Source organism: Salipiger sp. (assembly GCF_048261495.1).
Lineage (GTDB): Bacteria > Pseudomonadota > Alphaproteobacteria > Rhodobacterales > Rhodobacteraceae > Salipiger.
This window is the reverse complement of record NZ_JBLXFX010000015.1, coordinates 1-55,233: the sequence shown is the minus strand read 5'-3', so window position 1 is coordinate 55,233 and position 55,233 is coordinate 1. Positions and strand designations below refer to the sequence as shown.

Here is a 55,233-nt window from a genome sequence, read left to right as displayed (position 1 = left end):
CGGGACGAGGCGCGCGCCGCCCAGCGGGTGTTGCGACTCCTGAGGGGGCGGCGGGGATCGGGCATCAGGCGGTGGACCAGAAATAGCGGGTGAGATGAAAGAAGATCGGGGCCGAGAAGACCACCGAATCCAGTCGGTCGATGAACCCGCCGTGGCCGGGGATCAGGTGGCCCCAGTCCTTGATGCCCCGGTCCCGCTTGATCGCCGACATCACCAGCCCCCCGGCAAAGCCGAGCAGCGCGATGACCAGCGCGAAGCAGGCCGTGTAGAGCGGCCCGAACGGTGTCATCCAGGACAGCGCCGCGCCCAGCAGCACGGCCGACGCCACCCCGCCGAGGAACCCTTCGCGGGTTTTCGAGGGCGACAGGGAGGGCGCGATCTTGTGCCGCCCGAACAGCTTGCCCCAGACGTATTGCAACACGTCCGAGCCCTGCACGACCACCACCAGAAAGGCGATCAGCAGGACATTGCGCCCCTCGAAGCCCGGGATCTGCAGATACAGCAGCGCCGGCACGTGAGAGACGCAGAAGATGCAGATCATGAGCGCCCATTGCGTTTCGGCCACCCGCAGCAGGAAATGTCCGGTCTCGCCGCGCAGCGCCGAGACGATGGGCATGAGCAGGAAGGCGTAGACCGGGATGAAGATCGAGAACAGCCCGTACCAGTCCGACCACACCAGCCAGTACTGCACCGGCAGCACCACGAAGAACGCCAGCGCCAGCGACCAGTGATCGGCCCGAGATTTGCGCGTCAGGGTCAGGAACTCGCGCAGCGCGGCAAAGGACAGCAGCGCGAACAGCAGCACCACCCCGGTGCGCCCGGCCAGGAACGCCAGCCCCAGCGCCACCACCATGCCCCACCAGGCCTTGATGCGCGCGTTGAGGTTGGCAACCACCGGATTGTCGCCCGGGTAGCGCCTTGCCAGGATCGCGCCGATCACCGAGGCCAGCACCAGCACCGCGCCGACCCCGGCGAGCAGGGTCAGAAGTTCCGGCCTGCCGTTCATCTTGCCTCTCCTTCCGCCAAGTCCAGCAGCGCGGCCCGCGCGCGGTCGAGAAACGGGCCCTTGGCCTCGCCCACCTGCAGGTGCAGCGGGGCGCCGAAGCGCACCGTGCAGAGCAGCGGCACCGGCACCACCTCGCCTTTCGGCATGACGTTGTTCAGGTTCGCGATCCAGACCGGCACCAGGTCGACCCCGGGCCGCGCCGCGGCGAGGTGGTACAACCCCGTGCGGAACGGCAGCAGCGCCGCTTCGGTCGTGTTGCGCGTGCCCTCGGGAAACAGGATGAGCGAGGCCCCCGCGTCCAGCGCCGCCGCCATCTGCTGCACGGGATCCTCGGTCCGGTCCTCGGGGCGGCGGTCGATCAGCACCGCGCGGAACACGTCGCGCCCGACAAAGGCCTTGACCGGCGAGGTCAGCCAGTAGTCCGCGGCGGCGACCGGCCGCGTCATGGCCCGCATCGACGGCGGGAGCACCGTCCAGATCAGCACGAAATCCCCGTTCGAGGTGTGATTGGCGTAATAGACCCGCTGGCGCGGCACCGGTTCGATCCCGTCCCAAAGGCCGCGCACCGCGGTGACGAGGCGCGCGAACAGCACGATCGCCGCCCCCGCCACGCTGGCCGCCGCCTGCCGCACCGGTCCCGTCACTGGCTGCACCTGCCCCCCCGCCGCATGCTCCAACCTCCCGCAGCATACCAGCTTTTTCGGCAAAGCGCGCAAAAACCGCAGCGCCGGGGCCGCGACCGTCCCGCGCGAAGGCGGAGGCGCCGATTCCCGCATTGCCTACCGCCCCGGGACTGCTTAACGATCATGCGGAACGATTTGCCAGCGCACAGGAACAGGGCATGACCACCACAGAGATCTTCAGCGCCGCCTTGATCGAGGCACACCGGACCGGCGCCCGGGCCGACGCGGCGGACCTGCCCGTGCCCAGCCATGCCGAAGCGCTCGAGATCCAGCGCCGGGTGCAGGACAGCATCGGCCCCGTCAGCGGCTTCAAGGTCGCCGCGCGCCCCGAAGGTCCGCCGGTCGTCGCGCCCATCCCCGCCGGCCGCACCGTGGCCTCCGGTGCCCGGATCGAGGTGGCCGACCAGCTCGGCATCGAACTCGAGATCGGGTTCGAACTGATCGCGCCGCTCTCGGGCGATCCGATGGAGCGCCCGCAGGACCACTTCCGCCCCCGCATCGTGCTGGAGCTGGTCGACACCCGCCTGACCGGCGCGGACGACGCCCCGATGAAGAAATTCGCCGACATGCAGATCAACGCCGGGCTCGTGGTCGGGCCGGTGCTCGACGGCTGGGACGGCAGCGATTTCGGCCAGATCCCGGCCTTCCTGCGCTGCGGCGACGTGCAGGTGATCGCCGGGCCGGTGACGGTTCCCGGCGGCTCGGCCCTGTCCAACCTCAAACTGTTTCTCGACCACGTGGGGGATCACTGCGGCGGCTTGCAGCCGGGGCAGATCGTCATCACCGGCTCGCTCTCGGGGATCGACTATTTCCCCGGCGGCACCGAAGTGCGCGGCTCCATCGAAGGCTTCGGCGAAGTCACCTGCCACCTGGGCTGACGGTCCCGGCGCGCGCCGCCTCGAGCCGGGATTGCGTGCGCCCGACCATGTATTCCGCCACCAGGCGCGCGGCCCGCGACAGCGACCGCCGCGCGTCGATCACCACCGAGATCGTCGGCGCCACCAGGCCCTTGTCCCGCAGCGGCAGGAACACCAGCGCGCCGCTTTCCAGCTCCGGCAGCACGTCGAGCTCCGAGGTGATCATCGCCACGTCGCCCCGTGACAGCGCCCGTTTCAGCAGTTGCAGGGAGTTGGACGCGAGCACAGGCATGTTCTCGGCAAAGAACCAGGCATAGCGCGCATCGAGATACTGCCGCGTCGGCAGCAGGGCGCTCTGCGACACCAGCGCATGACCGTTGACCCGCGCCAGCGATACCTCGCCTTCGGCGGCAAGCGGGTGGCCGGGCGCCGTGATGCAGCCGAAGCGCAGCTTGTCGGTCCAGACCACGTGCTGATGCCGCAGACGGGGCATGTTGAAGGCCATCGCCACCTCGACCGCGCCTTCGTCGAGCAGGCGCGCCGCATCCGACGGCGCGACGATGTCGAGCGCGAGCCGGATATGGGGATGCTCGGCGCGCAGCCAGGCGTGCAGATCCGCGAGCACTCCGTTGCAGAGGCTGTCCATCGCGGCCACCCGCACTGTGCCGCGCTCCTGTCCGCGCATTTCCTGAAGGTCGGTCTCGAGCCGCTCCGCATCCGCCCGCCAGCGCCGCGCCATCACCACCATCGCCTCGCCCGCCGCCGTGGCGCGCATCCCGCGCGGCAGGCGTTCGAACAGGGGCGCGCGATTGGCCTCTTCCAGCGACTTGATGTGTCGGTCTATGGCCGAGGCCGCGATGCCCAGCGCCCTCGAGGCCGCCTGGACCGAGCCGTGTTCCGCAACCGCCTCCACATACAGCAAAGGCCGCGGGACAAGGTGAAAATTCATGCAGACCGCGCCTCCGAACCATTCTCGTTTCGAGAACGGAGGATTACCCATTTTGCCATAGTTGGCAATTCAGTTCGCCTCTAGGCTCATCCCGACTCGCAACGATGGAACACTCATGAGCACGCCCTCCGCCCTCTCTTCCGCCCCGATCGCAGGCCCTTCGGCATGACGCACGACCTTGTCATAACCGGGGCCCGCGTGGTGTCGCCCGGCGGCGTCGCCGCCTGCGACATCGGGATCACCGGCGGGCGGATCGTCACGCTGGGGACCGGGCTGACCGGCGCGGAGGTGATCGACGCCACCGGACTCATCGCCATGCCGGGCGGCATCGACAGCCATGTGCACATCGCCCAGCCCTCGGGGCCCGGTGTCGAGATGGCGGACGATTTCGCCTCGGCCACCCGCTCGGCCGCCTGCGGCGGCAACACCACCGTCATGCCCTTCTGCCTGCCCGAGGACGGCCAGTCGCTGCGCGAGGCGGTGACCGCGTATCATGCCCGGGCCGAGGGCTGCTGCCTCACCGACGTGTCGTTCCACCTGATCGTGAAATCCGCCGATCCGGTCACGCTGGGCCAGGATCTGCCCGCGCTGATCGCGCAGGGGCTGACCAGCTTCAAGGTCTTCATGACCTATCAGGGGATGCGGCTCAGCGACGGCGAGATCCTGCAGGTGATGGATGTGGCCCGCGAGCAGGGCGCGCTCACCATGGTGCATGCCGAGAACGAGGAGGCGATCGAGTTCCTCCGCGACAAGGCCGAGCGCGACGGCCGCATCGCGCCCGTCCACCACGCCCGCACCCGCCCGGTGCCGGTCGAGCGCGAGGCCACCCACCGCGCCACCACGCTTGCCGAGGTGGCGGGCGTGCCGGTGATGATCGTGCATGTCTCGAACGGCGCCGCGCTGGACGAGATCGAGCGCGCCCGCGGCCGCGGTGTCCGGGTGCTGGCCGAAACCTGCCCGCAATACATCACCCTCACGGCGGACGATCTCGACAAGGCCGGGTTCGAGGGGGCGAAATGGGTCTGTTCGCCGCCGCCGCGCGACACCGGGGAACAGGCGGCGATCTGGGCCGGGCTGGAGCGGGGCGCCTTCGACGTCTTCTCCTCGGACCATTGCCCGTTCCGCTTTGCCGATCCCGCGGGCAAGGACGCCCCCGGCGCGCGCGCCTCGTTCCGCAACATCCCGAACGGCATCCCCGGCGTCGAGACGCGCCTGCCGATCCTGTTCTCGGAAGGGGTGAGCAAAGGCCGCCTGTCGCTCGAAACCTTTGCCCGGCTGACCGCGACCAACCACGCCCGGATCTACGGGCTCGAGCACAAGGGCGCGATCATGATCGGCATGGATGCGGACATCGTGCTGTGGGACCCCACCCTCACCCGCCGCATCTCCCAGTCGGATCTGCACCACGGCGCCGACTACACGCCCTGGGAAGGGTTCGAGGTCACCGGCTGGCCGGTCCGCACCATCCTGCGCGGCCATACCGTCATGGAAAACGGCACCCCCGTCGACACCGCCCCCGGTCGCCACGTGGCCCGCATCAGACCGGAGATCACCGCATGACCTGGACCCCCGTGGACGGCCGCCGCGTCGGCATGCTGACGCCCTCCTCCAACACCGTGCTGGAACCCTACACTTCGGCCATGTTCGCCCCCTTCGGCGACGAGGCCACCGCGATCTTCGGGCGCTTCCGGGTGGTCGAGATCTCCATGTCCGCAGCTTCGCAGAGCCAGTTCACGCTGGAACCCATCCTCGAAGCCGCCGACCGCCTTGCCGAGGCCAAGCCGCATCTCATCGCCTGGAACGGCACCTCCGCCTCGTGGCTCGGGCTCGACAAGGACCGCGCCCTCTGCGCCGCGATCACCGAGCGGACCGGCGTCCCCGCGACCTCGACCATCCTCGCCTACGACGCGCTGTTCCGCGCCATGGGGGTTCGGCGGCTCGGAGTGGTCACGCCCTACATCGCGGATATCGAACAGCGCATGATCGCCAACTATGCCGGACAGGGGATCGAGGTCGTCTCCTCCGCCCGGCTGGACGACAAGGGCAACTACAGCTTTGCCACCTACCCGCCGGAACAGGTGGGCGCGATGATCGAACGGGTGGCCGAGGCACGGCCCGATGCCATCGCCGTGGTCTGCACCAATTTCCGCGGCGCCCCCGTCGCGGCCCGCATCGAGGATGCCACCGGCATTCCGGTGCTCGACTCCGTCGCCGTCACGGCGGCGCACTGCCTTGCGATGACCGGGCTCGACCCGGCGCGCGTCACCGGCTGGGGAAGCGTGTTCCGCCATGCCGCCAGCCCCGATCCGTCCGGCCCGCACTAGCGGTCGCGGGCCCATCCCTCCAGACAGAACCGACCCGGGAGAGTCATCATGATCCGTACCATCCTAGCCGGCGCCGCGGCGCTGAGCGTCCTTGCCTTGCCCGTCGCCGCGCAGACCCTGCGCGTGATGGGCCAGCCGGTTGCCACCGGCCTGATCCAGAAGAACGTCGAACAGCCGTTCTTCGAGAACTTCGCCGAAGAGACCGGCCTCGACGGTTTCACCGCCGATTACCAGCCGGTCGACGTGACCGGCATCAAGGACACCGAACAGCTGCGCATCCTCAAGGACGGGCTGTTCGACATCGTGTCGCTGCGCCTGAGCCAGGTGTCGCGGGACGAGCCCACCATCCTCGGGCTCGACCTCGTCGGGCTGAACCCCGACTACGCCGCCGGCAAGGAGACCGTCGCCGCCTTTGCCCCGGTCGTCGACGCGCGGCTGCAGGAAAAGTTCAACACCAAGCTTCTCGGCGTCTGGCCCTTCGGCCCGCAGGTGCTGTTCTGCGAACCCGAGATCGCCTCGCTGGCGGATCTGAAGGGGCTGAAGGTGCGGGTCTACGACCAGAATCTGGCCGAGTTCATCAGCCTCGTCGGCGGCACCCCGGTGCCCATCGGCTTTCCCGAGGTGCAGCAGTCGCTGGCGCGCGGCGTGGTCGATTGCGCCATCACCGGCCCGTCCTCGGCCAATTCCGCCGGCTGGCCCGAGGTCAGCTCCTACACCCTGCCCATCGCCTTCCAGCTGGCGATGAACGGCTACGGCATCAACCTCGACACCTGGAACGGGCTGACGCCGGAGCAGCAGGAAAAGCTGCAGGCGGGTTTCGACACCCTGTCGGAGCGGATCTGGAGCTATTCCGAAGAACTCTTCGACGACGCGGTGAACTGCAACACCGGCGCCCAACCCTGCGAGACCGGAACCTCCTATGACCTGAAGCTGGTCGAGATCAGCGATGCCGACAAGGAACTGGTCGGGACCGCGGTGCCGGACGTCTCGTTCCCGGCGTGGAAAGAGGTCTGCGACGCCACCAACCCCGGCTGTTCGGACGCCTGGATGGAGACCGTCGGCGCGCAGCGGGGCATGTGAAGAGGCTGCGCCCGGGCCACGGCACCGGGCGCAGAAGGACGGGGCAGGAGCTTTCGGGGCGCTGCCCCGCCGCCCGTTCCGGGCGACTCCCCGGGATATTTGTCAAACCGAAGAAGGAGCGGGTCATGGACCGCCTTGCCACCTGGATCAGCCGGTTGTTCGGATGGTCGCTGCTGTTCCTGTCGGCCTTCGTGGCGCTGGAAACGCTGATGCGGAAGCTGTTCAACACCTCGTTGCAGGGGGCGGACGAACTGGGAGGCTATATCCTGGCCTTCGGCGCCTCGCTTGCCTTCATCGTGGCGATGATCGACCGGGCGCATATCCGGATCGACGTGCTGCACGCGAAATTCCCGGTGCGGATGCAGGCGGCCATCGACTGGCTGTCGGTGATCTCGCTCGGGGTGCTGGGGCTGTTCTTTCTTCATGTCGGGCGGTTCGTGATCGCGGACACGCTCGACTACGGCTCGACCGCCGCCACGCCCTGGCGCACGCCGCTGATCTGGCCGCAATCGGCCTGGTACGCGGGGCTGGCGGTGTTCGCGCTCTGCTCCTTCGTCATGGCCTGGCGGGCGAGCCGGCTGTTCCTGGCGGGGCGGCACGCGGAACTGGCCGCCGCCTTCAACCCGAAATCCGCCGAAGACGAGCTGACCGAAGAGCTCGACCAGTTGCAGGAGCGCTGAGATGGGTATCTACGACATTCTCGTGGGCTTCGTCGTGATGATGGGCCTTCTCCTGGTCGGGCTGCCGGTCGCCACGGTGATGGTGGCGATGGGCGTGGCCGGCGGCATGATCCTCTACGGGCCGGTGCTGCTGAAGAGCATGGGACCGGTGCTCTGGGGCACCTCGAACGAGCCGGTGCTGACGGCGATCCCGCTGTTCATCCTGCTGGGCGAGCTGCTGCTGCGCTCGGGGCTGGCCGATCGCATGTACGGCGCGCTGGCGTTGTGGCTGGGGCGGCTGCCGGGCGGGCTGCTGCACACCAACATCGGCTGCTGCGCGCTGTTCGCGGCGACCTCCGGCTCTTCGGTGGCGACCGCGGCGACCGTCGGCACCGTCGCGCTGCCGGCGCTGACCGAGCGGCGCTACCGGCCGTCGCGCGCGCTCGGCTCGCTCGCGGCGGGGGGGACGCTGGGCATCCTCATTCCGCCCTCGGTCAACCTGCTGGTCTACGGATCGCTCGCCAGCGTGTCGGTGGGCCAGCTGTTCATCGCGGGCGTGGTGCCGGGCATCCTGCTGACCCTGCTGTTCATGATCTTCATCGCCGTGCAGGACATCCTGTCCCACGGCGGCGCGGCGGCCGATGTCGCGGTCCCGCTCGAGGTCAAGCTGCGGGCGCTCAGGCACCTGCTTCCGGCGGCGGTGGTCTTTGCCATCGTCATGGGGTCGATCTATCTCGGCATCGCGACCCCGACCGAGAGCGCCGCGCTGGCGGTGATCGTGGCGCTGGTCTTCGTCGCGCTGGAGGGCAAGCTGACGCTGTCCTTTCTCGACATCTGCTTTCGCAAGACCGCGCGGACCACGGGGATGATCCTGCTGATCATCGTCGCCGCCTTCACGCTGAACGTGACGCTGGCGCTCGGCGGGATCACCGGGGTGATGTCGCGCTGGGTCGCGGGGCTGGGGCTGACCCCGGTCGAGCTGCTGTTCGCGCTGATGCTGTTCTACCTCGTGCTCGGCATGTTCATGGACGTGCTGTCGATGCAGGTCCTGACCATCCCCATCGTGGTGCCGATCGTCACCGCCGCCGGGATCGACCCGGTGTGGTTCGGCATCTTCGTCGTGCTGATGTGCGAGCTGGGCATGATCACCCCGCCGGTGGGCATGAACCTCTACGTCGTGCACGGGGTGCGCGGCGACAAGGGACCGTTCACCGACGTGGTGGCGGGGGCGGTTCCCTATGCCGGGCTGATGCTGCTGTTCACCTCGGCGCTGATCTTCTGGCCCGACATCGCGACATGGCTGCCGCAGGCGGTGGCACGATGAGCCGGCATCCCGACGCGACCGCCCTGCTCGGCCTCTACCGGACGGGCGAGGCCGACCCCCTCACCGTGGCCGAGGCGCACCTCGCCCGCATCGCGGCGCTCGATCCGCGGCTCAACGCCTATTCCGCGCTCTCCTCCTCCGTGCTGGAGGAGGCGCGGGCGGCGCGCGACCGCTGGGCCGCCGGGACGCCGTCGGGGCCGCTCGACGGGGTGCCGGTGATCGTCAAGGACAACCTGGTGTCCGCCGGGCTGCCCGCGGCCTGGGGCAATCCGGAACTGGCCGCGCGCCTGCCGGAGCACGACGAGGCCCCCGTCGCCGCGCTGAGGCGCGCCCGGGTCGTGATCCTCGGCAAGGGCAACACGCCGGAGTTCGCGGTCGAGGGCTACACCGGCAACACCACCTTCGGCACCACCGGCAACCCCTTCGCGCCCGCGCTGACGCCGGGCGGATCGTCGGGGGGCGTCGTCGCGGCGGTGGCATCGGGCATGGCGGTGGCCGGGCTCGGCACCGACGGCGGCGGCTCGATCCGGAGACCGGCGGGCTATACCGGGCTCTGGGGGCTGAAACCCGGCATCGGCCGCGTGCGGCGCGGCGGCGGCCTGCCGCAGGTGCTGCTCGACTTCGAGACGGTGGGGCCGATCACGCGCTCGGCGCGCGATCTCGCGCTGTTCCACGGCGTGCTGGCCGGGCGCGCGCCGCAGCCGCAGGGCGCGCCGCTGCGCATCCTTGCCGTGGCCCGGATCGGGGACGCCCCCTGCGATCCCGGCATCCGTGCCCGTTTCGACGACTCCGTCGAACGCCTGCGCGCCCTCGGCCACGAGGTCCGTGCGGGAGAGCTGCCGGTGGATCTCGCTCCGCTGAACGAGGTCTGGGGGCAGATGGCCGAGATCGGCCTCGCCCACCTTGCCAGTCGCGATCCCGCGATCCTCGGAGCGGCGGCGCAGAAGTACCGCGACATGGCCGGGCGCGGGGCGGCGGTCTCGGCGGTCACGCTCTACGAGGCGCTGTCCCGCGTCTTTGCCCTGCGCGAGGCGGTCCGCGGCCTGTGGTCCCACGACGCCATCCTGATGCCGACCGCCGCCGCGCCGCCCTGGCCCGCAGGGGATGCCTTTCCGCCGCGCATCGACGGGCAGGAGGTGGGGCCGCGCGGCCATGCGGTCTATACCGGCTGGGTCAACGCGGCGGGGCTTCCGGCGCTGGCCTTTCCGGCCGGCCTTTCGGAGGGGCTTCCGGTCGGCATGCAGCTTGTCGCCGATCACGGCGGGGAGGATGCGCTGCTCGCGGTCGCGCAGACGCTGGACATGCGGCAGGCACCGGAACCGGTGTCGGCCATGTGACGGCACACGGGGCGGTCCCGGCCCCGCTTGCCCTCCCTCCGGGTTTGTGGCTCAGTCCCGGCGAGGTGACGGACGGGGCCCGGATGCAAGCGAGTTATGATGTCGTGATCGTCGGTGGCGCGGCCATCGGGTCCTCGATCGCCTGTCACCTGACGGCGGAGGCGGGGACCGCGCCGTCGGTCCTGGTCGTGGAGCGCGACCCGAGCTATGCGCGCTCTTCGACCGCGTTGTCCTTTGCCTCGATCCGGACGCAGTTCTCGAACGCGCTGAACGTCAGGATCAGCCAGTACGGCGCCGAGGTCATCCGCGATTTCGCCACCACCATGGCGGTGGGTGCGGACCGGCCCGACCTCGGATTTCAGGCCGGGGGCTACCTTTTCCTGGCCCGCACCGAAGAGCAGGTCCGCATCCTGCGCGAGAACAACGCCGTGCAGCGCGCCTGCGGGGCCGACGTGGTGCTGTGGGACCCCGGGACGCTGTTCGCCGCCTTTCCGCACCTGCGCGGCGACGACATCCGCCTCGCCTCCTACGGGCGGGCGGGCGAGGGCTGGTTCGACAACACCGGGCTGATGAACGGCTTCCGCAACAAGGCGCGGGCGCAGGGCGCCACCTACATCCGCGACGAGGTCACGGGGCTGGATCATGCCGGCGGTCGGATCACGGCGGTCCGGCTCGCGTCGGGGGCCGTGATCGCGGCGGGGCACGTGGTCAACGCGGCGGGCCCGAGGGCGGCGCAGGTGGCGCGGATGGCCGGGCTCGACCTGCCGGTGGAACCGCGAAAGCGGACGGTCTTCGTGGTCGACTGCCAGCACGGCCCCGAGGGCAGCGCCACGGTGAACGGCGGGCGCCTGCCCCTGATGATCGACCCGAGCGGGGTCTTCTGCCGCCCCGAGGGGCGCTATTTTCTCTGCGGCTGTCCTCCCGCCGAGGATCCCGCCGTGGACCCCGGAGATTTCGAACCGCGCGATGCGGAGTTCGAAGAGATCATCTGGCCCGCGCTGGCCGAACGCTCCGAGGCCTTCGAGGCGATGAAGGTGGTCAACCGCTGGGCCGGGCATTACGCCTACAACACGCTCGACCACAACATGATCATCGGACCGCATCCCGCGATGCCGAATTTCCTGTTTGCCAACGGCTTTTCCGGGCACGGCCTGCAGCAGTCGCCCGCCGTGGGCCGGGCCATGGCCGAGCTGATCCTGCACGGCGGCTATCGCACGCTGGACCTTTCGCCGCTCGGGGTCGAACGCATCCTGGAGAATCGCCCGTTCCTCGAACAGGCGGTGATCTGAGGCGCTATTCGGCCGCCGGTTTCAGGCTGGCGATGAGGTGGTGGAATTTCTCGCCCTGCACGGCCACGTGGCCGCGCAGGGCGTCGGAGGCGCGCTCGCCATCCCCAGCGGCAAGCGCCTCGACGATCTCTTCATGTTCGGCCATGCTCTGCGCCATCCGCCCGCGAAGCCGCAGCTGGGCGCGGCGGAACGGCTTCAGGCGCCGGTGCAGGGCCAGCGCCTCTCCCTCGAGAAAGGCATTGCCGGACTGGCGGTAGATGATGCCGTGAAAGCGGCCGTTTTCGTCATAATAGGCATCGGAATCGCGCCGCTCGACGGCGGCGCGGCACTTGGCATTCGCGTCGCGCAGATCCGTCAGCGCCGCGTCCGAGATGCGCCGCGCCGCGAGCCGCCCGCAGACGGCTTCGAGCTCGGCCATGACCTCGAACATCTCGAGCAGTTGCACCGGCCCCGGCTGGCGCACGAAGACCCCGCGCCGCGGCACCTGTTCGACCAGACCGGACAGCGCGAGCCGTTGCAGCGCCTCGCGCAGCGGGGTGCGCGAGACGCCGAACCGCTCGGCCAGGCGCACCTCATCCAGCCGGTCCCCGTTGGCGAAGGTGCCGTCGAAGATCTGCTCTTCCAGTGCTTCCGCGATGCGTTCTGCCGTGCGCTTGTCCATTCCCCCGGAATACCCGCACGCCCTTCAAAATGCAATCTGGCAATTCTTGTATACAAAAAGGTTGACTCAAAAAACACCTTCCCCCACCCTCCCCGCAGGACCGGGGAATCCGGACCGATTGGGAGGAGACAATGACGATGAAACTCAGGACGGCCATCTCCGCGATGGCCCTGCTCGCAGCTGCGACCACCCTTCAGGCCGAGGAACTGCGCCTGTCCCACCAGTGGTCTGACAAGGACGTGCGCCACAAGGTTGCCCAGATCGTCGCCGACGAGGTCGCGGCGGCGGACGTGGACCTCGATATCAGGATTTTCGGCAGCCAGTCGCTGTTCAAGGCACGCGAGCAATACAACCCGCTGTCGCGCGGCCAGCTCGACATGACGGTGCTGCCGCTCAGCTACGCGGGCGGCCAGCAGCCGGCCTACAACCTCACCCTGATGCCCGGCCTGGTGAAGAACCACGACCACGCCGCGCGCCTCACCGACAGCGACTTCATGGGCGCGCTCGAAGAGATCATGGCGGGGGACGACGTGATGGTCCTGGTCCACGGCTATCTCGCGGGCGGCTTCGCCGGCAAGGACAAGTGCGTGACCGCCCCGGACGAGATTTCCGGCCTGCAGACCCGCGCGGCGGGCAAGGCGTTCGAGCAGATGCTCGCAGGGGCCGGCGCGTCGATCGCCTCCATGGCCTCGTCCGAGATCTACAATGCCATGCAGACCGGCGTGCTGGACGCGGCGAACACCTCGTCCTCGTCCTTCGTGAGCTACCGCATCTACGAGCAGGTCGCCTGCTACACGCCGCCGGGCGATTATGCGCTGTGGTTCATGTACCAGCCCCTTCTGATGAACAAGTCCACCTTCGAGGGGCTCTCCGAAGCGCAGCAGCAGGCGCTGCTCGATGCCTCGGCCAAGGCGCAGGCCTTCTACCTCGAAGAGGCCAAGAAGGAGGACGCCGAGAGCCGCGAGGTCTTCAAGGCCAACGGTGTCGAGATCGACGAGATGACCGCCGAGGAATTCGACGCCTGGCGCAAGATCGCCGAGGAGACCTCGTACAAGGCCTTCGTCGACGAGGTGCCGAACGGGCAGGAGCTTCTCGACATGGCGCTCGCCGTCGAGTGACACGACAGGGGCGGCCGGCGCGCCGCCCCGACACCCAGGGGACAGGGCAGGAGAACAGGCATGGCGGGCCAGAGCTCGGCAACGACCGCGCGCACGGGGGGCAATCCCTTTCTGCGGGCGGTGGCGGCGGTATCGACCGTGGCGGGATGGATTTCGGCGGGGATGATCGTCGCGGCGGTGGCGATCACCTGCCAGATGATCTTCATCCGCTTCGTGCTGAACGGCTCGACCGTCTGGCAGACCGAGGCGGTGGTCTACCTCGTCATCGCCGCCACGCTGCTCGGCCTGCCCTATGTGCAGCGCCTGCGCGGGCATGTGAACGTCGACCTGATCCCGCTGACCCTGGGCCCCGGCGCGCGCCGCGCCCTCGCGCTCTTCGTGCTGGTGCTGTCCATCGTCATCACCGGCGTGATGTTCTGGTACGGCTTCGAGTTCTGGCATTTCGCCTGGGAGAGGAACTGGAAATCCGACACGGTCTGGGGCGTGCGGCTGTGGATTCCCTACCTGTCGCTGCCCGTGGGCTTCGGCCTGCTGCTGTTGCAGTTCGTCGCCGACCTCGTGGCGCTGGCAACCCGCGTCGACACCCCCTTCGGCCTGGAGACCTGATCCATGGACCCGCTGATCCTGGGCGCCTTCGTCGCCATCGCCACCATCGTGGTGCTGTTTTCCGGCGTGTCCGTCGCCATGGGCCTGCTGATCGTCTCGGCCGGGTTCCTGATCGTCTTCGACGGGATGCGCTCGCTCGAACTCATGCCGGAGATCTTCTTCGGCAAGCTCGACAGCTTCGCTCTGCTGTCCATCCCGATGTTCATCATCATGGGCTCGGCGATCTCGTCGACCCGCGCGGGGGCCGACCTCTACGAGGCGCTCGAACGCTGGCTGACCCGGGTTCCGGGCGGGCTGGTGATTTCCAACCTCGGTGCCTGCGCGCTGTTCGCGGCAATGTCGGGCTCCAGCCCCGCCACCTGCGCCGCCATCGGCAAGATGGGCATCCCCGAGATGCGCAAGCGCGGCTACCCGGACGGAGTCGCCGCGGGTTCCATCGCGGCGGGCGGTACGCTGGGCATCCTGATCCCGCCCTCGGTCACCATGATCGTCTACGGCATCGCCACGGAATCCTCGATCGGGCGGCTGTTCCTGGCGGGGGTGATGCCGGGGCTGATGCTGGTCGCGCTGTTCATGGCCTGGTCGATCTATTCCACCTGGCGCTCGGGCGATGCGGCGGTGCTGTCGGCGGGCAGCTACACCTGGCGTCAGCGGATCGAGATCCTGCCCCGCGTCCTGCCCTTCCTGTTCATCATCCTCGGCGTGCTCTACGCCATGTACGGCGGCATCGCGACACCCTCCGAAACCGCCGCGGTCGGGGCGCTGCTCTGCATGATCATCGCCATGGTGATCTACAAGCTCTGGTCGCCCCGCGCGATCTGGGTGGTGCTGCGCGACAGCACCCGGGAATCGGTGATGATCCTGTTCATCATCGCGGCGGCCGGGGTGTTTTCCTACATGCTCAGCTCGCTCTTCATCACGCAGTCGGTGGCGGAATGGATCGGCACCCTGGACGTGAACCGCTGGGTGCTGATGGGCACGGTCAACGTCTTCCTGCTGATCGCGGGCTTCTTCCTGCCGCCGGTCGCGGTGATCCTGATGGCGGCGCCCATTCTTCTGCCGATCATCGAGACGGCGGGCTTCGATCCGATCTGGTTCGCGGTGGTGCTGACGATCAACATGGAAATCGGCTTGATCTCTCCGCCGGTGGGGCTCAACCTCTATGTCATCAACGGCATCGCACCCGATATCTCGCTCCGGACCATCCTGCTCGGCTCCCTGCCTTTCGTGGCCTGCATGGTGCTGGCGATCGTGCTGCTGTGCCTCTTCCCCGGCATCGCCACATGGCTGCCGGATGCCGTGATGGGAACCGCCCTGTGACACTTTTCGCCGACCTTCTGTCCACCGTCTTCGAACGCCGCCATGTGCTGGGGCCGATCCTGCGCCGCGATCCCCGCCCGACCGAGGCGCTGACGGCCGAACTGGCCGCCGCCGTCTCGGACACCGCCGGGCTGGCGACCGCGACGCGCATCCTGCAACGCTACGCCGAGATGACGGACGCGGCGAAGCTTGCCTTCTTCCGTCACCTCGCGGGCGAGATGAACCTCGATCCCGCCGCCCTGCGCGCGGCGCTGGATGCCTACGAGGCGGACCCCTCGGGGCGCACCTACCGCGCCTTCATGACCGCCTCGGAACCGCCCCGGCAGGAGCTGATCCGCCGCCTGAACCAGGTGCCGGGCGCAACCGGGCTGCTGGTGGGCATGCGCGCCGACCTGCTGCGGCTGGGCCGCGAGGAACCGGCGCTGCAGGCGCTGGACCTCGATTTCCGCCATCTCTTCCGGTCGTGGTTCAACCGCGGCTTCCTCGTGTTGCGCCCGATCAGCTGGGAAAGCCCGGCGCATATCCTGGAAAAGATCATCGCCTACGAAGCCGTGCACGCGATCCGGAGCTGGGAAGACCTGCGCCGCCGCCTTGCGCCGCCCGACCGGCGCTGCTTTGCCTTCTTCCACCCCGCCATGCCGGACGAGCCGCTGATCTTCGTCGAGGTGGCGCTGATGAAAGGGGTTCCGTCCTCGATCCGCGCGGTGCTGGACGAGGACCGCACCTCCCTGCCCCCGGCCGAGGCCGACACGGCGGTGTTCTACTCGATCTCGAACTGCCAGCCGGGGCTGGCCAGCATCTCGTTCGGCAATTCGCTCATCAAGCAGGTGGCGTCGGACCTGTCGATGGCCTTTCCCGGCCTCAAGACCTTCGTGACCCTGTCCCCGATCCCCGGCCTGATGCGCTGGCTCGAAGCCGGCAAGGTGATCTGGGACGGCAGCGACGCAAAGCGGATGCAGAGTCTCGCCGCCCATTACCTGCTGTCCGCGAAACGCCCCGACGGCACCCCGGTCGATCCCGTCGCCCGCTTCCACCTCGGCAACGGCGCGCTGGTGCATGCGGTGCATGCGGGGGCCGACACCTCGGAAAACGGGCTGCGGCAGAGCGGCGGGGCGATGGTGAACTACCTTTACGATCTCGCCCGCGTCGGCCAATACCACGACCGCTTCGCCGCAAAGGGCGAGGTGATCGCCACTTCCTCCGTGAAATCCCTCGCCGCTACGGCGGAAAAGACCCTGCCCCGCAAGGAGCCCGAGCATGACCAACCCGCTATTTGACACCTTCTTCGGCCGCCATGCAGGCAGCGAGCGCACCTTCCTGCACCTGCCCGACGGCAGCCGCCTGAGCTATGCCGCTTTCCTCGCGCTGGCCGCGCGCATGGCCCATGGCCTGACATCCTGCGGGCTGGAGCCGGGCGACCGGGTCGCCGTCCAGATCGAGAAATCCCCCGAGGCGCTGGCGCTGTATGCCGCCGCGGTGCAGGCCGGGGTGATCTTTCTGCCGCTCAATACCGCCTACACGGCGGGAGAACTTGCCTATTTCGTCGAGAACAGCGGTGCGAAGCTGCTGGTCGGCGATCCCGCCAAGCAGGCGGCGCTGGCGCCGGTGGCCGAAAGGCTGGGCACCCGGCTGGAAACCCTCGCGGCGGACGGGACGGGCAGCTTTGCCGCGATCGCCGCCGCGCAGCCCGACAGCTTCGACACGGTGGCGCGGGCCGAAGACGACCTGGCCGCCTTTCTCTATACCTCGGGCACCACGGGGCGATCCAAGGGCGCCATGCTGACGCAGGCGAACCTCATGTCCAACGCGCTGACGCTGGTCGAGCACTGGCGGTTCACCGGCGACGACGTGCTTCTGCACGCGCTGCCGATCTTTCACACCCACGGTCTGTTCGTGGCGACCAACGTGATCCTCGCCGCCGGGGGGGCGATGATCTTTCTGCCGAAACTCGATATCGACGCGCTGATCGCCTGGATGCCGAAGGCGACGACGATGATGGGCGTGCCGACCTTCTACACCCGCCTGCTCGACGACGACCGCTTCACCGGCGATCTGGCGCGGCACATGAGGCTGTTCATCTCGGGCTCCGCCCCGCTGCTGGCCGATACCCATGTCGCCTTCGAGGACCGCACCGGCCACCGCATCCTCGAACGCTACGGCATGACCGAAACCAACATGAACACCTCGAACCCCTACGAGGGCGAGCGGCGCGCCGGCACCGTGGGCTTTCCCCTGCCGGGGGTCGAGCTCAAGGTCACCGACCCGGAAACCGGTGCGGAGGTCGCGCAGGGCGCGGTGGGCCTGATCGAGGTGCGCGGCCCCAACGTCTTCAAGGGCTACTGGCAGATGCCGGAAAAGACCGCCGCCGAACTGCGCGCGGACGGCTTCTTCCTGACCGGCGACCTCGGGATGGTCGACGCGGACGGCTATGTCACCATCGTCGGGCGCAACAAGGATCTCATCATCTCGGGCGGCTACAACATCTACCCGAAGGAGATCGAGCTGGTCCTCGACGAGCAGCCCGGCGTCAGGGAAAGCGCCGTGATCGGCGTGCCGCACCCGGATTTCGGCGAAAGCGTCGTCGCCGTGCTGGTGCCGGAAAAGGGCGCCGCGCCGGACGAGGCGGCGATTGCCGAAACGGTGAGCGCCGCGCTCGCCCGGTTCAAGCACCCGCGCCGCTACGTGGTGGTCGACGAACTGCCGCGCAACACCATGGGCAAGGTGCAGAAGAACGTGCTGCGCGACACCTACAAGGACACCTTCGCGGCCCCGGCCTGAACCGGCGGCGGGCGCGGCGCGGCGCGAGCGATCTTGCACCCGGGGGCATTCCGGGGCGAAATACCGCCCGAGAGGATCCGACCATGCCAGATCACCGACCGCCGCCGCCCCTGCCCGACTTCGATCTCGACCGGTTCACGCCCTACCGCCTGGCCGTCGCCGCCCAGCGCACCAGCGAGGAACTGGCGCGGCAGTACCGCGCGCGCTTCGGCATCTCGATCCCGGAGTGGCGGGTCCTGGTGCACCTGGCGCAATCCGGCGACGTCTCTGTCCGCGACATCGAGGCCCGCGTCGCCATGGAGAAATCAAAGGTCAGCCGTGCCGCGTCGCGTCTGGAAGAGGCCGGCTACATCGTCAAGTCGATCAACAGCACCGACCGGCGGCTCGTGCGGCTTGCCCTCACCGATCGGGGCCGCAGCCTGATGGCCGATCTGCTGCCGATCGCGATGGCCTATCAGCGCGACATCGAAGCGCGGCTCGGCACGATGTTCCGCGACTTCGAAGCCGGGTTGGAACGCCTGCTCTCCCAAACCGGGTAAAACGACTATTTCCGGTTGCATTTTCTAAAGATGCAGCCTGAAAACACCAATTTCGCGTCAAAGTTTGGTCTCATTACACCGCATTATGGTTAATGCGAAATGCAGTTTTTGGGCGACGCTGTCGCTCCAGTGTGATAATGAGGAATTCACCATGTCGATCAAACCAGTAGCGGGCGCAGTTGCCCTTGCCCTCACCTTCGTGACTGCCATGCCCGCCGCGGCGGCAGAGTCCACGACCGCCAATCTCGGCGTGACCGCCGTCGTCGCGGACACCTGCATCCTGACCGCCGGCACGGCGCTTGCCTTTGCCACCATCAACACCACGCAGGCCTCGAACGAGACCGTGCCCGGCCTCGTGACCGTGGTCTGCACCGCAACCCGTCCCGGCATCACCGTCACCCTCGGCAGCGGCGAGAACGCCTCCGGCGGCAAGCGTCAGATGGAATCCACCGGCGGCGACATGCTGCCCTACGACATCTTCACCGACTCCGGCCATTCCAGCGCGGTTGCCGTCGACGGCAAGCTCTACGACGGCGCCGTCAACGCCGCCATTCCCGTGGCCCTGCCGGTCTACGGCCAGATCCCCGCGGGCAACTACAACGCCGGCGCCTACACCGATACGATCCTGGTGACCCTCAGCTACTGAGGGCCACCCAAAAAACCAAGAAACCGAAGCAGTAAAATTCAGTAACGAGGCAGACCATGACCACCACGACCTTCCGTCGCCGCGGCGTTCGCGCCGCGCTTCTGGCGGCATTCCTGATCGCGCCGCCGCTTGCCCATGCCGAAAGCGTCGCCGTTTCCCCGACGTCGCTGACGATCCCGAAACCCGCCCGGCAGACCACGCTGACGATCAAGGCCGACGGCCGTGAATCCTCGGTCGTGCAACTGCGCGTCGTGGCCTGGGACGGGCGCGACCCCTCGCACATCAAGCCGACCCGCGACGTCGTGGTCAGCCCGCCGATGGCCAAGCTGCGCCCCCGCGAGGAACTGACCGTGCGGCTCGTGCGGACCTCCAAGCGGGCGGTGCGCGGCAAGGAATGCTACCGCGTCCTCGTCGACCGGCTTCCGGGCAAGGAACAGTCCGGCCAGGCGGTCAAGCTTCAGGTCCGGCATTCCGTGCCGATGTGCTTCACGTCCTGAACCTTCAGGACCGGCTACCGGCGCGGCAGGCCCGCGCCGGACGGGGACCAGAACCATGACGATACGCGCCGGAGCGTTGGGGCTCTCTCTGTGCGCGGCTCTCGTGGGATCGGCGGCAAGACCGCAGACCACCGACGAGCTGCAGACGACTGCGTCCATCTATGATGCGGGCAGCGGAGAACCCGTGCCGCTTTTCCTGTCCGTGACGATCAACGGGCGGGACACCGAACTCGTCGCGGAATTCGAGGGCGCGCTGGACGGCAGCGACATGTCCTCCACCCGCTCGGAGCTGGAACAGCTCGGCATCCGCGCCCCGCTCGGGATTTCCAAGCAGGTGCCCCTCGACAGCATCGAGGGGCTGACCTGGCGCTACGACGAACGCGCCCAGGCGATCCACATCTCGGCCCCCTATTCCGTGCTCCTGCCCGAGGTCGTCTCGGCCGCGCGCAAGCCGGGGTTCGAACCGGCGGATGCAAGCTGGGGCGCGGCGATGAACTACTCGCTGGTCGGCGAGCACGGCTTCGGCGATGCCTATGCCAAGGCGGACGGGACGATCTTTGCCAGCCTCGACGGCTGGATCTTCGCGCCCTTCGGCCAGCTCGGTTCGACCGGGATCTACAGCCGCCCGATGTCCGGCGACGGGCCGGAGACGGCGATCCGGCTGGAAACCGCGCTCAAGATGGATCTGCCGGACAAGGCGCTGACGCTGACCTTCGGTGACTTCACCACCTCCGGTCCCACCTGGCACCGCCCGGTACGGCTCGGCGGGGTCGAGCTGCGGCGCAACTTCGACCTGCGCTCGGATCTCGTGACCGACCAGCGGCTGTCCTTCGACGGCTCGGCGGCGGTGCCCTCCTCGGTCGACGTCTTCATCGAGAACAACCGCGTCTTTTCCACCCGGATCAGCGACGGGCCGTTCCGGCTCGAAGACCTGCCGATCCAGGGCGGCGGCGACGCCCAGATCCTCGTGCGCGGGGCGGATGGACAGGTGCGGCGCGAAACCGTGTCGTTCTTTGCCGCGCCCTCGCTGCTGAAACAGGGCATGGCGGATTACTCGCTGGCCATCGGCCAGCCGCGCGAAGGGTTCGGCCTCACCTCGGACGACTACGGCGATCCGACGGTGCTGACCTCCTCGCTGCGCTACGGGCTGACCAAGCAGGTCACGGTCGAGGCGCATGTCTCGGCCACCGAAGAGCTGCAACTCTGGGGCGCCGGGCTGACCGCGGTGCCGTTCTCGCTCGCCGAGGTCTCGGTCGCGGCGGCGCAGAGCCGGTTCGCCGGGGAAACCGGAGAGTTCCTGCAACTCGGGCTGCGCACCCAGATCGGCAAGATCGACCTCAATGCCAGCACCTCCCGCACCGGCGAGGGTTTTGCCGATCTCGCCTATGTCACCGGGCTCGACTATCTCGGCGGCACTCTGGCCAGCTCCGGCTCCCTGCTCGAGGTGGCCGAACGGCAGGACGTCATTTCGCTCGGCATTCCGATCCTGAAATCCGGCCGCCGCCTCGGCCTGTCCTACGTCCGGGCCGAGCGCGAGAATTCCAGCGACCAGCTCGCCTCGGTCTCCTTCGGGGCGCCGCTCGCGGGGGGGCGCGGGTCGTTCAGCGTGAACAGCGCCTACAACTTCGAAACCGACGACACCCGGGTGTCCTTCGGCCTGTCCTGGAAACTGGGCAAGCGCACCTATGCGCAGGCCTCGGCCTATACCGACCTGCGCGGAGAGGCGACGCAGGATCTGTCGGTCAGCCGCACCATGGGCGAAGGGCTCGGCGCCTGGGGCTACCAGGTGCAGGCCGCCCGCAAGGAAGACGGCCGTACCCCGCTGCGCGCGCGCGGCGACCTGCGCGCCCGCTACGGGGAAATGGCGGTCGAGGTCCAGAGCGACAGCGGCAGCACCTACATGCGCGGGCAGCTTGACGGCGCGGTGGCCTTCACCGGCGGCGCGCTGGCCTTCGGCAACCATATCCGCGACGGCTTCGCGGTGATCGACGTCGGCGTCGAAGACGTTCCGGTCTATCTCGACAACCGCCCCGTCGCGCGCAGCAACGCCCGCGGCCGGGTGTTGGTGAACGGTCTGAATGCCTACCGGCGCAACCGCGTCTCGGTCAATGTGCGCGATCTGCCGGAACAGGCGACGCTGGGCGTGTCGGCGATCGACGTGGTGCCCTCGCGCCGCTCGGGGCAGTACCTCAGCTTCGGCGGATCGCAGGGCGGCGGGGTGCTGGTGGTGCTGCGCGACGCATCGGGCCGCGTCCTCCCGGCGGGAACCGTGGTCTATGCCAACGGCTCGGGAACCGAGACCTATGTGGGCTATGACGGCGAAACCTGGATCGAGGACGCACGGCCGCGCAACACGCTGAAGGTCGAGCTGGCCTCCGGGGGCTGCACCGCGCATTTCGCCCATGACGATGCCGGCGCCCTGCAGGATCTGATCGACCCGGTGACCTGCCGATGATGCTGCGCCTCGCCCTTGCCCTGCTGCTGGCGATGGCGGCGTTTCACCCCGGCGCGGCGCGGGCCGAAAGCTGCGAGGCGCAGGTCAGCGACCTCAGCTTCGGCGCGGTCAGCCTGCGTTCCGGGGCGGTCAACCGCAGCTCGGGAACGATCAAGGTCACCTGTTCCAACGCGCTGGTCTCGGCGGTCGGGGTCTGCCTGCGCTTCGGCGCCGGGTCCGGCGGCGCGGGGGCGAACAACAACCCGCGCTACCTGCGCGGCGGCGGTCAGGGCCTGGCCTACCAGCTGCGCCTCGGCGGCTACGGAAACGCCTTCGGCGTGATGCGGGATGTCTACATGCTGGTGCCCATCGTGCTGGGCCGGGGCAGCGCCACCCTGCCCTTCTACGGCGAGATCCTGTCGACCGGCACCGCCATCCCCACCGGCGCCTACGACTCCGTGTTTTCCGGCGCCGCCCATGTCGAGATGAGCTACGGCATCCTGAGTTGCGACCTCTTCGGCCAGAGCCAGCCGGTGCCCGCCTTTCGCGTCTCGGCCGAAGCGGTGGCAAGCTGCGAACTCGACGTGGGGTCGATGAACTTCGGACGCATCAACGGGCTGGGCACCGCGCCGGCGGATGCGACGGCCGCGATCGACATCCGCTGCACCGCGGGCACGCCCTATTCGGTGACGCTGGGCATGGGCCGGGGCGGCGGGTCGGACCCGGCCGCGCGGCGGATGTTCAACGGTCTCGGCAGCCTGACCTACGGCCTGTTCCGCGATGCCGCCCGCGCCCTGCCCTGGGGCACCGCCCCCGGTCAGACGGTTTCGGGCAGCGGCGCGGGCGGCACGCAGCGCTACGAGGTGTTCGGGCGCATCTACCAGGGGCAAACCACAAGCATCGGAACTTACACGGATTCCGTCATCGTCACGGTGAATTACTGACGCCGCCGGCCACGCGGGGCGCTGGTCAGGTCGCGCGAATTGCGCTATCGCTGCCTGTCAGGCAGGAGAGGGACGACCAGCGGATGACCCGGGCAGAGCTTGTCATCTTCGATTTCGACGGCGTGGTCGTGGACAGCGAGGTCATCAGCGCGAAGATGCTGGTGGCGGAGCTGGCGCAGCACGGCGTTTCGGTGGACCTTCCGTATATCGCGCGGCATTTCCTCGGGCGGTCCTACCCGGTGGTCATCAGCCAGATCCGCGCCGAATTCGGCATCACCCTGCCCGAGGGATTCGAGGCCGATTACCGCGCCCGGCTGTTCGAGAGCTTCCGCACCGGGCTGACCGTCATGCCCGGCCTGCGCGAGGTGCTCGGGGCGCTCCGGGTGCCCTATTGCATCGCCACCAGTTCCAGCCCCGCGCGGGTCACCCGATCCATGCAGATCGTCGGGCTGACCGAGCTGTTCGAAGGCCGCATCACCACCGCGAGCGAGGTCGCGCGCGGCAAGCCCGCGCCGGATCTGCCGCTGCGGGCGGCGGAAAAGGCCGGGGTCGCGCCAGAGCGCTGCCTGCTGATCGAGGACTCGCTCGCCGGGATCGCCTCCGGGCGCGCGGCGGGAATGGAGGTCTGGCATTTCACCGGCGGCAGTCACCTCGTCGGGCTGGATCTGCCGATCCCTCCAGAAGCGCGTCCGCACCGCCGGTTTGCGTCCTTTGCCGAAATGCCCCATCTTGGGCCGCACCTTTTCCAGCCGGAGCCGGACCATGAACCATCGCGGCCCTGACGAGACCGAGGCCCCGCAAAGCGATCTCGCCGCGCGGGCGGCCTGGCTCTACTACGTCGGCGGGATGCGGCAGGACGCCATCGCCGAAGAGCTCGGCATCTCGCGCCAGCGCGCCCAGCGCCTCGTGGCGCGGGCGCTGTCCGAGGGGCTGGTGCGGGTGCGCATCGACCATCCGATCGCCGAATGTCTCGACCTGGAACGCCGCCTGCGTCACCGCTTCGGGCTGTTGCGGGCCCGGGTCGCTCCGCGCAGCGGCGGGTCACCGGATGCGCTGCGCTCCATCGCGCCATTCGCGGCGCCGGAGCTGGAACGGATCTTTGCCGACGAGACGCCGAAGCTGCTGGCGCTCGGCACCGGGCGGACGCTGCGCGCCGTGGTCGATAACATGCAGCAGGTGCCCGGCGGGCATCACAAGGTGGTGTCGCTGATCGGCAATGTCGCGCCTGACGGGTCGGCTTCGTTCTACGAAGTCATCATGCGCATCGCCGACAAGACCGGCGCGCCGCATTACCCGATGTCGGTGCCGGTGATGGCGCGGGACGAGGCCGAATTCGCCAATTACCGCGCCCTGCCGCATGTCGTCGCCTCCCGTGCCCTGGCCGAACAGGCCGACGTCACGGTGGTCGGAATCGGCCAGATGGCCGCCGATGCCCCCCTCTACGTCGACGGGTTCATCACCTCTGACGAGCTGAAGAGCCTCCAGGATGCGGGGGCCGCGGGCGAAATCGGGGGCCATGTCTTCGATGCCGAGGGGCAATATCTGGATCATCCGCTGAACAATTTCATGGTCGGCGTGAGGGTTCCCGCGAACACCAGCCCGGTGATCTGCATTGCCGGAGGAGTGAGCAAGATCAAGGCCTTGCGCGCCGCTCTGAAGGGGCGACTGATCCAGGGCCTGATCACCGACGAACTGACTGCCGCCGAACTTCTGGGCGATTGAGCCATGCACTGCCTGCAAAACGGGCTTGACACGACTCGCTACCTCTGGTGAGCATTTGCCCATCACGCGAGCATATGCTCAGTGCCAAACGGGAGGAAATTCCATGACTTTCACACTCCGCGCCCTCATGGGCGCGTGCGCTGTTTCCGCGCTTTCCACCGCTGCCATGGCCGAAACGACAATCACGGTTGCAACCGTGAACAACGGCGACATGATCCGCATGCAGGGGTTGATGGACGACTTCAACGCCAAGCACCCCGACATCAAGGTCGAGTGGGTCACGCTGGAAGAGAACGTTCTGCGCCAGCGCGTCACCCAGGACGTCGCCACCAAGGGCGGCCAGTTCGACGTCATGACCATCGGCACCTACGAGGTTCCGATCTGGGGCGAGCGCGGCTGGCTGGTGTCGCTCGACGATCTGCCGGCCTCCTGGGATTCCGCTGACATCCTTCCGGCCATCGCGGGCGGCCTGTCCGTCGACGGCAGCCTCTATGCCGCGCCGTTCTACGGCGAAAGCTCCATGGTCATGTACCGCAAGGACCTGATGGAAAAGGCCGGGCTGACCATGCCCGACGCGCCGACCTGGGACGAGATCAAGGAAGCCGCCGCCGCGATGACCGACAAGGACGCGGGCATCTACGGCATCTGCCTGCGCGGCAAGGCCGGCTGGGGCGAGAACATGGCCTTCCTGTCGGCGATGGCCAACTCCTACGGCGCGCGCTGGTTCGACATGGACTGGAAACCCCAGTTCGACAGCGACGCCTGGAAGGCGACCCTCACCGACTATCTCGACCTGATGAACAGCTACGGCCCTCCCGGCGCGTCGTCAAACGGCTTCAACGAGAACCTGTCGCTGTTCCAGACCGGCAAGTGCGGCATGTGGATCGACGCGACCGTCGCGGCCTCCTTCGTGACCAACCCGACCGACAGCTCGGTCGCCGACCAGGTCGGCTTCGCGCTGGCACCGGACAAGGGTCTCGGCAAGCGCGGCAACTGGCTCTGGGCCTGGAACCTCGGCATCCCCGCGGGCACCCAGAACGAGGACGCCGCCAAGACCTTCGTGGAATGGGCGACCTCCAAGGAATACACCGCCCTCGTCGCCGAGAAGGAAGGCTGGGCCAACGTTCCCCCGGGCACCCGCACCTCGCTCTACGAGAACCAGAACTACCTGGACGCCGCCCCCTTCGCGCAGATGACGCTGGAATCGATCAACGCGGCGGACCCGCAGAACCCGACCGTGGACGAAGTTCCCTATGTCGGCGTGCAGTTCGTGGCGATCCCGGAATTCCAGGGCATCGGCACGGCCGTGGGCCAGCAGTTCTCGGCAGCCCTTGCCGGTCAGGTGACGGCTGAGCAGGCGCTCGCCAACGCACAACAACTCACCGAGCGTGAGATGATGAAGGCCGGTTACATCAAGTAACCGCCTCCTCCCTGGCGCGGGCCGCATCGTCGGTCCGCGTCCCTTTTCCCTGCGCCCGAACCCGACCGGACTGCCGCCCCCGCCGTGCCCCGCGCGCACGGACCGCCGCCGCGTCCCTTTCCTCCGGTTCCGGGCGTGTCACACCGACCAGACGAGAGACCCGCGCCATGGCCACCCAGCATTCCCGCGCCGCCGCGAGGCTGATGATCTCTCCCGCCGTTCTGCTCTTGCTCGGCTGGATGATCGTGCCGCTGTCGATGACGCTCTATTTTTCCTTTCTGCGCTACAACCTGCTCATGCCGGGGATGGAGGAATGGACGGGCTTCACCAACTACCGTTTCTTCCTGACCGACCCCGCATTCTTTTCCGCGCTGTGGAACACCATCGCGCTGGTCGTCGGCGTGCTCATCATCACGGTGATCGGCGGCACGCTGCTCGCGCTGCTGATGGATCAGCCGTTCTGGGGCCAGGGCATCGTGCGCATCCTGGTGATCGCGCCCTTCTTCGTCATGCCGACGGTGTCGGCGCTGGTCTGGAAGAACATGTTCATGAACCCGGTGAACGGGCTTTTCGGGCATCTCGCCAATTTCCTCGGCCTGCAACCCTATGATTTCCTGAGCCAGGCACCGCTGATGTCGATCATCGGCATCGTCAGCTGGCAATGGCTGCCCTTCGCCACGCTGATCCTGCTCACCGCGCTGCAATCGCTCGACCAGGAACAGCTGGAGGCCGCCGAGATGGACGGCGCCAGCGCCCTGTCGCGGTTCTTCTACATCATGGTGCCGCACCTCGCCCGCGCCATCACCGTCGTGATCCTGATCCAGACGATCTTCCTGCTGTCGGTCTTTGCCGAGATCCTCGTCACCACCAACGGCGGACCGGGCACGGCCTCGACCAACCTCACCTACCTCGTCTACGTGCAGTCACTGCTGCAGTTCGACGTGGGCGGAGGCTCCGCCGGTGGCGTCGTCGCCATCATCCTCGCCAACATCGTTGCGATCTTCCTGATGCGGATGATCGGCAAGAACCTCGACGCCTGAGGGAGGGAGCATCATGGCCCGCGCCGTAACAAACCAACGCAAGGCGATCGTGACTGTCGTCGCCTGGATCGTCGGACTCGCGATCTTCTTCCCGATCCTCTGGATCATCATCCTGTCGTTCAAGACCGAGGGCGACGCCATCAAGACCCCGATCGAGGTCCTGACCTCGCAATGGACGCTGGAAAGCTACGCCACCGTGCAGGAGCGGTCGAACTACTTCCGCCACTTCTGGAACTCGGTGATCCTGTCGGTGGGCTCGACGGTGATCGGCCTGATCATCGCCGTGCCGGCCGCCTGGGCCATGGCCTTCGTCCCCGGCAAGCGCACCAAGGACGTGCTGATGTGGATGCTCAGCACCAAGATGCTGCCCCCCGTGGGCGTGCTGGTGCCGATCTACCTGCTGTTCCGCAACCTCGGGCTGCTGGACACGCGCATCGGCCTGGTGATCGTGCTGACGCTGATCAACCTGCCGATCATCGTCTGGATGCTCTACACCTACTTCCGCGAGATCCCCGGCGAGATCCTCGAAGCCGCGCGGATGGACGGGGCGAGCCTCAGGGACGAGATCATCCACGTCCTCACCCCCATGGCCGTGCCGGGCATCGCCTCGACGCTGCTGCTGAACATCATCCTCGCCTGGAACGAGGCGTTCTGGACGCTGAACCTCACGGCCGCCAAGGCCGCGCCGCTCACCGCCTTCATCGCCTCCTATTCCAGCCCGGAGGGACTGTTCTACGCCAAGCTTTCGGCGGCCTCGACCATGGCCATCGCACCGATCCTCATCATGGGCTGGTTCAGCCAGAAACAACTTGTCCGCGGCCTGACCTTCGGCGCGGTGAAATAAGGGGGGACCATTCACATGGGACGCATTACACTCGACAAGGTGACGAAGAGCTTCGGTGAAGTGAACGTCATCCCGCCGCTGGACCTGACCATCGACGATGGCGAGTTCGTGGTCTTCGTCGGCCCCTCGGGCTGCGGCAAGTCCACCCTGCTGCGCCTGATCGCGGGGCTGGAGGACGTGACCTCGGGTCAGATCCGCATCAACGGCAACGACGCCACCGACCTGCCCCCCGCCAAGCGAGGGCTGGCCATGGTGTTCCAGAGCTACGCGCTCTACCCCCACATGTCGGTGCGCAAGAACATCGCCTTCCCGATGAAGATGGCAGGCATGCCCGAGGACGAGCAGAAGCGACGGATCGACTCCGCCGCCAAGGCGCTGAACCTCACGGACTACCTCGACCGCCGTCCCGGCCAGCTTTCGGGCGGCCAGCGGCAGCGCGTCGCCATCGGCCGCGCCATCGTGCGCGAGCCCGATGCCTTCCTCTTCGACGAGCCGCTGTCGAACCTCGACGCGGCGCTGCGGGTGGGCATGCGGCTCGAGATCATGGAACTGCACAAGCGCCTGGCCACCACGATGATCTACGTCACCCACGACCAGGTCGAGGCGATGACCATGGCCGACAAGATCGTGGTGCTGCGCGCCGGCTACATCGAGCAGGTGGGCTCGCCCCTGGAGCTCTACCACGCACCGCGGAACGAGTTCGTGGCGGGCTTCATCGGCTCCCCCAAGATGAACATCTTCGGAGGCAACGCGGCGGCCCAGCACGGCGCGGCCAAGATGGGCGTGCGCCCGGAACACATCGCCGCCTCGACCACCAGCGGCACCTGGCAGGGCCGGGTCGGCGTGGCCGAGCACCTCGGCTCGGACACCTTCCTGCATGTCCACGACACCGGACTGACCGAAACCATGACCGTCCGCGTCGACGGCGAACTGCCGGTCAAGCACGGCGACACCATCTTCCTCACGCCCGACGAAACCAAGGTGCACCGCTTCGACGACAAGGGGCTCCGCGCATGACACGCCTGACCGGCAAGACCGCGCTGATCACCGGGGCCGCCCGCGGCATCGGCGAGGCCTTTGCCCGCGCCTACGTGGCCGAAGGCGCGCGCGTGGCGATTGCCGACATCGACATCGCCCGCGCCCGCGAAACCGCCGCCGCCATCGGCGAGGGCTGCATCGCGGTCGAAATGGACGTCTCCCGGCAGGCCGGCATCGACACCGCCGTGGCGGAAACCGTCGCGCAGCTCGGCCGTATCGACATCCTGGTCAACAACGCCGCGCTGTTCACCGCCGCGCCGCTGGTCGAGATCACGCGCGCCGATTACGACCGGGTGTTCTCGATCAACGTCGCCGGCGTGCTGTTCACCATGCAGGCGGTGGCGAAGCACATGATCGACGCGGGCGTGAAGGGCCGGATCATCAACATGGCCTCGCAGGCGGGGCGCCGGGGCGAATCGCTGGTGGGGGTCTACTGCGCCTCCAAGGCGGCGGTGATCTCGATCACCCAGAGCGCCGGGCTGAACCTGATCCGGCACGGCATCAACGTCAACGCCATCGCCCCCGGCGTGGTCGACGGCGAACACTGGGACGGCGTCGACGCCTTCTTCGCGAAATACGAGGGCAAGGCCCCCGGTCAGAAGAAGCGCGAGGTCGGCGAGTCCGTCCCCTTCGGCCGCATGGGCACCGCCGACGACCTCACGGGCATGGCGGTGTTCCTGGCCAGCGACGACGCCGAGTACATCGTGGCCCAGACATACAATGTCGACGGCGGCCAGTGGATGAGCTGACCGTCCCACCGACGGATCAAACGGAGGCAAAAATGAAACTGCTCCAGACCCGACTGGACGCGCTCGACCCGCGCGTCGCCCTGCCCTCCTACGACCGCACGGCGCTGAGCCATGGCATCGTGCACGTGGGCCTGGGCAATTTTCACCGCGCGCACCAGGCGGTCTATCTCGACGACCTGTTCAACAAGGGGCTGGATCACGACTGGGCGCTCTGCGGTGCGGGGGTCCGGGCACCGGATGCCCGCATGCGCGAGACGCTGCTGGCGCAGGACTGCCTGTCGACGGTCATCGAGCTCGGCCCCGAGGGACAGAGCGCGCGCATCACCGGCGCGATGATCGACTTCGTCGAGGTCGCGCCCGCGAACGGTCCGCTGATCGCACGGATGGCCGACCCCGCCACCCGCATCGTTTCGCTCACCGTGACCGAGGGCGGCTACTATGTCGATCCGGCCACCGGCACCTTCGATCCGACGCATCCCGACATCGTCGCCGACGGCCGCGCGCCGGACGCTCCCGGCACCGTCTTCGGCGCCATCGTCGCGGCGCTGCGGGCACGCCGCGAGGCGGGCACCCCGCCCTTCACCGTGATGAGCTGCGACAACATCCCCGGCAACGGCGACGTGACGCGCGATGCGGTGACCGGCACCGCGCGCCTCTCCGATCCCGGCTTCGCGGACTGGATCATCGCCCGGGTCGCCTTCCCCAATTCCATGGTCGACCGCATCACCCCCGCCACCACCGACACCGAACGCGCCATCGCCGCGGACTTCGGCATCGAGGACCCGGTGGTCGTCACCTGCGAACCCTTCCGCCAGTGGGTGATGGAGGACAATTTCCCGCAGGGTCGTCCCCGGCTGGAAGAGGTCGGCGTGACCTTCACGGACGACGTGCACGCCTACGAGCGGATGAAGATCCGCATCCTCAACGGCGGGCATGCGATCATCGCCTATTCCGGTGCGCTGCTCGGCTGCCGGCTGGCGGACGAGGCGATGGCCCACCCGCTGGTGCATGCCTTCTTCCGCAAGGTCGAGGAGGAGGAGGTGCTGCCCCACGTCCACGCGGTGCCCGAGTTCACCCCCGAAGCCTATCTCGAACTGATCGACACGCGCTTCTCCAACCCGGCGGTCAAGGACACCACGCGCAGGCTCTGCCTCGACGGTTCCAACCGGCAGCCGAAATTCATCGTGCCCTCGATCGCGGACGGGCTGCGGTCGGGTGTCCCGATCGACGGGCTGGCGCTGGAATCCGCGCTCTGGTGCCGCTACTGCGCCGGAACGATGGAGGACGGCAGCCCCATCGCCCCCAACGATCCGGACTGGAGCCGGCTTGTGCAACTCTCGGCGGCGGCGGTCGACCGCCCGAAAGCATGGCTTGAACAACACAGCGTCTACGGCGAAATTGCCGGCGATTCGTCCTTTGAGGTACGTTTCGCATTCTGGTTGCGCCGGGTCCTGGAGGACGGGGTCGCCGCAGCCGTCACCTCCTACCTGAAAGGCTGACCCATGGCATTTCTCGGCATCGACCTTGGCACTTCGGGGCTGCGCGCCCTGCTGACCGATGACGAGGGCGCCCCCGTCGCCTCGGCCGAACGCCACTATGAGGTGTCCCACCTGCATTCGGGCTGGTCCGAACAGGACCCCGCCGACTGGATCGCCGCGCTCGACGCGGCGGTCGAGGAGCTGAAGGCGCGCCCGGAATGGCCCGGTCTGCGCGGCATCGGCGTGGCGGGCCACATGCACGGCGCCACCCTGCTCGACGACCGGGACCGGGTGATCCGGCCCTGCATCCTGTGGAACGACACCCGCAGCTTTGCCGAAGCGGCGACGCTGGACGCGACGCCGCGGGTCCGCGACCTGTCGGGCAACATCGTCTTTCCCGGCTTCACCGCGCCCAAGCTGGAGTGGCTGCGCACGCACGAGCCCGAGGCCTTTGCCCGCACCGCCCGCGTGCTCCTGCCGGCCGCCTATCTCAACTGGTACCTGACCGGAGACCACGTCGCCGACATGTCCGACAGCGCGGGCACCTCCTGGCTCGACGTCGGCGGGCGCGACTGGTCGGAGTTGCTGCTTTCCGCCGGGCACATGCGGCGGGATCAGATGCCGCGCCTCGTCGAAGGCTGCGACGCGGCAGGCACGCTGCGTGCCGAGCTTGCCACCCGATGGGGCGTCGGCACGGTGATCGTGGCGGGCGGCGCGGGAGACAATGCCGCGGCGGCCTGCGGCACCGGCGTGCTGCGGGAAGGCGACGGTTTCGTCTCGCTCGGGACCTCCGGCGTGCTGCTCGCTGCCCGCGACGGTTATCATCCGGACCCGGACAGCGCGCTGCACACCTTCTGCCACGCGGTGCCGGGGCAGTGGTACCAGATGGGGGTGATGCTCTCCTGCACCGACAGCCTGAACTGGCTCGCCCGGATCTCGGGCAAGCGGCCGTCCGAACTGACCGCCCCGCTCGGCGAATGCCTCAAGGCCCCGGGCCGCGTCCGTTTCCTGCCCTACCTCTCGGGCGAGCGCACCCCGCACAACGACGCCGCGATCCGCGGTGCCTTCACCGGCATCGGCGCCGAGACCGGGCTCGACGATCTCACCCGCGCGGTGCTCGAAGGCGTGAGCTTCGGCCTGCGCGACAGCGCCGAGGCGCTGCGCGGCGCGGGCGCGGACCTGCGACACCTGCTGGCCATCGGCGGCGGCAGCGCCTCGCGCTACTGGCTCCGGCTGATCGCGACCGTGCTGAACGTGCCCCTGCACCTGCCCGCGGCCGGCGAATTCGGCGCGGCCCTCGGGGCCGCACGCCTGGGACGGCTCGCCGCGACGAAGGAAGCGCCGGCGGATGTCATGACGGCGCCGGAGACGGGCGAGGTGATCGAACCGGTCGCCGATCTCGTGGCGGCCTTCGACGAGGCCTATCACCGCTTCGGCCCGGCCTATCACGGGGTGAAGGCCATCCAGTAAGAGGGGCGCTGCCCCGGCCGCCTGCGGCGTCCTCCCCGGGATATTTGAAGCCAGAAGAAGATCAGGGGCGGTCCCCCCGGGTTTCTTCTGGCCCAAAATATCCCCGCCGGAGGCATCTTTTTCGGGGCAACGCCCGCCTATCCCGCGATGCGGACGAGGTGGTTGTCCCAGGCATCCTCGGCGCGGCGCAGCGGCGCGGTTTCTGCCCCGGTCACCAGCATCAGCCCGCCGAGCCCGTCGCTGGCCATGTAACCGCGCTCGTGGGTGGCGAGGCCGCAGACGTCGGTGCGCGACACTGCTCCTAGGAAGGCGCCGGTTTCGGAGAACCGGTGCAGGCGCCCGCCGCGGGGCGAGGTGATGGCGATTTCCGATCCGTCGCCGCAAAAGGCGATGCTTCCGGCATATCCGTCCATCACCAGTTCGTCGCCGAACGGAGCGTCGCAGAGCCGCGCCGGCTCGCCGCGCCGGTGCAGGCCGAGAAGCGGCGGGGCGGCGCCTTCTTCGCCCTGCCATTGCATCGCAAAGCCGACCAGCCCGTCGGGCCGCAGGGCGAGGTGGCGGATGGAGTTCCGGTGCAGTTCCGGCTCGAGCACGACCTGGTCGAGCAGGGTGCCGCCGAAATCGACATAGGACAGGCTGGCCTGCATCGTGTCGACGTTCAGCACGGCGCGGTCCCAGGCATCGGTCAGCAGACCGCCATTGGCGATGACGAGGCTGCGGCCATCGGGCATCAGGCGCAATTCATGCGGGCCGATGCCGTGGGTCGGCAGTTCCCCGATGCGGGCATATCCGTTGCGCACGTCCCAGACCCCGACCAGCCCGGTGCTGCCGTCGGCCATCTGCTCGGAAGTGAACAGCAGCGAGCCGTCCGAGGCATAGGCCCCGTGACCGTTGACCTGGCGCCCCTCCGGCGGGGTCAGCTCGTGCAGCAGCGTGCCGTCCCGGCAGTCGATGACCAGGGCATAGCGGCCGGGGCGGCGGGCAAAGCCCACGGCCTCGGCGCGCGTGGGGTGGGCGCAGGCGGCATGGCCGCGCGCCGGCAGCGGCAGGCGGAAGGCTTCGGTCGCGTCGTCGCGCAGGCCGACCAGCACGAAGCTGCCGTCCGCCTCCCGTGCCGCCGCGAGATAGGTCGGATCGCCCACCGAGGCCCAGCCGGTCGCGGGGGCGGCGGAGGCGGCAAGAAGGCTGGCGAGGAAGGTGCGGCGTGAGGTGGTCATGGGTCAGTCTCCGTCCCCGGAATTGAAGCCGGGGGTGATGCCGAGCCGGACACCGATCTCGGTTTCGATGGCGTCGCGCACCGAGCGCACGCTCTGTTGGAGGATCTCGACGTGCAGCCGCCCGGAGGGATCGTCGACGCTCTGAAGGGCGGGGTCCTCGACCTTGGCCGCCTCGGCCCGGACGCGCTCCAGCGCGGCATCGGTCGCGGGCAGGTCGGTGTCGGACAACGCCCGCGCCAGGCTCACCGCGGCCTCGGTATCGAGCACCACGTTGCGCAGCGAGCGGCCCGAGCGCCAGGCTTCGGCGCGGGTCGGGCGGGGGCGGTCGAAGGTGCCGAGCGGACGGCCGAGACGATTGTCGGCGGTGAATTCCAGACCGGTCAGGATCTGGGTGTAGATCGCCCGCACCGCCTCGCCTTCGGTCATGAAGGTGGCGTTGCCCTCGGCCCCGGCCGAGGTCAGCACATCGGCGTATTGCTCGCGCCAGGCGGCGTCGAGTGCCCCGGCCTGCCGGGCGAGGTCGCGCGTGATCGTGCGCACCAGCGCGCAGGAATAATCGCCCTCGGCATAGCCGGCATAGGCGGGATCGTAGAGCATGAGGTCGAGCGCGAAGAGCCCTCGGGCGGCGATGGAGGTGTCCGCGAAGGCCACGGGATCGCGACCGACCGGGTCCTCGTCGGCGATCAGGCGGGACAGGGTCTTGGGGGTGAACCCGCGCGTGTCCGGCCAGAACTCGATGGACAGCACGCCGGTTTCGGAGGGGCCGATGCGGATGTCGCCCACCGCGGTCCAGGCGTCGAAAGCGGCCTGGTAGGCGGGCTGCACGGCTTCGGGCGCACAGTCGGCGGCGGCGGTTTCGGCCATTTCCGTCGCGGCTTCGTCGAAGCGGGCGAGACCGGGAAGGATATGCAGGTCCAGCGCCTCCTGCACCCCGGCCTGTGCCGGAAGGGCGAGGCAGAGGGCGACGAGGGAGGGGATGAGGGGTCGTGTCATTCAGAGGCTCTCCAGAAAGCGGATGAGGGCGGCGCGGTCGGGCGGCGGCATGGAGATCACGCGGTCGCGCGGCGCGGCGGCTTCGCCACCATGCCACAGGATCGCCTCGAGAATCGAGCGGGCGCGACCATCGTGCAGGTAGGACCCATTGCCGCTGACCCGTTCGGTCAGCCCGATGCCCCAGAGCGGCGCAGTGCGCCACTCGCGCCCGGTCGCGCGGCCTTCGGGGCGGTTGTCGGCCAGCCCGTCGCCCATGTCGTGCAACAGCAGGTCGCTGTAGGGCCAGATCAGCTGAAAGCTCTGCGCGGGCCGGTCCGCCAGTCGCGCGGTGACGAATTTCGGCACGTGGCAGGCGGCGCAGCCGGTTTCGTGAAAGACCCGCTTGCCGTGCAGCACCTCGGGCTCGCCTTCGCCGCGCCGGGCGGGCACGGCGAGGTTGCGGCTGTAGAAGGTCACGACGTCCAGCGCCGGGCGGTCGATCTCGAACCCGCGCGCATCCCCCGCCCCGCCCGGCGCGCCGCGGCAGGCCATCTGGTTGGCGGTGCAATCGCCCCAGATCGCCGGATGCAGCGGGCTGGAGATGCCCATGTCCCCGGCAAAGGCAAAGGCGGTCTGCTCGGAGACCGTCGGCACCCCGGCCTTCCAGCCGAAGCGGCCCAGCACGGAGCGGTCGAAGGCCACCGAGCGTACGATCGCCGCGCGTCCGGAAATGCCGTCTCCGTCGGCATCCTCCGGGTCTTCGTGGGCGAGGATATCCGCGGCCGGTATCGCCTCCAGCAGGCCGAGGCCGATCATCTGGGGCGCGACGCGGGGCGACAGCATCGCCCCCGGCGCCAGCGGGCCGTAGCCGGGGCTTTCGACATCATAGGAGGGTTTGCGCAGGCTGGCGGTCTCTCCACCCGAGAGGGCGACGGCGATCTCTTCGTACCGCACGCCGAGCCGGAATTCGGCGGCGTGGCCGGGGGTGGCGAAATCCTGAAGCTGCGCGCCATAGACCGGATCGGGGGCGGTGGCGATCCAGTCGGGAATGTCGGTCGGGACCTCGTCCGAGGGGACGGAAACGCGCAGCACCATGGACACGGCGGAATCCCCGGGCCCGTCCGGCGCGTGGCCGCGCCCGTCCTTCACGTGGCAGCTCCGGCAGGCGCGCGCGTTGTAGAGCGGACCCAGCCCGTCGGAGGCCAGCGTCGAGGAGGGCGACGACACCCAGAGCTTGCGGAACAGCCCCCTGCCGAGCGTGAAATCGGCGGCGCGCCCCGCTTCGAGGTTGGCGGAGGGCTGCGAGAACGCCTCCGCATCGCGGCGCGCACGCACGGTCGCGGCCCCGGCGGGGCGGGCCTCGAACGGTTCGGGGGCGGAGAAATCCGTCACGGGTGCAAGCACGGCGGCGATGCGCGCCGCTTCCTCGGCAGTCCGGGGGATGACGGTCAGGTGGGGGTCGCCTGGGTCGGGCAGGGTCGTCGCGGCGGAAAGGCCACCGCCCAGACAAAGGGCGGCGGCAAGAACGGCCTTACTCGGCCTCGTCCATCGGCGAGGCGTTGAGAAGCGCATATTTCTCCGCTCCAAGCGTTTCGAAGAGATCGAGCTGGGTTTCGAGAAAGTCGATGTGACCTTCCTCGTCCGCCATCAGTTCCTCGAAGAGCTTCATGGAAATGAAGTCCCCGATCTCGTTGCAGTATTTGCGCGCCTCGGCGTAGAGCGCACGTGCCTCCTGCTCCGCGGCCAGATCGGCCTCGAGCGTCTCCTTCGGAGTCTGGCCGATTCGCAGCGGGTCGAGCTTCTGCAGGTTGGGGTGCCCGCCGAGGAACAGGATCCGCGCGATCAGCTTGTCCGCGTGGTGCATCTCCTCGATGCTTTCCTCGCGGCTCTTCTTGGCCATGCGGCCGAGGCCCCAGTCTTCCTGAAGGCGGAAATGCAGCCAGTACTGGCTGACCGCGGTCAGTTCAGAGCGAAGTGCCCTGTTGAGATAGTCGATGGCCTTCTCGTCGCCCTTCATGCCTCTCTCCCTGTGTTGGTCCGCGGCGCTGACGCAGGCCGCGGAGGTGCATGGGTACTTCCAGATTATCGTTTCCACGCATGGTTGAAAGGAAAAGCGGCATGCATCCGCCGCAATCCGCCTTCTTGCCGAGCGCGTGGTAGATCTTTCCGGGGGTGATGATCGTCTGCGGATCCGCCGTGCGCATCCAGTCGATGGCGGCGTTGATGTCGCGGTCCGAGATGTTCTGGCAGCTGCAGACGATCATCGTGGTTCCTCCGGTTTACTGGAAGACAGAGGCCGGGTTGTCGAGGCTGTCGGAGCCTTCGAATTCGATCTGGTCGAGGTCGAGCGCGCTCACCACGCGTTCGATGCTGCGGGTCTGGTCGACGAGCCCGTCGACGACACCCATGATGAGCGTCTCGCCCTTTTCGTTGCCCGCTTCGAGCATCTGGTCATAGGCAAAACCGCCTTCGGCCGCATCGCGCAGCGCGGTCAGCGCGGACATGGTCGCGTCGAGCTTGGTCTTGACCTCGGTATCGAGCGCGGGGTCCTTGGCGGCGACGAGTTCCGACAGCGACGGCCCTTCGACCTTGGAGCCGTCCACGCGGGTGTAGGAACCGAGATAGACGTTCTGGATTCCCACGCCGTCGTAATAGTGGCTCATGTGGGTGTTGTCGGAGAAGCAATCGTGCTCTTCCTCGGGGTCGTTCAGCATCAGGCCGAGGCGCACCCGCTCGCCCGCAAGCTCGCCATAGGAAAGAGAGCCCATGCCGGTCAGCATCGCGGCCACGCCCGCATCGGGGTTTTCCATCAGCGCTGCGCGCGCCTTCCCGTCCTCGGTCCAGTTGCCGACCATGGTCTCCAGATCCTCGACCAGCAGCGCGGTCGCCGCTTCGAGATAGGCGGCACGGCGGTCGCAATGGCCGTTGGTGCAGGCATCGCCCTGCGCGTAGTCGGTGAAGGGACGGTCGCCCGCGCCCGGCCCGGTGCCGTTCAGATCCTGCCCCCAGAGCAGGAATTCGATGGCGTGATACCCGCGCGCGACATTGGTCTCGACGCCGTCGGCCTCGTTCAGGGTGTCGGCGATCAGCGCGGGGGTGATCTCGGTCGCGTCGACCTCCTCGCCGGCGATGGTCAGGGTCGGCGAGGCGACGATATTGACCGCCGCGAGCGGGTTCTCATCGGTCGCGCCGCCGTACCCGGCATCCACGTAGTCGATCAGGCCTTCGTCGAGCGGCCAGGCGTTCACCTTGCCCTCCCAGTCGTCCACGATCGGGTTGCCGAACCGGAACACCTCGGTCTGCTGATAGGACGGGCGCGCGGCGCGCCAGGCCTCGCGGGCAGCGGTCAGCGTCGCTTCGGACGGGTCGGCCACCAGCGCGTCGACGGCCGCCTTCAGGGCTTCGGCGGTGGTCAGGCTGTCCTCGTAGCCCGCCAGGGCGATGTCGGCATAGGTGTCGAGCACCGCCGCCTTGTCGTCCGCCGCCAGCGCGGGGGCGGCGATCAGCAGGGCAAGGCCCGAAGTCAGTAGGCATTTCATGGGGTCGTTCCTCGTTGGCTTGTCATTCTTGTCTTGGCTGGCGAAGCGCGCTCATTTGGTCAGGATCAGCTTGCCGGCCTTGGTGATCCGCAGGGTGTAGATCTGACCGTCCAGGTCGATCTCGGCGATATTGCCCCCTTCGGTCAGGGAGCGGGCATCGTGACGGGCAACGACCGGCGTCGCGGTTTCCCGGTTCAACCTTGCTTCCATCATCTGTCTGCCCTCCGCAGTTCGATGCGGTCCAGCAGGAGTTCCAGCCCCGCCGCATCCGGCCAAAGGCCGCTCCGCATCATCGCCATCGTCTCGCTCAACTCGTCTCGCATCGGGCGCACCTCGGTGCGCGGGTCCTGTCCGGTCATCGTCAGCCTCCATGTGGTCGCATCACTGGATCGGGCTTCCCTGCCAGAGGCGTGGGGTGGCTGGATGCCCCCATAACTGAGCAAAAGAATCGGAATTGTCAACCTGACTATTTCACTCGCCTTTCATCCGGCGCCATTCCGGCAAGGGTTCCGGTTGTGTTCCGCCCGATTCCCGGGCAATCCTCCGCCGTGAAGGAGCGCCCATGTCCGACATCCGCCTTGTTCACGCGTCCGATCTTCATCTCGGCCGCCGGTTCGCCGCCCTCCCCGAGGATATCCGCCACCGGCTGGTCGAGGCGCGGCATGCCGCGCTCGGCCGACTCGCGCAGGCGGCACGGGATCACGGCGCAGGGCACATCCTGCTGGCCGGGGACAGTTTCGACAGCGGCACGCCGTCTGCACGGGTGCTGGCGCAGGCGCTTGCCGCCATCGCCGCCGACCCCGCCCTGACCTGGTGGATGCTGCCGGGCAACCACGACAGCCTCGCCGAAGAGGAACTCTGGTCGGCGATCGCCCGGCGCGGGCCCGAAAACCTGCGGCTGCTGACCGACAGCGCCCCGCAGGAGATCGCGCCCGGCGTCACCCTGCTGCCCGCCCCCCTGCCCCGGCGCTATCCCGGGCGCGACCTGACCCGCTGGATGACGGACGCGGCGACCGCCGAGGGCACGCTGCGCATCGGCCTCGCCCACGGGGCGATCCGCAGCTTCGAGGAAGAGGCCCTGCGCGCGGACGAGGTCATCCCCCCCGACCGGGCCGCGACGGCGGGGCTCGACTATCTCGGGCTCGGGGATTGGCACGGGCAGATGCGCATCGATGCGCGCTGCTGGTACTCCGGGACACCGGAACGGGACGGGTTCCGGCACGGCGGCCGGGGCGCCTGTCTGGCCATCACCCTCGCCGGGCGCGGCCACCCTCCCGAGGTGACGCCTGTCGAGACCGGCAGCTTCGACTGGCAGGACGTAGCGCTCCCGCTGCTTCCCGGAGAGGATGGCGCGGCGGCGCTTGCCGGGGCCCTTCCCGCCACCGGACAGGCGCGGCGCGACATGCTGCTCAGGATCGCGGCGCAGGGCCGCGCGACGCTGTCCGCGCGTGCCGATCTCGACCGCGCGGCCGAGGCGGTCTCGCACGAATTCGGCTATTTCGCGCTCGACACCGGGGGGCTTGCGACCGAGGTCGAGGCGACCGACCTCGACCTCATCGACCGCGGCGGGGCGCTGCGGGTCGCCGCCGAACGGCTTGCCGCCAGGGCCCGCGATCCCGAAGCGACGGAGCGCGACCGCGAAATCGCCTCGACCGCGCTCAACCGCCTGTTCGGGCTGCTGTCGGGAGAGGACGCATGAGGCTTCTGTCCGTCACCCTCTCGGATGTGCGCCGCTTTACCGCGCCGGTCACCATCTCCAACATCGCGCCCGGTCTCAACGTCCTGTCGGCCCCGAACGAGGAAGGCAAATCCACGCTGTTCGATGCGCTGCACGCGCTGTTCTTCCAGAAACATCGCGGCAAGCCGAAAGAGATCATGGCCCTGCGGCCCCATGCCGGCGGCGCGCCCCTGGTGTCGGTCGAGGTGGAAACCGGCGGCACGGTCTACACGGTCACCAAGCGCTGGCTGTCGCGCCCGCTGGCGGAGGTGCGCGCCGCCGGGCGCCTGGTTGCCAAGTCCGACGAGGCCGAAGCCTGGATCGCCGCGCTCACCGAGCCGCCGGAGACGGGCGGCCCGGCGGGGCTGCTCTGGGTACGGCAGGGGCTGGTGTCGCTCGACGAGGGCGAGAAGAAGGAGATCGACGCGGCGCACCGCGCCCGGCGCGACCTGTTGTCCTCCGTCGCAGGCGAAGTCGAGGCGCTGACCGGCGGACGGCGCATGGACCGTGCCCTCGCGGCCTGCGAAGCGGAACTCGGCGCGCTTGTGACCGCCTCGGGCAAGTCGAAGGCGGGCGGCCCCCTCAAGGCCGCCGAGGACGAGACCGAGACGCTGCAGAGCCGTCTGGCAGAACTGCGCCGCATTTCCGACGACCTGCACGGCGCCATGGAACGCCGCCGCGCGCTGCGCACCGAGCTTGCCGAACTGCAGGAGCCGGAGGCGGTTGCGGCGAGGGAGGAGCGCCTCGCCGCCGCCGAGGCCGCCGCCGGGGAGGCCCGCGCCTTTGCCCTGACCCGCGATCAGGCGACCGAGCGACTGCACGCTGCGGAGTTGCGCCGGGACGGCGCGCAGGAACGGCTGGCCACGCTCCGGACCGCCCGCAAGGCGCTGGCCGAAGCGGATCGCGCCCGGGCGGAACTGGCACGGGCCGCCGACGAAGCGATGGAGGCGCGCCGGCAGGCCGAGGCCGAGATGGCCGGGCACCGCGCGCAGCTCGACGCGGATCGCGCCGCACTGGTCGCGGCGGAAACGGCGCGGGTGACGGCGCAGCAGGCCGCGCGCGCCCGCGACGCCGAGGCCCGCCGCAAGGAGATCGGCGCCCGCCTCGACGAGGCCCGCCGCCACGCCGCGGAGGCGCAGCGCCTCGCGACGGCCGCGGCGACCGGGCCGGATGCCGCCACGCTGGACAGGCTGGAGGGACTCGCCCGCGAGGAACGCCTGCAGCGTGATCTGCTGAGCCGCGCCGCCCCCCGCCTGCGCATGGACTATGCCCCCGGCGCGGACCCGATCGACCACGCCGGTCGCCCGCTGGCGGATGGCGTCGAGCAACCGCTGGACCGGCAGACCGCACTCGATCTGCCCGGTCTCGGGGTGCTGACGATCACACCGGGCGCAGCGGCCGCCGAGGATGCGGCGCTCGCCTCCGCGCGCTCGGCGCTTGCGGCGGCGCTGGCCACCTGCGGGCAACCGTCGCTCGCCGCCGCGCGCGAGGCCGCGCGGGACCGGATCGCCGCGACGGCGGCCCGCAAGGAGGCGCTGGCGGCGCTGAAGGCCATCGCCCCGGACGGCATCGTGGCGCTGGAAACCGCGCTGGACGCCCTCCCCCCGCCCCCGACCGCCGAGGTGATCGACGCGCCCGCGCCGGAGGCGGCGGAAGCCGCCGTTGCCGCGGCACGCAAGGCGCTCGCTGAGAGCGAACCGCGCGCCGAGGCCGCCCGGACGCGGGTCGAAGCCGCGCGCCTGACCGAGGCCCGCGCCGCCGGGCGGCTGGAGGATGCGGAGCGTCGGCTGGACGAGGCCCGCGCCGCCGTTCCCGCCGAGCCCGACGCCGCCGAAGCGACGCTGCTGACGGATTGCGAACGCGCGGCCGAAGCGGCCGAGTTGCTGCACGCGGAGAGGACGGCACTGGACGCCACCGCGCCCGACCTCGACGCGGCAAGCGCCGCGCTTGCCCGCGCGCGGGACGTGGTGCGCCGCAGCGACGAGCGCATCCAGGTCCTGACGGAACAACGCGCCCGGCTGGATGCGGAGATCGAGTTGCGCGCCGGGGAAGGTGTGGAAGAGGATCTGTCAGCCACGACCGAGGCGCTGGACCGGGCGCGCGAACGCCTCGCGCGCCTTGTCTCGGAACGCGATGCGCTGCTGTTGCTGAAGGAGGTCCTGGACCTTGCCCGCTCGGAGGCGCGCGAACACTATTTCGAACCGGTGACGCGCGAACTGGCGCCGCTGATGCGCCTGCTCTGGCCCGACGCGGAACTGGTCTTCGACGAGGACACGGTGCTGCCGATGCGCCTGCTGCGCGACGGGATCGAGGAGGAGATCGGGCAGTTGTCGGGCGGCACCCGCGAACAGATCGCGCTGCTGGTGCGGCTGGCCTTTGCCCGTCTGCTCGCCCGGTCGGGACGGCAGGCCCCGGTGATCCTCGACGACGCGCTGGTCTACACCGACGATGCACGGATCGAACGGATGTTCGATGCGCTGCACCGGCAGGCCGGGGATCTGCAGATTCTCGTACTGAGTTGCCGTCAGCGGGCGTTCCGCGACCTCGGCGGGCAGATGCTGGGATATGCGGCCGGGGCGCTGCCGGAGGGCGCGGAGTAGCGCGCGGGACCGGCGAGCGAAGGGGGGCGCTGCCCCCGTCCGCCTGCGGCGGACTCCCCCGGGATATTTTTCGAACCGAAGAAGGAGGACGGGCGGCACCCTTGTCCGGCGCCGCCCGTGCGTGGCTCAGCCGAGATCGGCGGGGAGCAGGTCGTCGGGGACGTTCTGGTAGCAGACCGGGCGCAGGAAGCGGCGGATGGCCATGGTGCCGACGGAGGTCGCGCCGAAGTTGGTCGAGGCCGGGTACGGGCCGCCGTGGACCATGGTGTCGGCGACCTCGACCCCGGTCGGGAAGCCGTTGATCAGCACCCGTCCGCCTTGCGTTCGGAATCGGCATCAGCCCGCGGGCCTGCGCCGTGTCGCCCGGATCCATGTGGATGGTGCAGGTCAGCTGGCCTTCGAAGCCCTTGGCGAGGGTCATCATCTCCTCCGCGTCCGAAACCCGGACCACGAGGCCGAGCGGGCCGAAGACCTCTTCGCCAAGTGCATGATCCTGCAGGTAATTTGCCGCGTCCGTCTCGTAGAGATTGGGGCTGGCGCTGCGGCCTTCGCTGTCGGTCACCAGCACCGGCTTCACCGCATTGCGCCCGTCGAAGCGGGATTTACCGTCCGTATACGCCTTGGCGATACCATCGGTGAGCATGCATTGGCCGGACACGCCTTTCAGCGCCTCGGCGGCGGCCTTGACGAAGGCATCGCCCTCGGGACCGCTGGCGACCACGGCGATGCCGGGGTTGGTGCAGAACTGGCCCGCCCCCATGGTGAGCGACCCGGCCCAGCCGGTGCCGATGGCTTCGCCGCGCGCCTTGATGGCCTCGGGCAGGCAGAACATCGGGTTGACGGAGCCGAGTTCGCCGAAGAAGGGATCGGTTCGGGACGCTGCGCGCAGAGGTCGAAGAGCGCGCGGCCACCGCCGAGCGAGCCGGTGAAGCCGACGGCCTTGATCAGCGGATGCTGGACGAGCGCGGTGCCGACGTCGCGCTTGCCGCCCTGGATGAGGAAAGACCCCGGCCGGCATGCCGGTGGCGGCGATGGCGGCGTGGATGGCCTCGGCGACGATCTCGCCGGTGCCGGGATGGGCGGAGTGGCCCTTGACCACCACCGGGCAGCCGGCGGCGAGGGCCGCGGCGGTGTCGCCGCCCGCGGTCGAGAAGGCCAGCGGGAAGTTCGAGGCGCCGAAGACGGCGACCGGGCCGATGGGGCGCTGGACCATCTTCAGGTCCGGCGCGGCACGCGCTGGCGGTCGGGCAGCGCGGCGTCGTGGCGGCGGTCGAGATAGCCGCCGTCGAGGATATGGCTCGCGAAGAGCCGCAGCTGGCCGGTGGTGCGGCCGCGCTCGCCGTTGAGGCGCGCTCGGGGAGGCCGGTCTCCTGCGTGCCGATCTCGGTGATCGCCTCGGCGCGGGCCTCGATCTCGTCCGCGATGGCGTTCAGGAACGCGCGCGCTGCTCGCGCGTGGTGTAGCCGTAGGTCCAGAACGCCTCTTCGGCCGCGGTGCGCCACGACCAGCGCCGGGGTGCCGACCGAATACTCATGCGCGGGACCATGCGCCGGTTCCGAGGTGAAGGTGGTCTCGCCCCCGACCCACTCGCCTGCAATCAGGTGCTTGCCGTGGGGGGTGAAGACGGATTTGTCGAGCATGGTTGGGTCCTTTGTTGCGGCACCGCGCCGGGGTCGGCGGCGGCGCCTTTCGAAGAAAACGGGCCCGTCAACTTGTATGACAGGATTCGCGAATGGTATACCAGCAATCGCGCCGGGGGCGTCAAGGCGACTTCCCGCAAGTTCGCGAAAAAGCATGAGGGACACGGTCCGGAGCGGGCGTGTCCCTCATGCAGTCATCATGTGTACCCGCCAAGATCCGGCTTCAAGCCCCGGTGGCGGGCGATGTGGGTCGCAAAGGTCGTCTCGGGTCACGTCAGCGCCTGTCCTTGTCGCGTTCGCTTTTTTCGGTCAGCGCCAGGATCAGCACTGCGATAACGATGAGACCGAGAAGACCTGCGATGAAAACATCCGTGGTCATCGGTTGATCCTTCGTTGGTTCGAGGGTCCAACGCGCGGTCCGGACCCGGGTTCCGGAACCGATGCGGGGGGATCACGGTTTAGTGGCTGAAACGTGACACATCGGAGGGAGCGGTCTCATGCTCATCAGTCTTTCGGAATTGCGCGGATGGACGGCGCGGAACGACCGGCCCCATGCGATCAGCGACCTGCTGTTCGATCTCGAAACGCGGCGCGTCGTCTACGCGACGGTGGGGCTGTGCGGCAGCAAGTCGGCGGATGCCCTTGTGGCGGCGTCGATGCTGCGGGACCCGGATCCGGCGAACGGCACCCTGACCATGGATCTCGGCGATGAGGACCTTGCCCGCGCACCGCGCTGGGAGGGCGACCAGTCGGAGTTGGACGCGATGCTTCTGGCGATGCCGCCGCTCGTCGTCGGGCCGTTCGGAGGCACCTATGCCCCGCTCGCCATGGCGGCGATGGCAAAGGACACGAGCGATGCGCCGCAGGAGGATCCCCGCGCGGAGGCCGCGCGCGAGCGGTTCGAACGGTTGAGTTCGTGGCTCGGCAAGCCGGTCTTTGCCAGCGACGGCGAGGTCGGCATCGTCGCCGACCTGCTGCATGCGTTCGACGACAACCGGCTGGATTGGCTGGTGGTGGACAACGACCGCTTCTTTCATCACCGCCGCCGTGTCGTGCCATTTTCCGCGATCAGCCACCGTGCCCCGGAAGAGACCGGCGGCCATGTGGTTCTGACGATGTCGCAGGCAGAGGTGGAGCGGGCGCCGCAGGTCGCGGATATGGAACTCGGCGACTGATCCGCCCCGTGCGACGGGCCGCGCTCAGAGCGGCCCGGTTGCAGCGGCGGCCTCGCGTTCCGCAGCTGCGACCTGAGCCGCGTCGGCCTGTCGCGCCTTGGCCGCCGCGACGAGGGAATGAAAGATGCGGCGGTGGGCGCGGCGGTAAAAGAGGTGTTCGGGATGCCATTGCACCCCCAACGCGAAGGGATCGCTCGACCTTTCGATCGCCTGGATCATGCCGCCATCGTCCCGCGCCGCGACGCGCAAACCCTCGCCCAGCGCATCGACCGCCTGGGAATGCAGCGCGTTGACATAGAGGCAGCGCGCCCGTGCAGAGCGCGCGAGCAGGGTGTCCTCTCCGATCTCGACCCGCTTGCGGGGCAGCACGGTGCGGTAATGCCGGGACTGGTAGACGCGGTAGGCATCCTGGTGCAGCGTCCCGCCCAGCACGACATTCAGCATCTGGGACCCCCGGCAGATCCCAAGCACCGGAAGCCGCCGGTCGAAGGCCCCACGCAGCACCTCCTGTTCGAGCGTGTCGCGATCCGGGTCCAGGCGCACGTCGAGGCGCAGCTCTCCGCCGTAGAGCGCGGGGGCGATATCGTCGCCGCCGCCGATCACCACGCCGTCGACGCTGTCCAGATCGACATCGTCGTCACCGGCCTGCCAGCGTGTCGCGCGCCCGCCACCCAGCCAGATCGACAGCGCCATCAGGGGAAAGATGCGCCAGCCCGAGCGGCGCGAGACCGTGACGCCGATGAGTGGCCTCACAAGCCCGCCTCGCGCAGCATCCGCCCCGATCTCGACGCCCAGTCGGCCCGCATGGAGGTGAACGAGGCGCGGTGATCGCGCCAGGCGGCCTTGAGACGGTCGAGAAGCGCCGCGTCGCCCGCGACCCGTTCCACCAGCACCCAGCGATTCCATTCCCCGGCGATGGTCCAGCCCGGTTCGTCGATGCGGCAATCGGGAAGGCGCCAATGGTAGGTCGGGCGCGCGCCGATCTGCTCCATGTCCATCACCCGCGCGACGCGGGTGCGGTCGGCATGGGCAAAGAACGGCAGCATGTCGAGCCCGTGATTCCGCGACGGGGCAAGGCGCAGGTAGATGTCGATCAGCCCCTTCAGGTCGGTGACGGGGTGGTCGGGGTCCGCGAGGCGATCGAGCAGCGCCCGGGGCCAGGGATCGACCCAGGGCAACACCCGCCGCGACACGTCGATATCGGCGATCTGGCGGATGTGATCCTCGATCAGCGCATAGGCCGTCATGGTCGGCAGCACGCCGTCCAGCGTCGGCGCGACGACCTCGGGATTGAAATGCAGACCGAAGCCGAGCAGCACCCCGGCGCGGGTCCCGGTCGCCCCGGCGCGGCGCAGGGTGTCGAGCACCGCGTCGAGACGGGCGATGTCGGCAACCTGCAGAGGGTCCGTGACCAGCTCCACCGGCACGACGGTGCGCGCGAGATCCCTCAACTGGCGGCCGAGCCCCTCGCGGTCGAGCTTTTCGAGCGGCCGGCTGTCCAGAAAGCAGGTGAAGCCGCCCAGCTCGCTGTCGGAAAGCTCCCAACGCCCGGAGCCGGTTTCGCGGGCGGTGCCGCCAAAGGCGGTGCGCACGGTGTCGATCACCTTCTGCTCGGTGATGCCGGAGAATTCGAGTTCCACGCCGACGCGCCGCGGCTGTCCCCCGGAGGTTTCGGGCCGGGGGAGCGACAGGGGGGCGGTTTCAGAAGTCAGGGACATTCGGCATCGTGTTCGGTGTCGTTTCGTCCGGGGTGAAATCGGTGACGGCGAATTCCACGCGCACCCGATAGACGCCGTCGACCTCGCCCTGCTCCAGGGTGCCGCCGAGCTGCGTCGCGAAGGCCCGTATCAGGCGCGAGCCGAGACCCGAGGGTTCGTCGCCGGCCGACCCGGCGGTCGCCTCTCCGGGTTGCGGCAGGCGGTTCTCGATCTCGAGCACCGCCTTCTGCAGCCCCTCGCGGCGGAACCGCAGCGAAACCTTGGCGGTCCGGTCCTTGCCCGCCGCGCCGTATTTCAGCGCGTTGGTCAGCGCCTCGGCCGCGAGCAGCGACAGCGGCACGGCCTGGTCGGGGACTGCCTCGACGGATTCGACCTCGGTCTCGAGCTCCGTGCGGACGCCGGCGACCTCGGTCATGTGGCGCAGTTGTTCGACCATGTCCTTGAGCAGACGCCCGGCATCGACATGGCCGAGATCCTCGGTCTGGTAGAGGTTGCGGTGGATCGTCGCCAGGCTGCGGACCCGGTCCTGAAGCCGCTGCAGGATGGCCCGGGTTTCGGCGCTTCGGGACTGGCGGATCTGCATGTTCATGATCGAGGAGATGAGCTGCAGGTTGTTCTTCACCCGGTGATGCACCTCCTTCAGCAGGATGGTCTTCTCACGCAGGGCATTTTCCTGCTGCGCCTCGTCGCGCAGGATCGCATCGGCCATGTCGAGGAAGTCGGCCTCCATGTCGGCCAGTTCCGCCGGCATCGGCGTGGCATTGGTGCCGTAGGGAATGCGCCGGGTCCGCGCAAAGGAGCGCATCCGCCGGGATAGCCGCTGGATATGACGGATCACCAGCCGGTTGACGGCCAGAAAGGCGACGATCACCGAGGCGGCCCACATCAGGAACGGCAGCGAACGCGCGAAGCCGCCGACGGCGATGGCGCGCGCCTCGTCGCTGTCCTCTCCCCAGATCCCGAGGGCATGGATCATGCCGGGCACGAGGGTGGTCGAGGCATAGACCCGGGTGCGTTCGTCGCCGCTGCGGGCGGCAAAGCTCTGGGCGCGTGCGCCGATCAGGCTGCGCAGGTCGAGATCCGCCGGTAGGCGCTGCTCCACGCCCTGCATGCCGCCGCGGGCCGAGAGAATCTCGCCGTATTCGTTGAGGGTCACGATGTCGATGAAATGCGGCGGCATGTCACCGCTGTCGCCGCTGGGCAGCAGCACGGAGGGGACCGACAGGATCACGTGGCCGACCAGGTTGCCGTCCTGAAAGAACGGCTGGGCGACGACGATGACCGGGCGTTTGCTGAACGGCGCATCGGGGTTGAACCACGCCGTCGCGCCGGGCGAGCCGACGAGCCGCTCGAGCCGCGAATTTCCCTCGACCCGGACCGGCGTTTCGGGCGTGGCGCAGGGCACGCGCCCGTCCACCGTCAGAAAGGCAGCAAAGGTGTAACCCGGAGAGGCGGAGATGTACTGGCGCAGCTTCTGAGCGCACTCCGCCGCATCGACATCCTGCCCCAGCGTCGCCCCGATCGCCTGCGCCCCGCCCTGCGCGCGCAGGATCGTCTCGCGCTCGCCGAGCGCGGCCGCCTCGGTCAGGGCGACGAGACTGAGTTGCGAGCGCAACCGCGTTTCCTGCTGGAGCTTTGCCGTCTGGTAATAGGCAACCAGGCCGATCGGGACGAGCGCGAGCGACAGGAACAGGATGATGCGCGCTGCGAGACCCGTGGGGCGCATGCGCACCCCTCCAGCGTTTGACATGACTTCTTGCTCTACTCCAGTCGTGGAGCGCACCGGCGAACCGGGGCGTTCCATCCGATCAACGCATCCCGGCGGAGCGTTGTCCGACGACAACGGCCAGGGTCGCGTGATCCGTCATTTCAAGTTCATCCTCGTCGTCGATCTTGAGCAGTTCGGTCAGCCGGGCACGCGCCCGGTTCACCCGGCTCTTGATCGTGCCCACGGCAACGCCGCACGTCTCTGCCGCCTCTTCGTAAGAGAAGCCCTGCGCGCCGACAAGGATCAATGCTTCGCGCTGTTCGTCCGAAAGCTGGATGAAGGCGCGGCGGAAGTCGGCAAGCTGGAGGCGGCCGTCATGGGCGGGCTTCTCGGACAGGCTTTCGGTGAAGATGCCGTCGGCGTCGGACACTTCGCGACCGGCCTTGCGACGGTTGGAGTAATAGGTGTTGCGCAGGATGGTGAACAGCCATGCGCGCATGTTGGTCCCTTCCTGGAAGGTGCTGATCTTGGACCACGCCTTGACCAGCGTGTCCTGGACCATGTCATCGGCAAGGGCGCCGTTTCGGGTCAGCGACAGGGCAAAGGCCCGAAGCGCGGGAAGGTGCCCGACGATCTCGTCTCTCGGATCGCCGCTCATGCATTTTCTCCGCTGCCGGAGTCGCCGTCCTGAGAACGCAACTGGGCAATGAGGTCGAGGAAGCGATCCGGGACCTTGTCTTCGAGCATGTCTTCGTAAACCCGGCGAAGGTTCTCGTCGATGACCTCCGACTCCGCCGTCTTTCTGCGTTCGTGACCCATGGTGTCCCTTACTTCTTTCTTGCGCGCCTGCACGATAATCTGGAAATTCTGGGAACCAATGCGGGGAACCGGCGTTTGGTTCCCGAAAAGATCGAAAAAAAGGACCTTCCGAATGACAAAGGCTGATTTGAGCCAGACGATCGGAGCAGCCCTGCCGTTCCTCCGGCGGTATGCGCGCGCGTTGACGGGCAGCCAGACAACCGGCGACAACTATGCCGCCGCAACGCTGGAGGCCATCCTTGCCAGCCGTGACGAGATTGCCACCGCGTCCGATCCCAAGGTCGGCCTGTTCAAGGTATTCCACGGCATCTGGATTTCCACCGGTGCGCCGGTGGTGGAGGATGACAACGGGCCCCGCGCCAAGGCGCAGGCCCGTCTCAACGCGTTGACGACCAACAGCCGCGAAGCGCTCCTCCTGCACACGATCGAGGATTTCACCCTCGCGCAGGTCGGTGAGATCATGCAGATCGAAACCAGCGAAGCCGAACATCTCGTGGGTCTCGCCCGCCAGGAAATGGCCGATGCGGTATCGGGTCGCGTGCTCATCATCGAGGACGAGGCGATCATCGCGATGGATCTCGAAAGCATCGTCGCCGATCTCGGGCACCAGGTGGTCGGTGTCGCACGCACCCGCACCGGCGCCGTCGACCTTGCCTCGCGCGAGACGCCGGATCTGGTCCTTGCCGATATCCAGCTCGCGGACAATTCCTCCGGGATCGACGCGGTCAACGACATCCTGCGCGAACTCGGCCATCGTCCGGTGATCTTCATCACCGCCTTCCCCGAGCGTCTGCTGACCGGCGAACGCCCGGAACCGGCCTTCCTCATCTCCAAACCCTATTCCGAAGAGCAGGTCCGCTCGGCCGTGAGCCAGGCGATGTTCTTCTCTTCGACCGAAACGCTCAAGGCGTAAGGCACCGCTCGACCTTCCCTCGGTTCGACGGCCAAGGCCCCTCTCCCCCGCGGGAGAGGGGTTTTTCCGTTGTCCCGCGACGGTCGAACAGGCGGGCGGTCGAAATGAAAGGGGCGCCACGATCCCGTGACGCCCCTTCCGCTCATCCTATCGTACCGGTTCAGACCCGGCGGACGAGGCGCATGATCAGCGTCACCACGAACAGCACGAGGAAGATGAAGAACAGTACCTGTGCGATGCCTGCCGAGGCGGAGGCAATTCCCCCGAAGCCGAAGACGGCAGCCACGATGGCGACGATGAAGAACAGAACAGCCCAGTAAAGCATTTGATTTCCTCCGATCTTTTATCAGGCGAGGCTGCGCGAGGCACGCGGCCCGGCGATCAGCCAGATGATGAAGCCCAAGATGGGCAGTACGATGATGAGAAGCGTCCAGAGCACCTTTGCTCCGGTACTGGCGCGCGATCCGATCACGGACACGATCGCCCAGATGTCGAGAAGAAGGACGATAAAGCCCCCGATACCGGCAAATTCCATGTGCAAAGCTCCTTTGCGTCGACGGCCCGGACGGCGTGGCCAGCCCGGTGGATTCACCACCGGCCTACGGTCGCTGCCGTACGCTCCGTCATCCCTTGATTTCGCCGGTGGTCCTCCCCATCGGCTTGTGTTCGTCAAACGCCGCGATCTCGAAAAAGGTTCCGCGCCGGACTGCGGAATTCAGCGCCGCCCGGCGGGCCCGGTTCGGGGGCCGGCCGGACGGGCGCGGTCGTTCGGCTTCAGGCGAAGGACGGCAGCCAGAGCACGATCTGCGGAAACAGCACCAGCAGCGCGATGGTGATCGCATCCGCCACGAAGAACGGCGTCACCCCGCGGAACACGTCCTGCACGCTTAGCTCGGGCCTCACCCCCGCGACGACGAAGCAGTTGAGCCCGATCGGCGGCGTGATGAGACAGAACTCCGCCATCTTCACCACCAGGATGCCGAACCAGATCGCGCACATGGTTCCGTTCATGCCGAAGGCGCTCTCGGCCGCGCTGACGGTTTCGCCGCCGTTCAGCGCCATGACCGCCGGGTAGACCACCGGCAGGGTCAGCAGCAGCATGCCGATGGCATCGACGAACATGCCGAGCACGGCATAGGCCAGCAGGATGCAGACGAGGATTCCCAGCGGCGGGAAATGCAGCGAGGTGATCCAGTCGGCAAAGGCTCCGGGCAGGTCCGCGAAACCGAGGAAGCGCACGTAGACCAGCACGCCCCAGATGATCGTGAAGATCATGATCGACAGCTTGGCCGTCTCGATCAGCGCATCCTTCAGCTCGGGGCCCCGCATCCCGTGCAGCAGCGCCATGCAGAAGATGATGAATGCGCCGATGGCCCCGCCTTCGGTCGGCGTGCCCCAGGCATCGCCGAAGGGGTTGTAGACGAAGAAGATGATGATGACGACCACCGCGACGATGGGCAGCGCCGGCGGCAGGGAGGCGAAGCGCTGCCGCCAGGTGAACCCGCGCACCGGAGGGCCGAAACCGGGGATGGTCAGCGCCATGCCGATGATGAGGATCGCGTAGACGATGGCCGAGAACACCCCCGGCAGGAACCCGGCGAGCAGCAGCTTGCCGACGTCCTGCTCCACGATGATCGCGTAGATGACGAGGATCGCCGACGGCGGGATCAACGAGGCGAGCGTTCCGCCCGCCGCGACGACGCCCGCCGCGAACCGCTTGTCATAGCCGATCTTGAGCATCTCGGGGATGGCGATGCGGGCAAAGACCGCCGCCGTCGCGACCGAGGCGCCGGACACCGCCGCGAACCCCGCCGTCGCAAAGACCGTGGACACCGCCAGCCCGCCGGGCACCCAGGCGAACCAGCGCTTGCAGGCCTCGAACAGCGCCTTTGTCAGGCCCGCGTAATAGGCGAGATAGCCGATCAGGATGAAGGTGGGGATCAGGCTCAGCGCCTGGTTGGCGACCTTGCCATGGGGCACCTGCCCCGCGGTCTTGATGCCGACCTCGATCGCCCAGCCCAGCATCTCGGGATCGTAGCTGCGCTTGGCCCAGAAGATCCAGATCAGCCCGACCAGCCCCGCAAGCCCCGCCGCGAAGGCGACCCGCATGCCGAGCACCACCATGACCAGCAATCCGCCCGTGACCCAGAGCCCGATGTCGATGCTGCTCATGAGTCATGTCCCTGGATATGCGCGACCTCTTCGGCGGCCTGGTCCGCCACGCTCTGTACCAGCGGCACGGCGACCGGATGCTCCAGCCCCCTGACGAAGGCCCGCCCGTATCCCCAGAGCTGCAGGACCAGCCGCAGGCACATGATGGCAAAGGCCACCGGCACGATCAGCTTGGCCGGCCAGAGCGGCAGGCCGATGTCGATGGTGCTGTCGCGCGACCAGAGCGGCTTGGTCATGTCGAAGCTGCGCAGGAAATGCGCCCAGCTTCCCCAGACCAGCGCGGCCATCAGCAGCAGGATGCCGAAGGTGGTGATCATCTCGGCCGCCCAGAGCGCGCGGCCCCGCAACTGGCCGACGACGATATCCATGCGGATGTGCCCGCCCTGCCGCTGGACGTAGGAAATGCCGAGAATCGCGATCAGCGGCATCGCTGTCTCGATCCAGTCGACATAGCCGCGCAGCGGTTCGTTGAAGCCGTTGCGCCCCACGACGGAGACGACGGCCAGGAACATCAGCCCGAAGGCGCCGAGGCCCGAGATGAAGGCGAAGGTCGTTTCGAGCTTGAGAAGCCCGCGGTCCAGTCTGCTGAGGGACGAGTCGTCGCTCAGCACGGCGGATGCACCAGCCATGCCGATCCTTTCGGAAAAAGGAGGGCCCCGGCATCGCGCCGGGGCCCGTTTGCATCAGTTGGAGGCGCGCTGTGCGTCCAGCGTTTCGTTCACGAGGTCATAGAGTTCCTGCCCCGGAATGCCCTGCGCGGTCATCTCCTCGATCCAGGCCTGATGGATGGGCATGGCGACGGTCTTGAACTCGGCAAGCTGGTCATCGGCGATCACCACCTTCTCGACATCCTTCTCGGCCAGCACCTCGTCCCACTTCGCAAGCAGCTTGCCGTAGGTTTCGAGATAGTAGGCGATGGCCTCGTCGACGGAGCCGTCCAGCGCCGCCCGCTCCTCGTCGCTCAGCGCGTCATAGGCGTCGATGTTGACCACGACGGGGCAGTTCACCGTGCCGGGGTTGAGGTTCGCGGTCCACCAGTCGGCCTCGTTGATCGTCCCGAAGCTGAGATGCGCGTGCTGGGCAAAGGCCACCGTATCGACCACGCCGGATTCCATCGCCTGGTAGGCTTCGGAAGAGGTCACCGAGGTCGGCACGCCGCCGACGGCCGAGAACGCCTCGCCCAGGCCGCCCGTGGCGCGGACCCGCATGCCGTCGAAACTGGCCAGCGTCCGGCGCGGCTCGCCGGTGCCGACAAGGTTGTACTGCGGCATCGGGCTGGTCATCAGCATCCGCGCGTTCCACTGCGCCATCTCGTCGGCGACGGCGGGGGTGGCATAGACGGCATGGCTGACCGCCACCTCTTCCTTCAGCGTGTTCACCCCGAGGAACGGCAGTTCCAGCACGGTGATCGCGCGGTTCTTGTCGGGATGATAGCCGGCGCAGAACTGCGCCATCTCGAAGGCCCCGATCGAGATCCCGTCGAGGTTCTCGGTGTTCTTGCTGAGACCGCCGTACGAGATGTTCATGGTGAATTCGCCGTTGGTCTTCTCGGCGACGAGGTCGGCCAGCTTGTGAATGTGCTCGGTGAAGGCACGACGCTTGCCCCAGACGGATACGTTCCATTCGGTGGCGGCCGCTTCGGTGGCAAACGCAGCGGTGATCGCCGCCACGGTAAGCGTGGTGGTCAGGTGTTTCATGGTGTTCCTCCCGTTGTCCGGCGGTTCTTGCCGCCTTGGGCGTCGAGGTTAGCCATTCGGACCCATCGCGCAACCCCGAAGCCCGAGTCGGCCCGAAATGCCCTTGCCGCCGCAAATTTGGTATACCGCGGGATACTGCATCCTTTTGTCACACCCCAACCCATCCGGTCGGGGCGCCTCGGGGTTTACAACTTTTGCGGTAGTTCCCTTGCGGCACCCCGGTGGCCCGTCGCGAGAGCGTTGAATCCACTGGGATTTTGAAACGCCGGGCAAAATAATTTACAGATTGTCCGGCGGTAACGAAAATACTTTACAAATAAATTGTTGATTTACACCGGCTTATTTCAATCTTTTCGGAATGCGCTATGCTTCGAAGCGGGATGGACATCGTCACTTGCCGTGGCGTCACACAGAATGAGGGAGGAACTCATGAAAGACGAACAACCCCACGCAGGGACCTACCCGCCGTCGCCGTCGTTCACGTCTGGTGCGCATGTCGATGCGGCGCGGTATGACGAGATGTATGCGCGGTCG

Annotated in this window: 54 protein-coding genes and 1 pseudogene (1 of these 55 only partly in view); 31 read left to right on the top strand and 24 right to left on the bottom strand. The window is 68.3% G+C overall.

Features of this window, described 5'->3' with window-relative positions; all coding sequences use genetic code 11:
* The 3 genes in view from ACN0RJ_RS20835 to ACN0RJ_RS20825 are tightly spaced (each overlapping or abutting the next) and all read right to left on the bottom strand, a layout consistent with a single transcriptional unit that may run on beyond the window.
* Positions 1–65, bottom strand: the beginning of a protein-coding gene (locus ACN0RJ_RS20835) for a CDP-alcohol phosphatidyltransferase family protein (protein WP_417725536.1). Its footprint begins 571 nt before the window's first position; 65 of the gene's 636 nt are visible here — the first part of the coding sequence; the start codon lies at positions 63–65; its stop codon lies beyond the left edge, outside the window.
* The gene (locus ACN0RJ_RS20830) at positions 65–1,006 is read right to left on the bottom strand and encodes a phosphatidate cytidylyltransferase (protein WP_417725535.1); all 942 of its coding nucleotides are present in this window, start codon (positions 1,004–1,006) and stop codon (positions 65–67) included. The genes ACN0RJ_RS20835 and ACN0RJ_RS20830 overlap by 1 nt, the downstream gene beginning before the upstream one ends.
* Positions 1,003–1,650 (bottom strand): lysophospholipid acyltransferase family protein, encoded by a 648-nt coding sequence (locus ACN0RJ_RS20825; RefSeq protein WP_417725534.1) that lies wholly within the window; start codon positions 1,648–1,650, stop codon positions 1,003–1,005. Before ACN0RJ_RS20825 ends, ACN0RJ_RS20830 begins: the two co-directional genes overlap by 4 nt.
* Positions 1,651–1,847: 197 nt before the next feature.
* Between ACN0RJ_RS20825 and ACN0RJ_RS20820 the strand changes: the two genes are divergently transcribed.
* Positions 1,848–2,567, top strand: coding sequence for a hydratase (locus ACN0RJ_RS20820; RefSeq protein ID WP_417722370.1), 720 nt, complete (start codon positions 1,848–1,850; stop codon positions 2,565–2,567).
* On the opposite strand, the gene ACN0RJ_RS20815 is transcribed toward ACN0RJ_RS20820, so the two are convergent.
* A complete protein-coding gene (locus ACN0RJ_RS20815; protein WP_417722371.1) occupies positions 2,548–3,459 on the bottom strand; it encodes a LysR family transcriptional regulator in 912 nt (303 codons plus the stop codon). The two genes, ACN0RJ_RS20820 and ACN0RJ_RS20815, sit on opposite strands and share 20 nt — an antisense overlap.
* A 201-nt stretch (positions 3,460–3,660) precedes the next feature.
* On the opposite strand from ACN0RJ_RS20815, the gene hydA reads away from it, so the two are divergent.
* The 7 genes from hydA (at position 3,661) to ACN0RJ_RS20780 (ending at position 11,508) form a co-directional block, all read left to right on the top strand.
* On the top strand, positions 3,661–5,055 hold the full coding sequence (hydA, locus tag ACN0RJ_RS20810) for a dihydropyrimidinase (RefSeq protein ID WP_417725533.1): 1,395 nt from the start codon (positions 3,661–3,663) through the stop codon (positions 5,053–5,055).
* Positions 5,052–5,819 (top strand): aspartate/glutamate racemase family protein, encoded by a 768-nt coding sequence (locus ACN0RJ_RS20805; RefSeq protein WP_417725532.1) that lies wholly within the window; start codon positions 5,052–5,054, stop codon positions 5,817–5,819. Before hydA ends, ACN0RJ_RS20805 begins: the two co-directional genes overlap by 4 nt.
* A gap of 48 nt (positions 5,820–5,867) precedes the next feature.
* Positions 5,868–6,899, top strand: a complete 1,032-nt coding sequence (locus tag ACN0RJ_RS20800; protein WP_417725531.1) for a TRAP transporter substrate-binding protein — start codon at positions 5,868–5,870, stop codon at positions 6,897–6,899.
* A gap of 125 nt (positions 6,900–7,024) precedes the next feature.
* Positions 7,025–7,579 carry a TRAP transporter small permease subunit gene (locus tag ACN0RJ_RS20795; protein ID WP_417722375.1) on the top strand — a complete coding sequence of 185 codons (555 nt, stop codon included), beginning with the start codon at positions 7,025–7,027 and terminating at the stop codon, positions 7,577–7,579.
* Between the two features lies 1 nt (position 7,580).
* Positions 7,581–8,882: a TRAP transporter large permease gene (locus ACN0RJ_RS20790; protein ID WP_417725530.1), complete on the top strand. Its 1,302-nt coding sequence runs from the start codon at positions 7,581–7,583 to the stop codon at positions 8,880–8,882.
* Positions 8,855–10,219, top strand: coding sequence for an amidase (locus tag ACN0RJ_RS20785; RefSeq protein WP_417725529.1), 1,365 nt, complete (start codon positions 8,855–8,857; stop codon positions 10,217–10,219). The genes ACN0RJ_RS20790 and ACN0RJ_RS20785 overlap by 28 nt, the downstream gene beginning before the upstream one ends.
* A gap of 83 nt (positions 10,220–10,302) precedes the next feature.
* On the top strand, positions 10,303–11,508 hold the full coding sequence (locus ACN0RJ_RS20780; RefSeq protein WP_417725528.1) for an NAD(P)/FAD-dependent oxidoreductase: 1,206 nt from the start codon (positions 10,303–10,305) through the stop codon (positions 11,506–11,508).
* A 4-nt stretch (positions 11,509–11,512) separates the two neighbouring features.
* On the opposite strand, the gene ACN0RJ_RS20775 is transcribed toward ACN0RJ_RS20780, so the two are convergent.
* Positions 11,513–12,169, bottom strand: a complete 657-nt coding sequence (locus tag ACN0RJ_RS20775; protein WP_417725527.1) for a GntR family transcriptional regulator — start codon at positions 12,167–12,169, stop codon at positions 11,513–11,515.
* A 137-nt stretch (positions 12,170–12,306) separates the two neighbouring features.
* Here ACN0RJ_RS20775 and dctP (ACN0RJ_RS20770) point away from each other — a divergent pair, with 137 nt between their 5' ends.
* The 19 genes from dctP (ACN0RJ_RS20770) (at position 12,307) to xylB (ending at position 32,812) form a co-directional block, all read left to right on the top strand.
* A complete protein-coding gene (gene dctP, locus ACN0RJ_RS20770; protein ID WP_417722380.1) occupies positions 12,307–13,287 on the top strand; it encodes a TRAP transporter substrate-binding protein DctP in 981 nt (326 codons plus the stop codon).
* 60 nt (positions 13,288–13,347) lie between these two features.
* Positions 13,348–13,893: a TRAP transporter small permease gene (locus tag ACN0RJ_RS20765; protein WP_417722381.1), complete on the top strand. Its 546-nt coding sequence runs from the start codon at positions 13,348–13,350 to the stop codon at positions 13,891–13,893.
* A gap of 3 nt (positions 13,894–13,896) precedes the next feature.
* Complete coding sequence (locus ACN0RJ_RS20760) at positions 13,897–15,213, top strand: TRAP transporter large permease (RefSeq protein WP_417722382.1); 1,317 nt, start codon at positions 13,897–13,899, stop codon at positions 15,211–15,213.
* A complete protein-coding gene (locus tag ACN0RJ_RS20755) occupies positions 15,210–16,490 on the top strand; it encodes a malonyl-CoA decarboxylase (RefSeq protein WP_417722383.1) in 1,281 nt (426 codons plus the stop codon). The genes ACN0RJ_RS20760 and ACN0RJ_RS20755 overlap by 4 nt, the downstream gene beginning before the upstream one ends.
* Entirely contained in the window at positions 16,471–17,991 is a 1,521-nt protein-coding gene (locus ACN0RJ_RS20750) for a malonate--CoA ligase (RefSeq protein WP_417725526.1), read from the top strand. The genes ACN0RJ_RS20755 and ACN0RJ_RS20750 overlap by 20 nt, the downstream gene beginning before the upstream one ends.
* An 83-nt stretch (positions 17,992–18,074) precedes the next feature.
* A complete protein-coding gene (locus ACN0RJ_RS20745; RefSeq protein ID WP_417722385.1) occupies positions 18,075–18,530 on the top strand; it encodes a MarR family winged helix-turn-helix transcriptional regulator in 456 nt (151 codons plus the stop codon).
* A 151-nt stretch (positions 18,531–18,681) separates the two neighbouring features.
* Positions 18,682–19,176, top strand: coding sequence for a spore coat U domain-containing protein (locus ACN0RJ_RS20740; protein WP_417722386.1), 495 nt, complete (start codon positions 18,682–18,684; stop codon positions 19,174–19,176).
* A gap of 56 nt (positions 19,177–19,232) precedes the next feature.
* Entirely contained in the window at positions 19,233–19,673 is a 441-nt protein-coding gene (locus ACN0RJ_RS20735; RefSeq protein WP_417722387.1) for a molecular chaperone, read from the top strand.
* A 184-nt stretch (positions 19,674–19,857) separates the two neighbouring features.
* The gene (locus ACN0RJ_RS20730; RefSeq protein WP_417725525.1) at positions 19,858–22,128 is read left to right on the top strand and encodes a fimbria/pilus outer membrane usher protein; all 2,271 of its coding nucleotides are present in this window, start codon (positions 19,858–19,860) and stop codon (positions 22,126–22,128) included.
* A complete protein-coding gene (locus ACN0RJ_RS20725) occupies positions 22,125–23,051 on the top strand; it encodes a spore coat U domain-containing protein (RefSeq protein WP_417725524.1) in 927 nt (308 codons plus the stop codon). Before ACN0RJ_RS20730 ends, ACN0RJ_RS20725 begins: the two co-directional genes overlap by 4 nt.
* Before the next feature lie 83 nt (positions 23,052–23,134).
* Positions 23,135–23,833 (top strand): HAD family hydrolase, encoded by a 699-nt coding sequence (locus ACN0RJ_RS20720; protein WP_417725523.1) that lies wholly within the window; start codon positions 23,135–23,137, stop codon positions 23,831–23,833.
* Positions 23,814–24,773, top strand: coding sequence for a sugar-binding transcriptional regulator (locus ACN0RJ_RS20715; RefSeq protein WP_417725522.1), 960 nt, complete (start codon positions 23,814–23,816; stop codon positions 24,771–24,773). Before ACN0RJ_RS20720 ends, ACN0RJ_RS20715 begins: the two co-directional genes overlap by 20 nt.
* Before the next feature lie 103 nt (positions 24,774–24,876).
* Entirely contained in the window at positions 24,877–26,193 is a 1,317-nt protein-coding gene (locus ACN0RJ_RS20710; protein WP_417722392.1) for an ABC transporter substrate-binding protein, read from the top strand.
* Positions 26,194–26,360: 167 nt separating this feature from the next.
* Positions 26,361–27,233, top strand: a complete 873-nt coding sequence (locus ACN0RJ_RS20705; RefSeq protein WP_417722393.1) for a carbohydrate ABC transporter permease — start codon at positions 26,361–26,363, stop codon at positions 27,231–27,233.
* Between the two features lie 13 nt (positions 27,234–27,246).
* Complete coding sequence (locus tag ACN0RJ_RS20700) at positions 27,247–28,077, top strand: carbohydrate ABC transporter permease (protein WP_417722394.1); 831 nt, start codon at positions 27,247–27,249, stop codon at positions 28,075–28,077.
* Positions 28,078–28,092: 15 nt separating this feature from the next.
* Entirely contained in the window at positions 28,093–29,094 is a 1,002-nt protein-coding gene (locus ACN0RJ_RS20695; protein WP_417722395.1) for an ABC transporter ATP-binding protein, read from the top strand.
* Positions 29,091–29,864 carry an L-iditol 2-dehydrogenase gene (locus tag ACN0RJ_RS20690; protein WP_417725521.1) on the top strand — a complete coding sequence of 258 codons (774 nt, stop codon included), beginning with the start codon at positions 29,091–29,093 and terminating at the stop codon, positions 29,862–29,864. The genes ACN0RJ_RS20695 and ACN0RJ_RS20690 overlap by 4 nt, the downstream gene beginning before the upstream one ends.
* A gap of 32 nt (positions 29,865–29,896) precedes the next feature.
* Positions 29,897–31,363: a mannitol dehydrogenase family protein gene (locus ACN0RJ_RS20685; RefSeq protein WP_417725520.1), complete on the top strand. Its 1,467-nt coding sequence runs from the start codon at positions 29,897–29,899 to the stop codon at positions 31,361–31,363.
* A 3-nt stretch (positions 31,364–31,366) separates the two neighbouring features.
* The gene (xylB, locus tag ACN0RJ_RS20680; protein WP_417725519.1) at positions 31,367–32,812 is read left to right on the top strand and encodes a xylulokinase; all 1,446 of its coding nucleotides are present in this window, start codon (positions 31,367–31,369) and stop codon (positions 32,810–32,812) included.
* Positions 32,813–32,949: 137 nt separating this feature from the next.
* On the opposite strand, the gene ACN0RJ_RS20675 is transcribed toward xylB, so the two are convergent.
* Genes ACN0RJ_RS20675 through ACN0RJ_RS20640 form a run of 8 tightly spaced genes read right to left on the bottom strand, consistent with a single transcriptional unit; the run spans position 32,950 to position 38,899 of the window.
* Positions 32,950–34,029, bottom strand: coding sequence for a DUF1513 domain-containing protein (locus ACN0RJ_RS20675; protein WP_417725518.1), 1,080 nt, complete (start codon positions 34,027–34,029; stop codon positions 32,950–32,952).
* Between the two features lie 3 nt (positions 34,030–34,032).
* Complete coding sequence (locus tag ACN0RJ_RS20670) at positions 34,033–35,022, bottom strand: imelysin family protein (RefSeq protein ID WP_417722400.1); 990 nt, start codon at positions 35,020–35,022, stop codon at positions 34,033–34,035.
* Entirely contained in the window at positions 35,023–36,573 is a 1,551-nt protein-coding gene (locus ACN0RJ_RS20665; RefSeq protein ID WP_417725517.1) for a di-heme oxidoredictase family protein, read from the bottom strand.
* The gene (gene bfr / locus ACN0RJ_RS20660) at positions 36,533–37,018 is read right to left on the bottom strand and encodes a bacterioferritin (RefSeq protein WP_417722402.1); all 486 of its coding nucleotides are present in this window, start codon (positions 37,016–37,018) and stop codon (positions 36,533–36,535) included. Before bfr ends, ACN0RJ_RS20665 begins: the two co-directional genes overlap by 41 nt.
* The gene (locus ACN0RJ_RS20655; protein WP_417722403.1) at positions 36,966–37,265 is read right to left on the bottom strand and encodes a (2Fe-2S)-binding protein; all 300 of its coding nucleotides are present in this window, start codon (positions 37,263–37,265) and stop codon (positions 36,966–36,968) included. Before ACN0RJ_RS20655 ends, bfr begins: the two co-directional genes overlap by 53 nt.
* A gap of 15 nt (positions 37,266–37,280) precedes the next feature.
* Positions 37,281–38,540 carry an imelysin family protein gene (locus ACN0RJ_RS20650; RefSeq protein WP_417725516.1) on the bottom strand — a complete coding sequence of 420 codons (1,260 nt, stop codon included), beginning with the start codon at positions 38,538–38,540 and terminating at the stop codon, positions 37,281–37,283.
* Positions 38,541–38,591: 51 nt separating this feature from the next.
* Positions 38,592–38,753 (bottom strand): hemin uptake protein HemP, encoded by a 162-nt coding sequence (gene hemP, locus ACN0RJ_RS20645; RefSeq protein ID WP_417722405.1) that lies wholly within the window; start codon positions 38,751–38,753, stop codon positions 38,592–38,594.
* Positions 38,750–38,899 carry a hypothetical protein gene (locus ACN0RJ_RS20640; protein ID WP_417722406.1) on the bottom strand — a complete coding sequence of 50 codons (150 nt, stop codon included), beginning with the start codon at positions 38,897–38,899 and terminating at the stop codon, positions 38,750–38,752. Before ACN0RJ_RS20640 ends, hemP begins: the two co-directional genes overlap by 4 nt.
* Before the next feature lie 203 nt (positions 38,900–39,102).
* Between ACN0RJ_RS20640 and ACN0RJ_RS20635 the strand changes: the two genes are divergently transcribed.
* Together ACN0RJ_RS20635 and ACN0RJ_RS20630 are read left to right on the top strand one after the other, a co-directional pair.
* Positions 39,103–40,239 carry a metallophosphoesterase family protein gene (locus ACN0RJ_RS20635; protein WP_417725515.1) on the top strand — a complete coding sequence of 379 codons (1,137 nt, stop codon included), beginning with the start codon at positions 39,103–39,105 and terminating at the stop codon, positions 40,237–40,239.
* Positions 40,236–42,857, top strand: a complete 2,622-nt coding sequence (locus ACN0RJ_RS20630) for an AAA family ATPase (protein ID WP_417725514.1) — start codon at positions 40,236–40,238, stop codon at positions 42,855–42,857. The genes ACN0RJ_RS20635 and ACN0RJ_RS20630 overlap by 4 nt, the downstream gene beginning before the upstream one ends.
* A 126-nt stretch (positions 42,858–42,983) precedes the next feature.
* Here ACN0RJ_RS20630 and ACN0RJ_RS20625 read toward each other — a convergent pair.
* Positions 42,984–44,497 (bottom strand): annotated as a pseudogene (locus ACN0RJ_RS20625) (aldehyde dehydrogenase (NADP(+))).
* A 497-nt stretch (positions 44,498–44,994) separates the two neighbouring features.
* Between ACN0RJ_RS20625 and ACN0RJ_RS20620 the strand changes: the two are divergent.
* A complete protein-coding gene (locus ACN0RJ_RS20620; protein ID WP_417725513.1) occupies positions 44,995–45,672 on the top strand; it encodes a PRC-barrel domain-containing protein in 678 nt (225 codons plus the stop codon).
* A 24-nt stretch (positions 45,673–45,696) separates the two neighbouring features.
* Here the strand turns inward: ACN0RJ_RS20620 and ACN0RJ_RS20615 are convergent, their stop codons facing one another.
* The 5 genes from ACN0RJ_RS20615 to ACN0RJ_RS20595 form a co-directional block, all read right to left on the bottom strand.
* Positions 45,697–46,425, bottom strand: coding sequence for a gamma-glutamyl-gamma-aminobutyrate hydrolase family protein (locus tag ACN0RJ_RS20615; protein ID WP_417722964.1), 729 nt, complete (start codon positions 46,423–46,425; stop codon positions 45,697–45,699).
* Positions 46,422–47,390: an amidoligase family protein gene (locus ACN0RJ_RS20610; protein ID WP_417725512.1), complete on the bottom strand. Its 969-nt coding sequence runs from the start codon at positions 47,388–47,390 to the stop codon at positions 46,422–46,424. Before ACN0RJ_RS20610 ends, ACN0RJ_RS20615 begins: the two co-directional genes overlap by 4 nt.
* A complete protein-coding gene (locus tag ACN0RJ_RS20605) occupies positions 47,374–49,116 on the bottom strand; it encodes a histidine kinase dimerization/phosphoacceptor domain -containing protein (protein WP_417725511.1) in 1,743 nt (580 codons plus the stop codon). Before ACN0RJ_RS20605 ends, ACN0RJ_RS20610 begins: the two co-directional genes overlap by 17 nt.
* A gap of 82 nt (positions 49,117–49,198) precedes the next feature.
* Positions 49,199–49,756: an RNA polymerase sigma factor gene (locus ACN0RJ_RS20600; protein WP_417722961.1), complete on the bottom strand. Its 558-nt coding sequence runs from the start codon at positions 49,754–49,756 to the stop codon at positions 49,199–49,201.
* Positions 49,753–49,950 carry a NepR family anti-sigma factor gene (locus ACN0RJ_RS20595; protein ID WP_417722960.1) on the bottom strand — a complete coding sequence of 66 codons (198 nt, stop codon included), beginning with the start codon at positions 49,948–49,950 and terminating at the stop codon, positions 49,753–49,755. The genes ACN0RJ_RS20600 and ACN0RJ_RS20595 overlap by 4 nt, the downstream gene beginning before the upstream one ends.
* A 79-nt stretch (positions 49,951–50,029) precedes the next feature.
* Here ACN0RJ_RS20595 and ACN0RJ_RS20590 point away from each other — a divergent pair, with 79 nt between their 5' ends.
* Positions 50,030–50,830: a response regulator gene (locus tag ACN0RJ_RS20590; protein ID WP_417722959.1), complete on the top strand. Its 801-nt coding sequence runs from the start codon at positions 50,030–50,032 to the stop codon at positions 50,828–50,830.
* 160 nt (positions 50,831–50,990) lie between these two features.
* On the opposite strand, the gene ACN0RJ_RS20585 is transcribed toward ACN0RJ_RS20590, so the two are convergent.
* From ACN0RJ_RS20585 to dctP (ACN0RJ_RS20565), 5 genes are all read right to left on the bottom strand, one after another.
* Complete coding sequence (locus tag ACN0RJ_RS20585) at positions 50,991–51,155, bottom strand: DUF1328 domain-containing protein (protein WP_417722958.1); 165 nt, start codon at positions 51,153–51,155, stop codon at positions 50,991–50,993.
* Positions 51,156–51,176: 21 nt separating this feature from the next.
* Positions 51,177–51,365: a PLD nuclease N-terminal domain-containing protein gene (locus tag ACN0RJ_RS20580; RefSeq protein ID WP_417722957.1), complete on the bottom strand. Its 189-nt coding sequence runs from the start codon at positions 51,363–51,365 to the stop codon at positions 51,177–51,179.
* Positions 51,366–51,604: 239 nt separating this feature from the next.
* Positions 51,605–53,002 (bottom strand): TRAP transporter large permease, encoded by a 1,398-nt coding sequence (locus ACN0RJ_RS20575; protein ID WP_417722956.1) that lies wholly within the window; start codon positions 53,000–53,002, stop codon positions 51,605–51,607.
* Positions 52,999–53,631, bottom strand: coding sequence for a TRAP transporter small permease subunit (locus tag ACN0RJ_RS20570; RefSeq protein ID WP_417725510.1), 633 nt, complete (start codon positions 53,629–53,631; stop codon positions 52,999–53,001). Before ACN0RJ_RS20570 ends, ACN0RJ_RS20575 begins: the two co-directional genes overlap by 4 nt.
* A 54-nt stretch (positions 53,632–53,685) precedes the next feature.
* Positions 53,686–54,699, bottom strand: coding sequence for a TRAP transporter substrate-binding protein DctP (gene dctP, locus ACN0RJ_RS20565; protein ID WP_417722954.1), 1,014 nt, complete (start codon positions 54,697–54,699; stop codon positions 53,686–53,688).
* Between the last annotated feature and the right edge of the window lie 534 nt (positions 54,700–55,233).

Excerpts from the sequence above, each read along its gene's own strand:
- dctP (WP_417722380.1), top strand. The coding sequence starts at position 12,307 with ATGAAACTCAGGACGGCCATCTCCGCGATGGCCCTGCTCGCAGCTGCG.
- ACN0RJ_RS20710 (WP_417722392.1), top strand. The coding sequence starts at position 24,877 with ATGACTTTCACACTCCGCGCCCTCATGGGCGCGTGCGCTGTTTCCGCG.
- ACN0RJ_RS20725 (WP_417725524.1), top strand. The coding sequence starts at position 22,125 with ATGATGCTGCGCCTCGCCCTTGCCCTGCTGCTGGCGATGGCGGCGTTT.
- ACN0RJ_RS20745 (WP_417722385.1), top strand. The coding sequence starts at position 18,075 with ATGCCAGATCACCGACCGCCGCCGCCCCTGCCCGACTTCGATCTCGAC.
- ACN0RJ_RS20805 (WP_417725532.1), top strand. The coding sequence starts at position 5,052 with ATGACCTGGACCCCCGTGGACGGCCGCCGCGTCGGCATGCTGACGCCC.
- ACN0RJ_RS20800 (WP_417725531.1), top strand. The coding sequence starts at position 5,868 with ATGATCCGTACCATCCTAGCCGGCGCCGCGGCGCTGAGCGTCCTTGCC.
- ACN0RJ_RS20820 (WP_417722370.1), top strand. The coding sequence starts at position 1,848 with ATGACCACCACAGAGATCTTCAGCGCCGCCTTGATCGAGGCACACCGG.
- dctP (WP_417722954.1), bottom strand. The coding sequence starts at position 54,699 with ATGAAACACCTGACCACCACGCTTACCGTGGCGGCGATCACCGCTGCG.
- ACN0RJ_RS20620 (WP_417725513.1), top strand. The coding sequence starts at position 44,995 with ATGCTCATCAGTCTTTCGGAATTGCGCGGATGGACGGCGCGGAACGAC.
- bfr (WP_417722402.1), bottom strand. The coding sequence starts at position 37,018 with ATGAAGGGCGACGAGAAGGCCATCGACTATCTCAACAGGGCACTTCGC.
- ACN0RJ_RS20630 (WP_417725514.1), top strand. The coding sequence starts at position 40,236 with ATGAGGCTTCTGTCCGTCACCCTCTCGGATGTGCGCCGCTTTACCGCG.
- hydA (WP_417725533.1), top strand. The coding sequence starts at position 3,661 with ATGACGCACGACCTTGTCATAACCGGGGCCCGCGTGGTGTCGCCCGGC.
- ACN0RJ_RS20795 (WP_417722375.1), top strand. The coding sequence starts at position 7,025 with ATGGACCGCCTTGCCACCTGGATCAGCCGGTTGTTCGGATGGTCGCTG.
- hemP (WP_417722405.1), bottom strand. The coding sequence starts at position 38,753 with ATGATGGAAGCAAGGTTGAACCGGGAAACCGCGACGCCGGTCGTTGCC.
- xylB (WP_417725519.1), top strand. The coding sequence starts at position 31,367 with ATGGCATTTCTCGGCATCGACCTTGGCACTTCGGGGCTGCGCGCCCTG.
- ACN0RJ_RS20650 (WP_417725516.1), bottom strand. The coding sequence starts at position 38,540 with ATGAAATGCCTACTGACTTCGGGCCTTGCCCTGCTGATCGCCGCCCCC.
- ACN0RJ_RS20735 (WP_417722387.1), top strand. The coding sequence starts at position 19,233 with ATGACCACCACGACCTTCCGTCGCCGCGGCGTTCGCGCCGCGCTTCTG.
- ACN0RJ_RS20760 (WP_417722382.1), top strand. The coding sequence starts at position 13,897 with ATGGACCCGCTGATCCTGGGCGCCTTCGTCGCCATCGCCACCATCGTG.
- ACN0RJ_RS20750 (WP_417725526.1), top strand. The coding sequence starts at position 16,471 with ATGACCAACCCGCTATTTGACACCTTCTTCGGCCGCCATGCAGGCAGC.
- ACN0RJ_RS20715 (WP_417725522.1), top strand. The coding sequence starts at position 23,814 with ATGAACCATCGCGGCCCTGACGAGACCGAGGCCCCGCAAAGCGATCTC.
- ACN0RJ_RS20705 (WP_417722393.1), top strand. The coding sequence starts at position 26,361 with ATGGCCACCCAGCATTCCCGCGCCGCCGCGAGGCTGATGATCTCTCCC.
- ACN0RJ_RS20635 (WP_417725515.1), top strand. The coding sequence starts at position 39,103 with ATGTCCGACATCCGCCTTGTTCACGCGTCCGATCTTCATCTCGGCCGC.
- ACN0RJ_RS20600 (WP_417722961.1), bottom strand. The coding sequence starts at position 49,756 with ATGAGCGGCGATCCGAGAGACGAGATCGTCGGGCACCTTCCCGCGCTT.
- ACN0RJ_RS20655 (WP_417722403.1), bottom strand. The coding sequence starts at position 37,265 with ATGATCGTCTGCAGCTGCCAGAACATCTCGGACCGCGACATCAACGCC.
- ACN0RJ_RS20605 (WP_417725511.1), bottom strand. The coding sequence starts at position 49,116 with ATGCGCCCCACGGGTCTCGCAGCGCGCATCATCCTGTTCCTGTCGCTC.
- ACN0RJ_RS20765 (WP_417722381.1), top strand. The coding sequence starts at position 13,348 with ATGGCGGGCCAGAGCTCGGCAACGACCGCGCGCACGGGGGGCAATCCC.
- ACN0RJ_RS20640 (WP_417722406.1), bottom strand. The coding sequence starts at position 38,899 with ATGACCGGACAGGACCCGCGCACCGAGGTGCGCCCGATGCGAGACGAG.
- ACN0RJ_RS20675 (WP_417725518.1), bottom strand. The coding sequence starts at position 34,029 with ATGACCACCTCACGCCGCACCTTCCTCGCCAGCCTTCTTGCCGCCTCC.
- ACN0RJ_RS20610 (WP_417725512.1), bottom strand. The coding sequence starts at position 47,390 with ATGTCCCTGACTTCTGAAACCGCCCCCCTGTCGCTCCCCCGGCCCGAA.
- ACN0RJ_RS20690 (WP_417725521.1), top strand. The coding sequence starts at position 29,091 with ATGACACGCCTGACCGGCAAGACCGCGCTGATCACCGGGGCCGCCCGC.
- ACN0RJ_RS20775 (WP_417725527.1), bottom strand. The coding sequence starts at position 12,169 with ATGGACAAGCGCACGGCAGAACGCATCGCGGAAGCACTGGAAGAGCAG.
- ACN0RJ_RS20780 (WP_417725528.1), top strand. The coding sequence starts at position 10,303 with ATGCAAGCGAGTTATGATGTCGTGATCGTCGGTGGCGCGGCCATCGGG.
- ACN0RJ_RS20665 (WP_417725517.1), bottom strand. The coding sequence starts at position 36,573 with ATGCGCTTCTCAACGCCTCGCCGATGGACGAGGCCGAGTAAGGCCGTT.
- ACN0RJ_RS20570 (WP_417725510.1), bottom strand. The coding sequence starts at position 53,631 with ATGGCTGGTGCATCCGCCGTGCTGAGCGACGACTCGTCCCTCAGCAGA.
- ACN0RJ_RS20685 (WP_417725520.1), top strand. The coding sequence starts at position 29,897 with ATGAAACTGCTCCAGACCCGACTGGACGCGCTCGACCCGCGCGTCGCC.
- ACN0RJ_RS20720 (WP_417725523.1), top strand. The coding sequence starts at position 23,135 with ATGACCCGGGCAGAGCTTGTCATCTTCGATTTCGACGGCGTGGTCGTG.
- ACN0RJ_RS20670 (WP_417722400.1), bottom strand. The coding sequence starts at position 35,022 with ATGACACGACCCCTCATCCCCTCCCTCGTCGCCCTCTGCCTCGCCCTT.
- ACN0RJ_RS20585 (WP_417722958.1), bottom strand. The coding sequence starts at position 51,155 with ATGCTTTACTGGGCTGTTCTGTTCTTCATCGTCGCCATCGTGGCTGCC.
- ACN0RJ_RS20830 (WP_417725535.1), bottom strand. The coding sequence starts at position 1,006 with ATGAACGGCAGGCCGGAACTTCTGACCCTGCTCGCCGGGGTCGGCGCG.
- ACN0RJ_RS20580 (WP_417722957.1), bottom strand. The coding sequence starts at position 51,365 with ATGGAATTTGCCGGTATCGGGGGCTTTATCGTCCTTCTTCTCGACATC.
- ACN0RJ_RS20695 (WP_417722395.1), top strand. The coding sequence starts at position 28,093 with ATGGGACGCATTACACTCGACAAGGTGACGAAGAGCTTCGGTGAAGTG.
- ACN0RJ_RS20590 (WP_417722959.1), top strand. The coding sequence starts at position 50,030 with ATGACAAAGGCTGATTTGAGCCAGACGATCGGAGCAGCCCTGCCGTTC.
- ACN0RJ_RS20790 (WP_417725530.1), top strand. The coding sequence starts at position 7,581 with ATGGGTATCTACGACATTCTCGTGGGCTTCGTCGTGATGATGGGCCTT.
- ACN0RJ_RS20785 (WP_417725529.1), top strand. The coding sequence starts at position 8,855 with ATGGCTGCCGCAGGCGGTGGCACGATGAGCCGGCATCCCGACGCGACC.
- ACN0RJ_RS20740 (WP_417722386.1), top strand. The coding sequence starts at position 18,682 with ATGTCGATCAAACCAGTAGCGGGCGCAGTTGCCCTTGCCCTCACCTTC.
- ACN0RJ_RS20700 (WP_417722394.1), top strand. The coding sequence starts at position 27,247 with ATGGCCCGCGCCGTAACAAACCAACGCAAGGCGATCGTGACTGTCGTC.
- ACN0RJ_RS20575 (WP_417722956.1), bottom strand. The coding sequence starts at position 53,002 with ATGAGCAGCATCGACATCGGGCTCTGGGTCACGGGCGGATTGCTGGTC.